The 54,254-nt window shown below is 66.1% G+C and carries 62 protein-coding genes and 1 other RNA gene (2 of these 63 running past the window's edge); 9 read left to right on the top strand and 54 right to left on the bottom strand.

Annotated elements, in window-relative coordinates:
• From ACEYYA_RS02610 to ACEYYA_RS02395, 44 genes are all read right to left on the bottom strand, one after another.
• Nucleotides 1-3,863, bottom strand: the 5' portion of a protein-coding gene (locus ACEYYA_RS02610; protein WP_374797261.1) for a phage tail protein. The gene continues 523 nt to the left of window position 1, outside the view; 3,863 of the gene's 4,386 nt are visible here — the first part of the coding sequence; it begins with the start codon at nucleotides 3,861-3,863; its stop codon lies beyond the left edge, outside the window.
• A complete protein-coding gene (locus ACEYYA_RS02605; protein WP_374797259.1) occupies nucleotides 3,863-4,267 on the bottom strand; it encodes a DUF6950 family protein in 405 nt (134 codons plus the stop codon). The genes ACEYYA_RS02610 and ACEYYA_RS02605 overlap by 1 nt, the downstream gene beginning before the upstream one ends.
• Nucleotides 4,267-4,878, bottom strand: a complete 612-nt coding sequence (locus tag ACEYYA_RS02600) for a hypothetical protein (RefSeq protein ID WP_374797257.1) — start codon at nucleotides 4,876-4,878, stop codon at nucleotides 4,267-4,269. The genes ACEYYA_RS02605 and ACEYYA_RS02600 overlap by 1 nt, the downstream gene beginning before the upstream one ends.
• 4 nt (nucleotides 4,879-4,882) lie before the next feature.
• On the bottom strand, nucleotides 4,883-5,533 hold the full coding sequence (locus ACEYYA_RS02595; RefSeq protein ID WP_374797255.1) for a hypothetical protein: 651 nt from the start codon (nucleotides 5,531-5,533) through the stop codon (nucleotides 4,883-4,885).
• 5 nt (nucleotides 5,534-5,538) lie between these two features.
• Nucleotides 5,539-9,516 carry a phage tail tip lysozyme gene (locus ACEYYA_RS02590; protein WP_374797253.1) on the bottom strand — a complete coding sequence of 1,326 codons (3,978 nt, stop codon included), beginning with the start codon at nucleotides 9,514-9,516 and terminating at the stop codon, nucleotides 5,539-5,541.
• The gene (locus ACEYYA_RS02585) at nucleotides 9,513-9,806 is read right to left on the bottom strand and encodes a DUF1799 domain-containing protein (protein WP_374797251.1); all 294 of its coding nucleotides are present in this window, start codon (nucleotides 9,804-9,806) and stop codon (nucleotides 9,513-9,515) included. The genes ACEYYA_RS02590 and ACEYYA_RS02585 overlap by 4 nt, the downstream gene beginning before the upstream one ends.
• Before the next feature lie 77 nt (nucleotides 9,807-9,883).
• Nucleotides 9,884-10,255 (bottom strand): hypothetical protein, encoded by a 372-nt coding sequence (locus ACEYYA_RS02580; protein ID WP_374797249.1) that lies wholly within the window; start codon nucleotides 10,253-10,255, stop codon nucleotides 9,884-9,886.
• 1 nt (nucleotide 10,256) lies between these two features.
• The gene (locus ACEYYA_RS02575; protein WP_374797247.1) at nucleotides 10,257-10,499 is read right to left on the bottom strand and encodes a hypothetical protein; all 243 of its coding nucleotides are present in this window, start codon (nucleotides 10,497-10,499) and stop codon (nucleotides 10,257-10,259) included.
• The gene (locus tag ACEYYA_RS02570; protein ID WP_374797245.1) at nucleotides 10,499-11,425 is read right to left on the bottom strand and encodes a phage tail tube protein; all 927 of its coding nucleotides are present in this window, start codon (nucleotides 11,423-11,425) and stop codon (nucleotides 10,499-10,501) included. Before ACEYYA_RS02570 ends, ACEYYA_RS02575 begins: the two co-directional genes overlap by 1 nt.
• Nucleotides 11,425-11,592 carry a hypothetical protein gene (locus ACEYYA_RS02565; RefSeq protein ID WP_374797243.1) on the bottom strand — a complete coding sequence of 56 codons (168 nt, stop codon included), beginning with the start codon at nucleotides 11,590-11,592 and terminating at the stop codon, nucleotides 11,425-11,427. The genes ACEYYA_RS02570 and ACEYYA_RS02565 overlap by 1 nt, the downstream gene beginning before the upstream one ends.
• Nucleotides 11,589-12,026, bottom strand: a complete 438-nt coding sequence (locus ACEYYA_RS02560; RefSeq protein ID WP_374797406.1) for a phage tail terminator protein — start codon at nucleotides 12,024-12,026, stop codon at nucleotides 11,589-11,591. The genes ACEYYA_RS02565 and ACEYYA_RS02560 overlap by 4 nt, the downstream gene beginning before the upstream one ends.
• Entirely contained in the window at nucleotides 12,026-12,451 is a 426-nt protein-coding gene (locus tag ACEYYA_RS02555) for a gp436 family protein (RefSeq protein ID WP_374797241.1), read from the bottom strand. The genes ACEYYA_RS02560 and ACEYYA_RS02555 overlap by 1 nt, the downstream gene beginning before the upstream one ends.
• Complete coding sequence (locus ACEYYA_RS02550; RefSeq protein ID WP_374797239.1) at nucleotides 12,448-12,672, bottom strand: DNA translocase FtsK; 225 nt, start codon at nucleotides 12,670-12,672, stop codon at nucleotides 12,448-12,450. Before ACEYYA_RS02550 ends, ACEYYA_RS02555 begins: the two co-directional genes overlap by 4 nt.
• Nucleotides 12,673-12,674: 2 nt before the next feature.
• Nucleotides 12,675-12,926, bottom strand: coding sequence for a DUF2312 domain-containing protein (locus tag ACEYYA_RS02545; protein WP_374797237.1), 252 nt, complete (start codon nucleotides 12,924-12,926; stop codon nucleotides 12,675-12,677).
• 97 nt (nucleotides 12,927-13,023) lie between these two features.
• Nucleotides 13,024-13,497, bottom strand: a complete 474-nt coding sequence (locus ACEYYA_RS02540) for a hypothetical protein (protein ID WP_374797235.1) — start codon at nucleotides 13,495-13,497, stop codon at nucleotides 13,024-13,026.
• Nucleotides 13,497-14,444, bottom strand: a complete 948-nt coding sequence (locus ACEYYA_RS02535; protein WP_374797233.1) for a major capsid protein — start codon at nucleotides 14,442-14,444, stop codon at nucleotides 13,497-13,499. Before ACEYYA_RS02535 ends, ACEYYA_RS02540 begins: the two co-directional genes overlap by 1 nt.
• Before the next feature lie 11 nt (nucleotides 14,445-14,455).
• Nucleotides 14,456-14,794, bottom strand: a complete 339-nt coding sequence (locus ACEYYA_RS02530; RefSeq protein ID WP_374797231.1) for a capsid cement protein — start codon at nucleotides 14,792-14,794, stop codon at nucleotides 14,456-14,458.
• A gap of 13 nt (nucleotides 14,795-14,807) precedes the next feature.
• Entirely contained in the window at nucleotides 14,808-15,947 is a 1,140-nt protein-coding gene (locus ACEYYA_RS02525) for a hypothetical protein (RefSeq protein ID WP_374797229.1), read from the bottom strand.
• 282 nt (nucleotides 15,948-16,229) lie between these two features.
• A complete protein-coding gene (locus tag ACEYYA_RS02520) occupies nucleotides 16,230-16,808 on the bottom strand; it encodes a phage virion morphogenesis protein (protein ID WP_374797227.1) in 579 nt (192 codons plus the stop codon).
• Between the two features lie 101 nt (nucleotides 16,809-16,909).
• Nucleotides 16,910-18,370, bottom strand: a complete 1,461-nt coding sequence (locus ACEYYA_RS02515; protein ID WP_374797225.1) for a PBECR2 nuclease fold domain-containing protein — start codon at nucleotides 18,368-18,370, stop codon at nucleotides 16,910-16,912.
• A gap of 83 nt (nucleotides 18,371-18,453) precedes the next feature.
• Nucleotides 18,454-19,857, bottom strand: coding sequence for a phage portal protein family protein (locus ACEYYA_RS02510; protein WP_374797223.1), 1,404 nt, complete (start codon nucleotides 19,855-19,857; stop codon nucleotides 18,454-18,456).
• Nucleotides 19,854-21,515 carry a phage terminase large subunit gene (gene terL / locus ACEYYA_RS02505; RefSeq protein ID WP_374797221.1) on the bottom strand — a complete coding sequence of 554 codons (1,662 nt, stop codon included), beginning with the start codon at nucleotides 21,513-21,515 and terminating at the stop codon, nucleotides 19,854-19,856. Before terL ends, ACEYYA_RS02510 begins: the two co-directional genes overlap by 4 nt.
• Nucleotides 21,512-22,015, bottom strand: coding sequence for a DUF1804 family protein (locus tag ACEYYA_RS02500; RefSeq protein WP_374797219.1), 504 nt, complete (start codon nucleotides 22,013-22,015; stop codon nucleotides 21,512-21,514). The genes terL and ACEYYA_RS02500 overlap by 4 nt, the downstream gene beginning before the upstream one ends.
• Complete coding sequence (locus tag ACEYYA_RS02495; RefSeq protein ID WP_374797217.1) at nucleotides 22,005-22,241, bottom strand: hemolysin XhlA family protein; 237 nt, start codon at nucleotides 22,239-22,241, stop codon at nucleotides 22,005-22,007. The genes ACEYYA_RS02500 and ACEYYA_RS02495 overlap by 11 nt, the downstream gene beginning before the upstream one ends.
• Nucleotides 22,242-22,272: 31 nt before the next feature.
• Nucleotides 22,273-23,283 (bottom strand): peptidoglycan recognition protein family protein, encoded by a 1,011-nt coding sequence (locus ACEYYA_RS02490; RefSeq protein WP_374797215.1) that lies wholly within the window; start codon nucleotides 23,281-23,283, stop codon nucleotides 22,273-22,275.
• A gap of 67 nt (nucleotides 23,284-23,350) precedes the next feature.
• Nucleotides 23,351-23,749, bottom strand: coding sequence for a helix-turn-helix domain-containing protein (locus ACEYYA_RS02485; protein WP_374797213.1), 399 nt, complete (start codon nucleotides 23,747-23,749; stop codon nucleotides 23,351-23,353).
• Complete coding sequence (locus ACEYYA_RS02480) at nucleotides 23,746-24,168, bottom strand: phage protein GemA/Gp16 family protein (RefSeq protein WP_374797211.1); 423 nt, start codon at nucleotides 24,166-24,168, stop codon at nucleotides 23,746-23,748. The genes ACEYYA_RS02485 and ACEYYA_RS02480 overlap by 4 nt, the downstream gene beginning before the upstream one ends.
• On the bottom strand, nucleotides 24,165-24,431 hold the full coding sequence (locus tag ACEYYA_RS02475) for a hypothetical protein (RefSeq protein WP_374797209.1): 267 nt from the start codon (nucleotides 24,429-24,431) through the stop codon (nucleotides 24,165-24,167). Before ACEYYA_RS02475 ends, ACEYYA_RS02480 begins: the two co-directional genes overlap by 4 nt.
• Nucleotides 24,428-24,991, bottom strand: a complete 564-nt coding sequence (locus tag ACEYYA_RS02470; protein WP_374797207.1) for a flagellar biosynthesis protein FlhF — start codon at nucleotides 24,989-24,991, stop codon at nucleotides 24,428-24,430. Before ACEYYA_RS02470 ends, ACEYYA_RS02475 begins: the two co-directional genes overlap by 4 nt.
• Before the next feature lie 6 nt (nucleotides 24,992-24,997).
• Nucleotides 24,998-25,064: hammerhead ribozyme type II (locus ACEYYA_RS02465), an RNA gene on the bottom strand.
• A 2-nt stretch (nucleotides 25,065-25,066) separates the two neighbouring features.
• Complete coding sequence (locus ACEYYA_RS02460) at nucleotides 25,067-25,342, bottom strand: HU family DNA-binding protein (protein WP_374797205.1); 276 nt, start codon at nucleotides 25,340-25,342, stop codon at nucleotides 25,067-25,069.
• Nucleotides 25,343-25,358: 16 nt separating this feature from the next.
• The gene (locus ACEYYA_RS02455; RefSeq protein ID WP_374797203.1) at nucleotides 25,359-25,985 is read right to left on the bottom strand and encodes a hypothetical protein; all 627 of its coding nucleotides are present in this window, start codon (nucleotides 25,983-25,985) and stop codon (nucleotides 25,359-25,361) included.
• 2 nt (nucleotides 25,986-25,987) lie between these two features.
• Nucleotides 25,988-26,650 carry a DUF3164 family protein gene (locus ACEYYA_RS02450; RefSeq protein ID WP_374797201.1) on the bottom strand — a complete coding sequence of 221 codons (663 nt, stop codon included), beginning with the start codon at nucleotides 26,648-26,650 and terminating at the stop codon, nucleotides 25,988-25,990.
• A gap of 13 nt (nucleotides 26,651-26,663) precedes the next feature.
• The gene (locus tag ACEYYA_RS02445; RefSeq protein ID WP_374797199.1) at nucleotides 26,664-26,948 is read right to left on the bottom strand and encodes a hypothetical protein; all 285 of its coding nucleotides are present in this window, start codon (nucleotides 26,946-26,948) and stop codon (nucleotides 26,664-26,666) included.
• A complete protein-coding gene (locus ACEYYA_RS02440; protein ID WP_374797197.1) occupies nucleotides 26,945-27,313 on the bottom strand; it encodes a hypothetical protein in 369 nt (122 codons plus the stop codon). The genes ACEYYA_RS02445 and ACEYYA_RS02440 overlap by 4 nt, the downstream gene beginning before the upstream one ends.
• Nucleotides 27,298-27,891 carry a hypothetical protein gene (locus ACEYYA_RS02435; protein WP_374797195.1) on the bottom strand — a complete coding sequence of 198 codons (594 nt, stop codon included), beginning with the start codon at nucleotides 27,889-27,891 and terminating at the stop codon, nucleotides 27,298-27,300. Before ACEYYA_RS02435 ends, ACEYYA_RS02440 begins: the two co-directional genes overlap by 16 nt.
• Nucleotides 27,884-28,660 carry an AAA family ATPase gene (locus ACEYYA_RS02430; RefSeq protein WP_374797193.1) on the bottom strand — a complete coding sequence of 259 codons (777 nt, stop codon included), beginning with the start codon at nucleotides 28,658-28,660 and terminating at the stop codon, nucleotides 27,884-27,886. Before ACEYYA_RS02430 ends, ACEYYA_RS02435 begins: the two co-directional genes overlap by 8 nt.
• Before the next feature lies 1 nt (nucleotide 28,661).
• A complete protein-coding gene (locus ACEYYA_RS02425; RefSeq protein WP_374797191.1) occupies nucleotides 28,662-30,986 on the bottom strand; it encodes a Mu transposase C-terminal domain-containing protein in 2,325 nt (774 codons plus the stop codon).
• Nucleotides 30,983-31,447, bottom strand: a complete 465-nt coding sequence (locus ACEYYA_RS02420; protein WP_374797189.1) for a hypothetical protein — start codon at nucleotides 31,445-31,447, stop codon at nucleotides 30,983-30,985. Before ACEYYA_RS02420 ends, ACEYYA_RS02425 begins: the two co-directional genes overlap by 4 nt.
• On the bottom strand, nucleotides 31,447-32,295 hold the full coding sequence (locus ACEYYA_RS02415; RefSeq protein WP_374797187.1) for a ParB/RepB/Spo0J family partition protein: 849 nt from the start codon (nucleotides 32,293-32,295) through the stop codon (nucleotides 31,447-31,449). The genes ACEYYA_RS02420 and ACEYYA_RS02415 overlap by 1 nt, the downstream gene beginning before the upstream one ends.
• A 77-nt stretch (nucleotides 32,296-32,372) precedes the next feature.
• Entirely contained in the window at nucleotides 32,373-32,606 is a 234-nt protein-coding gene (locus ACEYYA_RS02410) for a hypothetical protein (RefSeq protein ID WP_374797185.1), read from the bottom strand.
• Nucleotides 32,606-32,875: a hypothetical protein gene (locus tag ACEYYA_RS02405; protein ID WP_374797183.1), complete on the bottom strand. Its 270-nt coding sequence runs from the start codon at nucleotides 32,873-32,875 to the stop codon at nucleotides 32,606-32,608. The genes ACEYYA_RS02410 and ACEYYA_RS02405 overlap by 1 nt, the downstream gene beginning before the upstream one ends.
• Nucleotides 32,875-33,027 (bottom strand): hypothetical protein, encoded by a 153-nt coding sequence (locus ACEYYA_RS02400; protein ID WP_374797181.1) that lies wholly within the window; start codon nucleotides 33,025-33,027, stop codon nucleotides 32,875-32,877. Before ACEYYA_RS02400 ends, ACEYYA_RS02405 begins: the two co-directional genes overlap by 1 nt.
• Nucleotides 33,027-33,329 carry a helix-turn-helix domain-containing protein gene (locus ACEYYA_RS02395; protein WP_374797179.1) on the bottom strand — a complete coding sequence of 101 codons (303 nt, stop codon included), beginning with the start codon at nucleotides 33,327-33,329 and terminating at the stop codon, nucleotides 33,027-33,029. The genes ACEYYA_RS02400 and ACEYYA_RS02395 overlap by 1 nt, the downstream gene beginning before the upstream one ends.
• Before the next feature lie 143 nt (nucleotides 33,330-33,472).
• On the opposite strand from ACEYYA_RS02395, the gene ACEYYA_RS02390 reads away from it, so the two are divergent.
• From ACEYYA_RS02390 to ACEYYA_RS02365, 6 genes are all read left to right on the top strand, one after another.
• Nucleotides 33,473-34,171: an XRE family transcriptional regulator gene (locus tag ACEYYA_RS02390; protein ID WP_374797177.1), complete on the top strand. Its 699-nt coding sequence runs from the start codon at nucleotides 33,473-33,475 to the stop codon at nucleotides 34,169-34,171.
• 370 nt (nucleotides 34,172-34,541) lie between these two features.
• Nucleotides 34,542-35,321 carry a hypothetical protein gene (locus tag ACEYYA_RS02385; protein ID WP_374797175.1) on the top strand — a complete coding sequence of 260 codons (780 nt, stop codon included), beginning with the start codon at nucleotides 34,542-34,544 and terminating at the stop codon, nucleotides 35,319-35,321.
• Entirely contained in the window at nucleotides 35,318-35,920 is a 603-nt protein-coding gene (locus ACEYYA_RS02380) for a vWA domain-containing protein (protein WP_374797173.1), read from the top strand. The genes ACEYYA_RS02385 and ACEYYA_RS02380 overlap by 4 nt, the downstream gene beginning before the upstream one ends.
• Nucleotides 35,917-36,387, top strand: a complete 471-nt coding sequence (locus ACEYYA_RS02375; RefSeq protein ID WP_374797171.1) for a hypothetical protein — start codon at nucleotides 35,917-35,919, stop codon at nucleotides 36,385-36,387. The genes ACEYYA_RS02380 and ACEYYA_RS02375 overlap by 4 nt, the downstream gene beginning before the upstream one ends.
• Complete coding sequence (locus ACEYYA_RS02370; protein WP_374797169.1) at nucleotides 36,371-36,592, top strand: hypothetical protein; 222 nt, start codon at nucleotides 36,371-36,373, stop codon at nucleotides 36,590-36,592. The genes ACEYYA_RS02375 and ACEYYA_RS02370 overlap by 17 nt, the downstream gene beginning before the upstream one ends.
• Nucleotides 36,593-36,642: 50 nt before the next feature.
• Nucleotides 36,643-37,485 carry a DNA adenine methylase gene (locus tag ACEYYA_RS02365; protein WP_374797167.1) on the top strand — a complete coding sequence of 281 codons (843 nt, stop codon included), beginning with the start codon at nucleotides 36,643-36,645 and terminating at the stop codon, nucleotides 37,483-37,485.
• Nucleotides 37,486-37,821: 336 nt separating this feature from the next.
• Here the strand turns inward: ACEYYA_RS02365 and ACEYYA_RS02360 are convergent, their stop codons facing one another.
• The 6 genes from ACEYYA_RS02360 to ACEYYA_RS02335 form a co-directional block, all read right to left on the bottom strand.
• Nucleotides 37,822-38,619, bottom strand: a complete 798-nt coding sequence (locus ACEYYA_RS02360; RefSeq protein WP_374797165.1) for a nucleotidyltransferase domain-containing protein — start codon at nucleotides 38,617-38,619, stop codon at nucleotides 37,822-37,824.
• Nucleotides 38,620-38,717: 98 nt separating this feature from the next.
• Nucleotides 38,718-40,112 (bottom strand): dihydrolipoyl dehydrogenase, encoded by a 1,395-nt coding sequence (gene lpdA / locus ACEYYA_RS02355; protein WP_374797163.1) that lies wholly within the window; start codon nucleotides 40,110-40,112, stop codon nucleotides 38,718-38,720.
• A gap of 49 nt (nucleotides 40,113-40,161) precedes the next feature.
• Nucleotides 40,162-40,764 (bottom strand): DUF924 family protein, encoded by a 603-nt coding sequence (locus ACEYYA_RS02350; RefSeq protein WP_374797161.1) that lies wholly within the window; start codon nucleotides 40,762-40,764, stop codon nucleotides 40,162-40,164.
• Nucleotides 40,727-42,022: an MFS transporter gene (locus tag ACEYYA_RS02345; RefSeq protein ID WP_374797159.1), complete on the bottom strand. Its 1,296-nt coding sequence runs from the start codon at nucleotides 42,020-42,022 to the stop codon at nucleotides 40,727-40,729. Before ACEYYA_RS02345 ends, ACEYYA_RS02350 begins: the two co-directional genes overlap by 38 nt.
• Nucleotides 42,023-42,107: 85 nt before the next feature.
• On the bottom strand, nucleotides 42,108-43,151 hold the full coding sequence (queA, locus tag ACEYYA_RS02340) for a tRNA preQ1(34) S-adenosylmethionine ribosyltransferase-isomerase QueA (protein WP_374797157.1): 1,044 nt from the start codon (nucleotides 43,149-43,151) through the stop codon (nucleotides 42,108-42,110).
• 38 nt (nucleotides 43,152-43,189) lie between these two features.
• Complete coding sequence (locus ACEYYA_RS02335) at nucleotides 43,190-46,591, bottom strand: hypothetical protein (RefSeq protein WP_374797155.1); 3,402 nt, start codon at nucleotides 46,589-46,591, stop codon at nucleotides 43,190-43,192.
• Nucleotides 46,592-46,767: 176 nt separating this feature from the next.
• On the opposite strand from ACEYYA_RS02335, the gene ACEYYA_RS02330 reads away from it, so the two are divergent.
• The 3 genes from ACEYYA_RS02330 (at nucleotide 46,768) to ACEYYA_RS02320 (ending at nucleotide 49,344) form a co-directional block, all read left to right on the top strand.
• Nucleotides 46,768-47,253, top strand: coding sequence for a peroxiredoxin (locus tag ACEYYA_RS02330; RefSeq protein ID WP_374797153.1), 486 nt, complete (start codon nucleotides 46,768-46,770; stop codon nucleotides 47,251-47,253).
• Nucleotides 47,254-47,495: 242 nt separating this feature from the next.
• Complete coding sequence (locus tag ACEYYA_RS02325; protein WP_374797151.1) at nucleotides 47,496-48,860, top strand: DUF5930 domain-containing protein; 1,365 nt, start codon at nucleotides 47,496-47,498, stop codon at nucleotides 48,858-48,860.
• Nucleotides 48,850-49,344, top strand: coding sequence for a bactofilin family protein (locus ACEYYA_RS02320; RefSeq protein ID WP_374797149.1), 495 nt, complete (start codon nucleotides 48,850-48,852; stop codon nucleotides 49,342-49,344). Before ACEYYA_RS02325 ends, ACEYYA_RS02320 begins: the two co-directional genes overlap by 11 nt.
• Before the next feature lie 59 nt (nucleotides 49,345-49,403).
• Here ACEYYA_RS02320 and ACEYYA_RS02315 read toward each other — a convergent pair whose 3' ends face one another.
• From ACEYYA_RS02315 to ACEYYA_RS02300, 4 genes are all read right to left on the bottom strand, one after another.
• Nucleotides 49,404-50,210 carry a DUF2189 domain-containing protein gene (locus ACEYYA_RS02315; RefSeq protein WP_374797147.1) on the bottom strand — a complete coding sequence of 269 codons (807 nt, stop codon included), beginning with the start codon at nucleotides 50,208-50,210 and terminating at the stop codon, nucleotides 49,404-49,406.
• A gap of 96 nt (nucleotides 50,211-50,306) precedes the next feature.
• On the bottom strand, nucleotides 50,307-51,434 hold the full coding sequence (gene prfB, locus ACEYYA_RS02310) for a peptide chain release factor 2 (RefSeq protein ID WP_374797145.1): 1,128 nt from the start codon (nucleotides 51,432-51,434) through the stop codon (nucleotides 50,307-50,309).
• 65 nt (nucleotides 51,435-51,499) lie between these two features.
• Nucleotides 51,500-54,061: a penicillin-binding protein 1A gene (locus tag ACEYYA_RS02305; protein WP_374797143.1), complete on the bottom strand. Its 2,562-nt coding sequence runs from the start codon at nucleotides 54,059-54,061 to the stop codon at nucleotides 51,500-51,502.
• Nucleotides 54,062-54,164: 103 nt separating this feature from the next.
• Nucleotides 54,165-54,254: the 3' end of an N-acetylmuramoyl-L-alanine amidase gene (locus tag ACEYYA_RS02300; protein ID WP_374797141.1), read on the bottom strand. The gene runs 1,221 nt beyond the window's last position; the window shows 90 of its 1,311 coding nt (coding positions 1,222-1,311); its start codon lies off the right edge, out of view; its stop codon occupies nucleotides 54,165-54,167.

Raw genomic sequence — 54,254 nt, 5'->3', positions numbered from 1 at the left:
CCCATGGCCACGGCCAGTGAGGTTGTCGCGTTCAGAGCGGTCGCGCCCTTGACCCAATAGATATAGGCGACCCCGCTGGACCAGGTGGTATATCCCGCGCTGATCGACGTCGTGGTGACCACACCCGCATCGTTGATCCAGCGCACGGTCCCAGCCGTCCATGAGCACTGGTTGGTGCCCGGCTTGTTATGCTCGAACTGGATGCCGGTCAGGGTGATCGCCCGGTTGCCGATTTCCAGCTTGTTGGCCGATACCGTGTTGGCCGACAGCGCCCCGCCATCGATCCTCGTCTCATCCCCGCCCTTGCGCCAATCAGCCAGGGTCGTGGACCCGGACACGATGATCTTGCCGGGGTCGATCTTCGTCGCGGCGGCATTGATGCGGGCCGCTGGGTCGTTGGCCTGCGACTGGATCGTCGAAAGCGCGGTGCCTGCGACCGTGACCGACCCGGCCAGGGCGGTGCCCGCCATCAGCTTTGCAGCCGACAGGTTCGCAATATGGGCATCGTTGATGATGGCCGACCGGATCTGGGCCGAGGTGCTGATGACCTCTTCAGCCGCCATGTGCCGGGCCTTCAGCACCCCGTCGACGATCAGCTCGCCCTTGGCCTTGACCCGATAGGTCGGCGCGGTGGCAACGACGTCGCCGGTGTTGCTGTCGCCCGCTGCTGCATAGATAAACCGGGCGAGACTGGCCGCAGCAGGCACCTCGCCCTCAATCGCATAGACCCGTGCCGAGTTGGTGCTGGCCATGGCGATCTGGACCGAGGACACATAGCTCAGGTCATCCTTGTAAAACAGGATATTGCCCGAGACCGCCTTTGCGGTTGCGGCATTGTTGACGAAGGATGCCTGGAAGCTCGCATAGAACTGATCACCCGCCGCGACGGGGAAGAACATGCTGGACGCCGAGGAATAGGCCGATGACGGCGTGAACCGCAGCCAGCCTTTGGCCTTGGGCCACGTCTGGCCCGTGCTGGGGACCACCGTGACGTTGGCTGATGTCGTCCAGGAGGACGCATCCTGCAACTGGTTGTCCGGCACCTGGTTGGTGAAATCGCCAATGCCCATCACGCGGGCGGTGACGGCCCCCGCTGCCAGCTCGCGCGTGTTGATCGCCCCGGCGGCCACCGTGCCTGCCGTGACCGCATCCTGGCCCAGCACGTCGGGCGCGTATTTGGCCCCGTCCCAGCGATAGAGCCGCCCCGACAGCGCGACCACCGAGGTCGTCTTGGTCGAGGGCAGGCTGGTCACGATGCTGACCGGCTCGATCCCCTGAGCAAAACTGGTCGCATCGACGATGCCTTTCAGGTCCGCTGCCGTGACCTTGGGCGGGGTGACGGTGGTTTTCGAGACTGTGGCGCTCCAGGCCGAGGCATTGCCCGATGTATCGACCGCCCTCACACGGGCATAGCGCAGCGCCGCATCGGGCAGTTCGAGCGCCGCCCAGGCGGGGCTGGTGGTGCTGGCGACAATCGTCGTGGGAGCGGTCGCTGTCCCGAGCGCGACTTCATAGTGGGAAAAGTCCTCCTCGGTATTGCGCGCCCAGTCGAACCACAGGCTGTTAAACCCGGCTTTAACCGTCAGCCCGGTGGGGGCGGCAGGCGGAATGGTGTCGACGACAGCGCTGATCGTGGCAGCATCCGACCAGAGGGACTTGTTGCCCACCCGGTCGACCTCACGCCGGCGGACGCTGTAAACCACGCCCGGCTTGACGCCCGCCCATTCGTGCCGCGCGGCGCCGGTCTGGAAATAGACCGGATTGCCCGCGCCCTCGGTCAGCTCGAGGTCCGAATAGGCCACGTCTGCGCCAGGCACCGCCCAGGTGGCGGTGATCTTGCCCAGGACAGCGGTCAGGGCCGGAGCGGCAGGCCGAGCGGGCGGCGTGTCGTCGATATCGACCAGAGGCACCAGGATATTCGGCGTCGTAAAACCGACCCAGCCCGTCCATTGGCTGGGCTGGCGCCCGGCGATGAACAGAATGCGCGCCTGATAGGCCGTCGCGGGCAGTATCCCACCCCAGAACAATATCTCGCCCGCTTCGGGGTCGGCCGTGACGCCGCGCATCACGTCAGCGGCGCTGCTGGCGAGGCGGATTTCCCATTGCACCTGCGTGACCCCATCCAGCGCCCACCCGCCCCAGCGCAGCCGGGCGGCCGGGCGGCGCGGCTTGCCGCTATCGTCCAGCACCGCGATCCCCTCGGCCGTGAAATGCGTCGCCACCAGCGGCTCGTCGGGAACGACATCGATGGGCGCGGTCGTGGTGGGCAGGCGATAATCGGGCTGCCAGCTATAATCGGTCGGGTCGACCTCGCGCAGGCTGACCGTGACGGCCAGCGTCACCGGATCTTCGCTGACATCGGCGATCTCGAACTGCTTGGCATCATAGCCGTTGTCGACGCTCGACCAGGTGATGCAGTCGAGTGCTTCCAGGGCCGAGGCGTCGGGCGGCAGGGTGATGATATGGCGACGAAACCGCGGCTCGGACTCGATATAGGCGCGCATCACGCGCTGCACCTGATCGCCATAGGGGCAGGCTGCCATCGACAGGTCGGCGACGCGCCGGCGGCTGTTGTCGGCGGCCTCCCAGGTCGCGTTATAGCGCGGCGGCGCGTCCTTGGTCTGCCACAGCTCGGCCGGGTTGGGATAGCTGGCATGGACTGCGTTATAGGTGTCGTCGATCTCCGGGAAGGGCGTGAAGGTGTCGTCGTGATCCAGCAGGATGTCGTCGTCGGTCAGGAAATAGACCGGCGCGGCCGGGGAACCGACACGCGGCTTCCAGACGCCGCCGACCTCGGCAAAGCTCGCGCAGGCGACCTTGGCCAGCTCGTCGAGGACATCGGCCGGGTGGTCATCGACCGCGACTTCCCACCCGGCCCGATAGCGTGCCGCGCCGTCCACGGTCTCGTCGCAGGTGTTCATGGCCGGGGTCCAGGCGGCCAGCGGCAGGTCGGCCGCATCGATGCCATATCCCCAAGACGGGCCGCCGGCGATCGGGATGCCGCGAAACACGTTATAGGCCATGACCATCGGGTTGCGGCTGGGTGCCCAGGTCGAGGGCTGATCCCACCGCTGCGCACCGTTGCCACCCACGCTTGTATCCTTGCGCGGATCGTAAAGGGGGATACCGCCCATCACGAACATCAGGCGCGGCAGGCCCGAGAACACCTCGCGATCGAGCTTGAACGTGACGACGGCATAGCATGTTCCGCTGCCCACCATATCGGCCTGCCAGGGCCGCTTGGACCGCTGATCCCAGGCCGTTCCGGGGCCATAGGCGGACATCAGATAGGCGTCGGCAGTGGTATCGGCCCCTGCGTGGTAGCGCAGCCAGACCTTGCCCGCGTATTTGCCGATCGCGGGACGGCCCGGCGTGATCGTGGGGATGCCTGCGTTCGGCGCGGCGGGGTCGAGGCCCTGCTGGCTATACCACCAGTCGGGCTTGCCGCTCGGCACCGTGCCGCCCAGGGGGATGGTCTGATCCAACGCCTCGAACTCGACCTCGGTGTCGTCGATGATGAGCTTGTCGAGCGTCATGCTCGGCACGTCGCCGAGGTCGATCACATAGGTCAGGAACGCATTGGGGGTCTTGCCGGACTTGCCATGCGACATCGGCGGGCAGACCATATGGCCGCCCGTTGCATACCAGCCCAGGATGAAGGTCTGGGGCTTGGCCTCGCCATCGGTCGTGTAATCGGTGGTGATGCCGGGCGTGCGGGGCTTTTTGCCAAAGGCCTTGCTGGCCACGCTGCTCAGCGCACTGACCGCGACGCTCATCAGCATCCGACCGGTCAGGGTGGCCAGAATGGACCCGCCCCCCAGCCAGCCCGAAAACACCGAAATCGCAGCACCGACAGCAGGCATTATCGCACCGCCAGGAAAGAGGCCGCCTGCTCGGCGGGGATGAGGCCGAGGCCCGCCTCGGTCAGCACATAGAGCATCTCGCCCTGGACCACGCTGACAGCGCTGCCCGCCCCGGTGTCGATGACCGCCAGATCGCCGGGCATCACCTCGGCGCGCGAGACCTTCGGGAACCATGCCCGTGCCGCAGCGATATGGTCGCTGAAACCCGCCTTTCGGATCAGCTTCACGCCGCCTTCAAAGCTGCTGTAACGCCCGCGCCAGTCTGCCGCCGGGTCGATCCCGGTCACGGCCTCGACGGCACCCGCAGCAAAGAGGGCGCAATCGTGCTGCCCCCAGGCAAAGCCCTCACGCGCGACCCGCGCGACATAGGCCGCCAGCCGTGCCTCCCAATTGTAAACGCGCATCATTCCCCCCATTTGACCGGGGCCTTGCCCGAGACCGTCGCATAACGCATCAGCCGGTCGGGCGCGCCGTTGGGCAGCAGGCGCAACTTCTGGCTTTCGTCGGATTTCTTGAGCGCGAGGCCGCGCGTCCCCTCGATCGCCGAGGTGGCGAGCGTCACCTTGCACTGGGCCTCAGCGCCGTCGCCATCGCCCCCCGTCAGCTCGACCTTGCTGACCCTGCCCTTGAGCCGCCGCACCGGCGTGCCGATCACGGCCAAAGTGTCAGGATCGATCAGCATCCGGTGGATCGTGACAGGCGCGGTGCGCGGGTCATAGCCGCGGATCGCCGTCGCCACCTCGGGCGCCATCGGTGCCAGCACCACATCGACTTTGCGGATATCGGTGCCGATGCCGTGACTGAACGGGCCGATCTTGACCAGCCCGCCCGCGCCGAAATAGGTCACCGTCAGCCCGTCCAGCGTGAAATCAGCGTGATCGTCACCATCCCACAGGCCCAAGACCTCGGGCGCGCCGGTGGCCCGGTTGCGCGCCGAAATCGTCAGCAGATGCCGGACGATGAAGGGCTTGCGGGCAGCCAGATGGGCGGTGGTGGCACTGTCCTGGGCGCGCATCTTGTCACCTCAGCGTCTGTTGGAAACGGAAACGCACACCCTCGATCAGCGCGCCCTGGCGGTGCTGGCCCAGCTCGACCGAGTCGGGCACGATGATCGCCTTGCAAAAGGGGCCGCGCAGGCGGACGGCGGTGCCGGGGGTGGCGCCGTCGCGGATCGGCGGCACCACTTCGATTACCGGGGTGGTGCCGGTGCTCGCTGCGGTCACGCTGGCGGTCACGATCTCATGCAGCGCATAGCGCGCGGGGTCGGTGCCATAGGCAAACGACAGCAGGTCGCCGCGCGAGAGGACATAGCCGGATGGCAGGCCGGACAGGGTGATTTCCCGCGGGGTGACCGAGGCCAGTTGGACGGCTGCCGCGCCGAGGCGGGTCGCGCGCGGATCCTGTCGCGGGTATTCGCGCGAGCGGTCCATGGCGAGGAACGATCGCCCGGCCGCGCGCAGCAGATTGAGCAGCGGCAGCACGGCCGCCGCCTCATCGCGGGTCATGGGGCCAAGGCTGATTTGTCCGTGCCAGAGCCGCGCGCCCCGGTCGGCCATGAGGATTTCGCCGCCGCGCGTCCGCGAAATGCTGGTCACCTCGGGCAGATCAAAGGTCTGCGCCGAAATCGGCAGCAGATCCCAGAAGGACGCCGGTTGCAGGGGGAATGCCATCGCCATCAGACCGACCTCGGCTTGCCGACGATGCGGCGCACATCGCTGCCGAGACCTGCGGCGCGGTATTCTTCGAGGGCGGCGCGCATGCCACGACGTGCCGCCGCCTCGACCGCCTGCGGATCTTGCGCGCCCCGCAGGTCGAAATTGGCGACAAATCCCCCGGCTCCCGGCCCGGCCGGGCTGTTCGCCGCCGGCGCGGTCGCGCTCGGGGCCGATCCGACATAGCCGCCCGAGCGAAACCCGCGCATCGTGCCACGCTGCAAGGCCTCAAGGTTGGCCACGCCGATGCGCTTGGTGGCCTCGGCATTGATCACGAACTCGCCGGCATGGACGATCCCCGCAGGCTGATCGGGATGCCCGGCTCCGGTCCAGCCGCCGCCAGAAAAGAGCGGCACGCCGTCCGCCATCTGGCTGCCGACGCCGATGAGCAGTTGCAGAAAGCCGCCTGCCTTGCCCCCGATCGACCCGGCAACGCCCGAGAGCAATTGTCCCAGTGTGCCGCCGACCTGGTCCATGCCCTGCGACATCTGCCCCATGCCGGTGCCGAGCTTGCCCATGCCGGTGCCCATCTGGTCCATCTGGCCCGTCGAGGCGCGCACGCTGCCTGCAAAGGTCGTCATCGCCTGTTCGGCAGCCGCCAGGCGCTTGTCCCAGTGCATCCCCGACCCCATGACGGCGGGCTTGTATCCCGACGGCCGCTCAAAGCCCTGCATCGCCCAGGTCGCCGACTGGAGGTCAGGCGCGGCGATCAGGTTCCTGAAGGGCCTGTTCTCGCTCGTCATGAACTCGTGCCACATGAACTCGAGCTGCTTCGTCACATCGCCCAGGTTCTGCCGCCCGCCGATATGGCTGAAGAGCCGATCTTTGCGGTCATTCCACTGGAAAAGACCGAAGGCCTGCGCTGCCCCGGCAGCATTATGGTCGCCGGCCGCCAGCGGGTTGAACCCGCTTTCGGCCTTGGCATGGCCGAGGATCGCGGCCACCTGGTGCGCCGCCAGGCCCTTGCCGCTGAAGAAGTCCCAGATCTGGCGCGCCACCCCGGCCGTCGCGCCGGGCAGCGCCAGCGGCCCTGCCGCGCCAGGCGCATAGGGCAGGTTCGCCGCTGCGAAAGCCCCGCCCACGCCCGCCCCGGACAGGGCGGCCGCGTTGATCGTCACCATGCTCGCCGCGATCTGCATCGCCTGCACCTGCGCCGAGGCCTGGGCCACGACGCTCTTGGTATCGAGCGGGGCCTTGCCCGTCAGTCGGTCCCAGATCCCCGACAGCCCGCCGATATCGTCGATCGTGCCCAGGTTCGTGCCCAGGATCAGGTTCTTGAGGGGGTTTCGGACGGCGAGGTCGAAAAATCCCTTGTTCAGCTCGTCCAAGAGACCGGCAAAGGCACCGCCCAGATCGCCGCCCTTCAGCTTGTCGAGCACCGCATCGATCGCCGCCTCGCCTGCACCCTGGACGCGCTTCCACGCCTCGGCCTGCCGCTCGATCACCAGGTTCAGCCCGCTCAGCTCTTCGGCGTCGCGGCGCACCCGATCAGCAGCCTGGTCGGTCAGACCCAGCTGCCGGATGTCGCGCTCGGCCTGGACAAGCGCCAGCACACGCGCCCGCACGGCCGCCGTCTGCCCCACCAGGGCCAGTTCCAGCCGCGCCTGTTGCAGGCGTTCGGCCCCGGTGCGCAGATAGTCGTTCTGGGCGGTGCGCCGTTCTTCGGCCGCCTGCGCCTCATAGGCGATGCGCAGGCCCGTGATGATCTCGGTCAGGCGGGCTTTCTCGGCCCCCTCGGCACGGGCGGCCGCGGCAACCAGGGGCCGCAATTGCAGCTCCTGCTGGATCGCGGCATTCGCCTGGCTGGCCTGGATGGCGCCATTGGCGACCAAAACGGACACACGCTGGCGGATCGCCACCTCATCCATGAGATCGGCGATCTGCATCCGCGCCGTGCCGCTCGCCTCGGCCATGGCCCGCGCGCGCGTCCGGTCCGCCTCGGCCTGGGCTTGCGTGGCGTCACCGGTTTCGCGCAGCACACGGATGTATTCGCGCCGCGCCTGCAGATCGGCCTTGGTCACCGGATCGCGGGCCAGACCCAGCTGCGCATCGACGGCATCGGTCATCAGCCCGGTCTGGAGGTCGAACATCGCCTTGGCGCGCTCATTCGCAGCCTCGACCGAGGCGCGCGTGATCGCGCGGGTGATCTCCAGCGCCCGCTCAAGCGGCGACAGGCTGTTGCGGTCAGCCTCAAGCTGCGCTGCCGCGACCTCTTTGGCGCGCAGGCGCTCTTCTGTCGTGGCACCGATCAGCCGCCCCTCGAGCGTCAGCGCCGCCAGTTGATCAGCATGGGCACGCGCTCGTTCATCGCGGATGCTGCGCTCGCGCGCATCGTGGGCGATCTGCAGGTTCGTCAGATTTTTCTGATACTCTGGCGCCTTGGCATCCAGGCCCATCGCCTCGAGCTTCGCCACGGTGATCTGGCGCTGCTGTTGCAGCTCCAGCATCCGCGCTTCGGCACTGTTCTGACCGTATTGTGCGACGGTCTGCGCCATCGCCGCCTGGCGCTCCAATTCGTCAGCCATTTGCGTGGCGGCGGCCTTGCCAGCGGCGTTTTCATCAAGGGCGCGCGCCTTGTAGAGATCGGCGAGCGTCGTGGCGATCAGCTTCGCCTGTTCATTCTCCTCAGCCGTGACCTCGCCCGAATGCTCGGCCGCGATCTGCCACAGATCCACCAGTTTTTCTAGCGCCGCGATCTGCGCGTCGATCCCCTCGGCCTGCATCGCGGCTTTCGCGGCAGTTTGAACTGCCGCAGCTTTACGGCCGCCGTCTTGGTCAAAGATGCTGACGTCGAACATCTGCATGAATCGCGGTTTACGTCGAGGGTCGAACGCGGTTTTCATCCAGCTGTCTTGCAGGTTGCTTGCGATGGCTCCCATCCCTGCCTTCGCATTCAGCGTGACGATCCGTCGCTCCATGGCCGCAAGGTCGGCCAACAGCGCCCGTGCCGCTTCGGCCGAGGCCCCGAAGGTCGCGGACAGATCGCCCGACCGCAGCTGTGTCACAGCGCTGCGATAGGCATCAACGCTGGCGGTCAGATCGCCGACTGCCTCGCTGAGCGATTTGGCTTTCGGGATGAGGCTCCCGAGTGCCTGAAGGCCAAACGTCCCGGCAGCGATCAGCCCGATGGTCAGCAGTGAGACCGGGTTGAGCATCGACGCGATGCCGGCCCCCAGCGCGCTGATAATACTGGTGCCCTTGGGAAGCTCGTTCAGGACTTGGCTGATCTGCGTGCCCTGCTGCAACGCGAGTTGCAGCGGGTTTTGCCCGGCCATCGCCATCATAACGATGTCGTTGCCCTGGGCGGCGAGGTTGCCGGTGATCCAGGTCGGGGCACCGCCGACGGAGTGCCGCTGGCCGACCGGCGCCATCTTCGCTGCCGCTCGTTCCCGAGCCGCCGCCGCCTCGCGGGCGCTGATCGCGCCCAGCTTTTCGGCCTCGGCGATCCCGTCGAGCGTCCGTTCATATTGCCGGGACGCCGCGAAGAGCGGGTTATAGGCTGCACGGATATCATCGAGGGCCGCCCGATACTGGCGGCTGGCCTCGGCGTCCTGAAGCATCGCCGAGGTGAGGCCGGACATCGACTTCGTCAGCCCCTCAATCGGCGCGCGGGCGGCCTGCGCGGTCGTGGCGGTCTGATTGATCGACAGCCGCGAGGTGCCGGCCGCCTGTTGGATTGCCTGCGTCAGGGCCGAGCTGGTGGCGGCGGCGTTGATGGCGGCGGCCCGGTCAACCATCGTCAGGCCACGCTTTGCAGTCGTCGCCCTGGCTGCTGCGGCGGCCACCTTGTCCATGGCGGTCGCCTCGGCATCCAGCGCCGACTTGACCTTGCCCGTCTCGGCCGCCGCGCGCTGCAACGACCGCTCGAAGTCCGCGAGCGTCCCCTTGGCCTGCGACGCATCTGCCCGCAACAGCATTGAGATGTTGAACGGCTGTGTCATGCGCGTGCCTCCGCGAAGGCCGCCAAAGCCTCATCTTCCATCAGCTGGAGATCGGTGAAAACAGCGTCAGGATCGGCGAACCCACCGCGGCGCAGCACGACATCGATGCCGGCATAGTCGAGACCCAGCCAGATCGCGCCCGCCATGCCAATCGCCATGCGCCACTGGCTGGCACAGGCCAGCCAGGCGCGCATCGTGTCGGCATTGTCTCTCATCACCTCGAAATCCCCATCATCTTGCGGCACATCCACCGCTACCGCCACACCCAGCGCCGCAAATTGCGCCGCCACGTCCGCATCAATCGTGGCCGGTGTGCGCCGGTCGGCCCGACCGAGCCGCGCGAGCGCCCAGGCCCGCGCGGCCGCTCTCAGTTTCCCAGGCGGGCGGCCTCGCCGTTCAGGCTGTCGGCGATGGCGCGGGCGACGGCCGCGCGGAACCAGCTGTGTTCCAGCGCCGAGCGCATGGCGTCCGCGCTGAAGGGGACGGTGCCCTGGTCATCGACCACGCCGTCCCAGTTCTTGACGACCCGCAGGGTCTGTTCGATCTCGTGCTCGACCAGCGCGCGGCCGGTGGTCAGTTCGGCCATCGCCTCCTGCGCGGCCAGCGCCTCGGCGCGCGGCAGCGGCTCCAGCTCCAACCGCAGCATCTGTTCGAGATACTGACCGGCCTGTTCGGGGTCGGGAACGCGGACGATGACGGGCCACCAGTAGCGATGGGTCTTGGAGAGCTTGAATTGCATTTCAGGTGTCCTTCTTTGCCGCTTCGAGAGCCGACGAGTTGCCTTCACCCCACACTTGCGCGGCAATGGCGGTTCCCTCTTTTTCGAGGGTTCTGAGGAAATCCGATGGGGCGCAGCCATGATCCCGAGCGCTATGCGCGACCATCGTCAGGATCGTTCGCACGGCGTCCTGTTCATTTCCGAGCCGGTGGCCGACAAGCGGGATAGAAATCGAACCAGTAATGCTGGTGGCGATATCAACCATCACTTCACCACGATGCTGAGTTCGTCTCGTCCGGTGACCGGCACGAACGACAGCGGCAGGCTGTAATTGACGATGCTGTCGGTATCGCCCTGTGTCGGGCGTCCGATCTCGACGGCCGGCGCGGCGATCTCGACGATGTTCCCGGCGGCCTTGCCGTGGACCAGGGACATCGCGCCGCGCGCCCGGCTGACCGCCTTGCCGATCCAGTCGGCCTCGGCCACCAAGCGCGCCTCGAGCACCGCCTGACCCACCGACTTGCGGTCGGTGATGATGACGGACTCGCTGCCGATCAGGAACCGCGGCACCACGCTGTTGCCAAGGTCGACCGACAGGCTTTCGGCCACGCCGGGGATGCCATGCAGGCTGAAGGTGGTGTTGGCCGACGACGATTCCAGCGGCGCCGTCCAGCCGGTCTGCGACACGGTCGGCAGCGCCGCGTCGGTCACGGTGCCGAAGAGGCCGGTCAGCTTGAACCGGAAATGCGGGATCGCCTTGGGGGCGAAACTGGCGGTGACGGTGCCGCGGCAGCCCAGCATGACATGCTGCACCCCGTCCGAGTTGAAATGCAGCGTGGCGCTTTCCACCCCGGTCTCGACGATGGAATAGGTGACGCTGGCCCCGGCCGCGACCGTTTCGGCCAGACCACAGATCCGCAGCAGCGTGCCGTATTTCGGGGCGGTCCCGGCGGCACCGGCCCCAGCGATCTCGACGTCGAACTCGATGGTCGCGTGCTTGCCCGCCAGGATGATACCCTGATTGCCGAGATAGGGCAGCAGCAGGTCACGGCTGACTTCCTCGGCCGCGAGGATCTCCAGCGACGGGTTGGTGACCAACACCGCATCAATCGCCGCGGGCGCGGCGGAGGTGCCATAGGTGGTCTCGCGCTTGACGAGGATCGCGAGCTTGTTCTTGAGGCGCAGGCCCATCAGGCTTTTCCTTTGCTCTTGGCCGGGGCGGGAGCCGCGTCCGGTTCCGGGGTGTCAGCCGCAGCGTCCAGCGCCGCGGGTGCTTCGTGATTGTCGGGCAGCGGCGTCAGCGCGCCGGTCTTCGGGTCGCGGCTGAAGCGGCCGCCGGTGGCGGGGATGTCGGTCATGGTCGGTGTCCTGTCAGGAAGCGGGCGGTTTCCCAGGTTTGGGTGAAAACGCTGACACCCGTGGTGATGGCACTGCTCTCGCCGCCGACGAGCTGGCAAGGGCTGGTCGCGCCGGGCGGCTCCCAGCCCGCCAGGGCCTGCTCCAGCCGACGCCGGTGGCCGTCGAATTGCAGCGCGCGCTCGGCACCCAGCAGGTCATCGAAGGTGCGAATGACGATGGCGGTAACGAAGTGGACCGCGACCCGCTGGCGGAAGCCCCCGCTGGCCAGCGGGCTTGGATCGGCTTGTTCACGGAACGGCATGATGACGACGGACCCGCTTTCGACTCGCCCGCACATGTCGGTCAGGATGTCGATGTCCTCGGCGATGGCCACGTCCGGGGTGTCCGGCACAGGCAGCACGTCGCGCAGATGAGCGAGGATACCGGCCAGCATCAGCGCCACCCCCGCATCCGGGACGCGGTGAAAACCAGATCGCGATGGTGGGCCATCACCCGGCCACCAACCGAAGCCGGTGGCGCATCACCGGGGGCGACAGGAAGGGCCAGCACGCCGCGCGCCACGTCCTTCAGGGCGGCAATCGCGTCCTTATAGTCCTGGGACACGTTTTCCGGGGCGCCATTGCGATGCAGCACATAGCGCGCGATCGATGTGGCCCAACTGCGGACCAGGTCGGGGACCGCGGGCAGCGGCAGGGCGTACTTCACGCCGATATAGCCGTTGATGATGTTGTCGGCGTCCTGGAGGGCGGCATCGACCGTGACCGGGTCGATGGCCCCGCGGCGCTCGCGGTCGGAAATCTGACGGATTTCCACCTCGCCGGCGCGGTCGATCAGGGAGGCGAGCGACGAATAGGTCATGCCTGCGCCCCGTGATTGGGGTCGTAATGGCCGCAGACCAGATCGCGGCGGCCGACATGATTGGGGCGCGTCACGATACCGTCGCGTTCCAACTGGCCCACGATGGCGGCGGCTTCGGCATAACCGAGGCCGAGGGTCCGTTGCAGGAAGCTGGTCGAGACCTTGCCCGCTTTGCGGAAGGCGGCGACAGCATCGTCGTAATGGGGGCTGCGGATCGTCATGATCACGCCATCCCCAAGGCAGCGAGATACAAGTCAAGGATCGCGCCCTCCTCGGCAACGTCGCTCTTGTCGCGCTTACGCAGCGCGATGACCTTCCGCATCACCCTGGTGTCATAGCCACGGCCCTTCGCCTCGGCCATCAGCTCTTTCTGGCGCTCGGCGACGTCCTTTTTCTCGGTGTCGAGCTGTTCGAACTGCTCGATGAACTGGCGCAGTTCGCCGGCTGCCGCCGCACAGGCATTCTTGTCGCTCATGGTGTGTCCTCTGATGACCTGCGGGGAAGTGGCCGGGGCAGTTTCCCGCCCCGGCCGGGGCGCTGGTGGGGCAGCGCGTGGGGAGGGCTGGGGAAGATCAGCCCTTTCGTGCCGCACCGCTCTTTTGGGCGGGCTTGGCATCCTTGGCGACCGACGGATCGGCAGGCGGTGCGCCTGCCGTGGAGGCGACGAGCTGCTCTTCCAGCTCGGCGGCACGCGCTTCCAGCTCCATGATCCGCACATCTTGCCGGGAAACGGTCGCCTCGACCGCCGACGCATGGGCGCGGGCCGAGTCGCGCTCGGCGATCACCTCGACCAGGGCGGCGTCGATCGCGGCACTGACCGCCGCGTCGGCAAGCACCTTGGCCATCGCCGCGACCGCCTCGTCAAAGCCTGGCATACCCGGCGCCAGTTCCTGCACCGCGACGCTGTCGGAATCGGTGATCAGACCGGCGGCGGCCAGTTCGCGAGCGACATCCGGCGTGACCGGCACATCTGCGCCTTCGTCATGCCAGTCCGGGCCGATTTTGGCCGGTCCGGTCAGGCGGACGGTGATCTTGTCATCAGCCATCACTTCTGACCCGCGTTCTGGAACAGGAAGCCGCCTTCAGCACCGGTCAGCACCACCCTGCGCTCGACGGTGGTCGGATAGAGCCAGCTCTTGTTCTCGTTCCGATACCAGGGCTTCTCGACCTGCGGATACCCGGCCAGCTCATAGGTATAGCCGTAGGACGGCTCCATGTAGCCGTTGCCGTTCAGCGGCACATAGGCCAGCACCGCGTCATCACCCCAGACGTCGCTCGCCGCGGCATTGTCGGCAGCGGTTTCGGGCAGCCAGACCGCCTTGCCGACGATGACGCGCTCGACGTCGAAGAACGCCGCGAGCATCGCCGTCGTGATCGACTGGCTGGAGGTGTATTTGAACTGCTCCTTGATCTTCGGGTGCCGCTTCAGGGCATTGAACGCCGAGGCCCCCAGCACCAGCGTAGTCGGATAGCGCCCGATCGACCGGCGGATCGCCTCCTTTCCCGCATCGATGTCACCCTGCGGATCACTGGCAGGATCGCTCCAGCGCGCGGTCGTGGTCAGCGTGACCTTGTGGTTGCTGTCATAGTTCGCAGCGGTGCGCGCCAGTTGGGCGGCCTCGTATTCGGTGCCCAGATCGACCACATCCAACACCATATTCAGGGCCGACTGACCCAAGTCGATGCCGGGGACGGACTGCGCTTCTTCCTGATGCTCGACCGGGACCGCCGCCTGAAGCGCGTCCTGGACCAGCGCGACGGGATCAGAGGCATAGCCGTACTGGACGGTCTTGATATCGCCGCCAGGCGCGCGGCGGGTGTTCAGCTTGCGGAACGACTCCTTGCCGAAGCGGATCACCCGCATCGAGCGGTTGGGGATCGTCACGCGCGGGAACAACAGGTGCGAGATGAACTCGGCATTGCGATAGCCGCGGGCGTGGGTCGACAGGATCGGGTCGATCACGGCGGCGGTGCGGGTGTTCAGGGGTGCCATTCAGGGCCTCCTTAGCGGATGAGGATGTCGACGAACTCGCCATCAGCGGCGGCCGTCAGGGCAGTGGCGAAGGCATTCGCGGGGGTGGCACCGGCCACCTTGACGCCGCCGGCGGCGGCCGAGATCAGCTTGGCGCCCACGGTGATCGCCCCCACCGCGCGGACGCGGACGGTGCCGAGCACCATGACGGCCGCGAAATCGCCGATGACCGTGTTCGGGTGCTTGGCCGCGCCCAGCACCGGGGCGTCGTCGGCCACGACCTTGGCACCGGCAAAGCCAATCAGGTCATATGCATCGAACAGCCCGGTGGTCTGGGTGGTGATGGTCAGGACGTCCTGAAAATACTGCATGGGTTCCTCCGGGTCAGGACACGGCGCGCACGGCGGCCATGTAATCGGTGCCGGGGTGCAGGCGCTGATAGTCCAGCGCCTTGTGATGGGTGACGAGGCTGTCGGGATCGACGGCTTTGCCATCGGCGGCGAAGGCGGCGGGTTTGCCCTCGTGCTGACCGGCAGGCAGATTGAGCGCGCCGAAGGACACGATCTTGGGCTGCGCCGCCAGCACCTCTTTCAGGGCATCCGCGGGCGACAGCTTGTCCTCGCCAGCGGCGAAGCTGACCGACGCCTGCGCGGGCAGCGCGTCGAGGATCGCCACCACCTTATCCTTCGAGGCGGGCAGCAGCTTGCCATCCTGGACGAGCGTTTCGGCAAAGGCGACATGGTCGGCATGGTTCTGCGCCGCCTCACGCTCGGCGATACGCGCCTCGCGGGCGGCGATGTCGGCTTCGCGGGCGGCGAAGGCCGGGTCAGGGTTGGACACAGCGGTCTCCTTTTCGGTGGGGGCAGGTGGTGCGGGGTTGGTTTCGGTCGGGGGCGTCACAGCGGGCGCGGCGTAGGCGGCGGGGCCGGGCGCGCCCTGCTCGGCCAGCCAATCGATCTGGAAGGACGGCAGGGCGTTATCGGCCTCCTCAAGGCTGAAGCGATCGATCAGCAGGTCGCGAAGACGGCGAAACAACGATGCGGTCTCTTCGGCGGCGCCGAAATGAGCGGTGAAGACGGCACCGGCCTCACCCGCGAAGTGAGCGTTCTTCAGGCCGGACACGGCGGGGGCGGCGGCACCCAGAAAGCCCAGGTGCTTCGGATACCAGGTGCCGGGGCGCGGGTTGTGGCCCTGATCGGGCGCGAAATAGGCCATCGAGACCTTGCGGTAGCGCCCCGCCCGAACAGCCTCGGCAAAGGCCGGATGAATGTCGCGGATATTGGCAAAAAGGCGCTCGCCTGCAGGATCGTAATCGAGACTGTCCAGCCAGCCATAGGCCGGCGCATCGATGACAGGATGGCCGACCACGATAGGGGCCGGCGCGGTCTCGGGATCATAGGCATCCGCGATGGCCCGCAGATCAGCGGCCGAATAGGTGATGGGCTGTCCGCCCATCGGCGTGAAGGTGCCGGGGCGAAAAACCTCGATCCGGGCTGTCAGGGGGGCGGTGTCGTCGAGCGGCATGGGGTGTCCGGGAATTGATGTCCCAACCGGTCTAGCCGCCCCTGAAATGCAATAAGCCCGGAACTGGGTTCCGGGCTGCGTCACGGGTCACTGTGGCGCCCAGCATGGGCCGGATTGCCCGCCCGATCAACGGCAATGCGCCTGCGGCCCTTCGATTGGCGCGCGATAGCCCCGCAGGCCGATCCTAACGGGGGCCTAACAGGGGTCGGCGCGCCTTGCAGCACGGTCGGCTCCGGCCCAGCCGCCATTCGCGCCAGCGGGCGTTTCTGGCGATGATCGGTTTCACAGGGTCAGCCAGCGTTCCGCTGCCTCAAAAATATCCTCCTGGTCATTGGCCGATATCCCGAGAAAGGGCCGCGCCGGGATCGTGATCTGATAAGCTGGGATGCTGACCGTTTGCTCGGTGACGCCCTTCTTGCGGGTCTTCTTGGCAAAGCGCCGCCCTGCGCCTTCAGCCTTGGGCACGGACCGGAAGCGCAACGTGCGGCTGCGCGCGGGCATGTCGATGGTCCCTCCGAGTTGGTGGATGGCTGAATAGTCCTTCAGGACCGAACCCACCTTCACGCCCTGGTCCGACGCCTCATGCCGGATCGAACCGGCGAGATAGCCGCGTTCGCTCAGGATCCTGATCGCCGCGCGGCTGCGCTTCATGCGCGCCTTGATCGTCATTGGGTGAAGCGGCGTCCAGGCCGATCCGTCCGGGGCCAGTTCGGTCCGGAAACGCTCGCGGGTTGAGGCGGCCAGCTTCTGCCCGACCTCGCTGAAAAACGACTTTGGACGGTCGATCCGATCAACAAGGGCGCGCAAACGCTCGCGGGCTTCCTGGTCGTCGAATTGAACGTCGAAACTGATCGCCGGCATTGAAAACTCCTTACTGGCGGGCTATATGCTAGGAACAGGCATGCGAAGACCGGTGATGGTCCTGATAGCTCCCTGTGCTGGCGGTCGGATCACCACGGCCGTCATTTTCTTTTCCACAGCAGCTTGCCACCACGGCGCAGGTCAAGAATCCGAAAATCGGACGCTGGATAGACCGTGACCGGCTCCCACCAGCGACGACCGATTTCCATAACGGCCACCAGACCTCTTTCCTGATCGACACGAATATAACGGCGGTCGATCATCAGCTCTTCCTGATCTCGGTTAACCGGATCCTTCTTCGAGGCAACGCCGATCCAGATTTCATCCGGGTCGATCATTGTCTCGGCCAATAAGGGGGTGAGCTGCTTCCGCTCGCGCTTGCCAAGCTTTGAGCGACCGTCGCGCGCGATGAAAAAGCCCTCGGAAATCGGAATGCGATGTCCGGTCTTGTCCTGCCAGAGCACCGCCTTACCAATGTCAGCCCCGAACGGCTTGAGAAAGCCCCGGACATAGTCCTCGTCCGCTAGACCCTCGGGAAGCTGCTTGGCAGTGAACGGCCTGGCCGAGGCCAACAGATCAGTAAGCGGTGACGGGGTGTCGATGATGGCCTTGTGTCGCCCCTCTTGGATCAGGCCATCGCCCTCGTCGATCAGGGCCGAGGGTACCAGCCCGCGTTCCCACAGGTCACCCGGCATGTAATCCCAGCCGTAGCCGGTGCCCTCGGGCAACTGGACGGTCACGCCGGTCGCTTCGTGCGTATAGGGTGCGCGGACGATCTCGGGGGCCTCATCCGGCCCAGATTTTCCCAGCCGCTTCAACTGCCTCGCCGACAGGGCGCGCACCCCGCACGAGCACTTCCAGTCGTTCGGCGGGAAATACGTATCCCACCAGGGATCATCCCAGCGCAGCACCATGCCGTCCCAGGAGACATGCAGAGGGCGCGGGGTCAACGGCATCCGGGTTTCGGCGTGGATATACTGCCAATAGGGCATGGCGCGCACCATGTCGGGATCGCGCATCTGGCGCAGCCGCCCCGCCATGTGGCTCGTGCGGATATTGGTCTCGAAAATCGTGCGGATACGCCAATCGCGCCCGCCCTTATAATCCCAACCGTATTTCGCGACGAGCCGGTCGAACTCGGCCGCGAAGCCCGTGACGTCGGTGGTGCGGGCGGCGTCGATGATGGCGGCCTGAAACTCCTCGAGCATAGCCATGTCGGTCACGCCCGCGACGACGAAGGCGCGATCATGGACACCCTGCATCGCATCGGTCCAAGCCGTTGTCGGCTTCGGCCGTTTCTGCGTCAGGAACGCGATCTGCTCGCGGAACTCTGACGGTTCGAAATCCCAATCGGCGAACCGCGTGGCGAACCACGCCCCGTCCGCGTCGGCGAAAACCGCCTCGCGGCCCTCCAGCGCGGCCAGTTCAAAAACGTCAGCCATGACACGGGCCAGAGCGTCGGGCGTCCAGCGCGCAGCCAGCTCAAGGAGCGCCCGCGCAGCCGCGTCGAAATCCTCGGCCGAGGTGATGGCGCTGCGGATCGCCTCGATCCGGCGGGTCATCAGCGGGGCGGCGGCAGCGATGGCCGCATCAGTCAGCCGATCGACGATCCCGCCCGCTTCACCGAAGCAGACATGGCGCTGCGTCAGGCTTTTTTTTTGAGCCGGGCGGCAGCGAAGGCGGCGGGTTCAGGTTCCGGGTCAGTGGCAGGGTTCACCTCGCCCGTAAAGCTGTGCCGCGCCGCGACAAGGGCGTCGATCGTGCGGTCGGACAGTTGATCGGTCAGATCGAAGCTGACGATATATTCCCGCGCCACCACGTCGTCGTCGAAGGCCGCAGCCCCCCGGACGATTGCGCGCAGGGCCTTGTCCGTCGCCTCGGCCGCGCCTGCCTTGGATTGCCGAGTTTCGGCCTCGGCTTTCTCATTCTTGGGCCGGACACGCCAGACCGCGGGCACGGCCGCGCCAGGCAGGTTATAGTCGATAATCCAGCGCACCAGCGTCTCGCGCAGCATGTCCGCCAGCAGGTCGCCGTCGCTGTCGACCAGGATATCCAGCATCTCCTGGTGGACCTCGCCCAGGGCGCGGCTGCCGCCAGTCTCGCTAACCTGCGTCGTCAGGGTCTCGCCGGTGATGCAGATCGAGATCTGCCGATCCCAATAGGCCAGCCACTGTTCATAGGTGACGCTGCCCGAACGGGTCGCCTCCAGCAGGTCAACATCCGTGCCGATCGGCACGGTGATCGCCGAGGCGGTGCGGGCATCGTTCAGCGTGTCGAGCAGCCGGACCTGTTCGGCGTCAAGCATGCCATACGGGGTTTTGCCCACGACGGTCGGCCCCGCGAACTTCTCGAGGAAATGCAGCCAGAAGCTGACACCTTCGCGCTTGAACAGCACCGCCCAGAACAGCCGGGTGCCCAGCCCGAGGCCGTAAGGGTTGTTCCCCTTCACACCGAACCGGTGGACCAGAAACTTGCGCTCGGGCAGCTCGATCCCGTCTCGCATGGCCGTCCAGGTCAGCAGGCGGGGCTGCCAGTCGTGATCGAAGGCGAAGCGGCGCTGATCATGGGCGCGGATCTCGGCCGGGACGATCCGGTCGCCGTCCCGCGCCCAGATCACCTCGCTGATCGCGAAACCTTTCAGGGTCGCATCCAGCAGATCCTCGCAGATGCGGTCGAAGGGCAGCGCCGTCAGGATGTCGCGCACCAGCTCGGCCGCGTCCTTGTCGATCGGCCGGTCGCCGCCCGGCTCAACCTCCCAAACACGGGAGGTCAGGCCCTTCTTGCGCTTCTGCAACATTGCGAAAGCGTGGGTGTCGCGTTCGATCTCGTCATAGATCGCCAGGCCCTTGCCGCCACCCTGCTGGATCAGCGTGTCATCGGCATGCTGCAAGACCCCCGAATAGAACGGGATGGTGATATCGTTCCGGGCATTGGCGATCAGCGTCCGCGCCTGGGCAGGCAGGTTCTTGCGGCTGTCCGGCGCGGGCGGCGCAAGGAACATGGCGGGGCGCGCGGCGGGGCTGGTCTTGCGGTGCTTGCGGCGGCTCATGATCTCATCCCCATCCGGTATCCGCCCATCCGGTCACGACCGGAGGATGCGCTTGCAGTCCTGATCGCCCCCGCGCCGGTGCCGCCCCCGGCGTAGATCAGCGTATTCTGCCACAGCATGTCGAGCGCGTCCGGGCCGTCGTCGTGATCGCCGTTCGGCCATTGCTGCAACTGTTCGATCAGCGTCGTGTGCGCGGCATTGAACCGGATCAGCCCCGCCGTGACCGGCGGCTGAAGCCGTTCGATGCGCAGGTTCTTGTCGGCATTCGGCACGATCGGGACAGCCGAGATGCCGACACCCTGCCGTGCCGCCTCGGCCATCAGCGTGGTCCGCAGGAACTCCTGGAACTGGACGGCTTCGACGAACCACAGCAGGCAGCGATGCTGGCGCTGCAGGGCGATGGTGTCGGCGATGATCATGTCGGGCAGGCGCTTGCGGATCGACGCCTCGACCACGTCCATCGTGCCGGTCAGCCGGTCGAAGCCGCCGATCAGGATGGCGGAGGGATCGCGGCCCTTGCCCTTCTTGCCCAGCGACGGGTCGATCGCGCCGAACATGATCCAGTCGCGCTGCGGCTGGACCCAATAGGTCAGGTCGCCGAACGGGTTGCCGTCGCTGATCGGCGTGTTCTGATACTCGGTCTGGAAGGCGGCGGCATCGGCCGCGCGTTCCAGCATCAGGAACACCAGCGGCTGCACCGACGGCCAGTTGACCACCGCGCCCTGGTCCATGTCAGCCTGATGGGCGGCATAGACCGCCCGCGCGGCCTCCTCGCCCTCGTTGTGATAGGCCTCCTCGAAGCGGTCCCACAGGTCCATGCGATCGGGGAACTGGATGACCGCCTGAAACTTGGTGACGTTCCACGCTGGAGCTTTGGCCGCGCGCACGATCACCGCGTCGAAATGCAGGACCGTGCCGACCCAGACCACGTCCATGCTGCCATCAGGCGGGCCGACCTTCAGCGCCGCACGATAGATCCAGTTCCACAGTTTCTGACGCTGTTCGGGCGAACGCACGGCCTCGTCGTTCTCGATGTCATCGAGAAAAAGCAGGTCCGGACGATAGGGACCATGGCGTCTCCCGCGGATTTTCTTGCCTGCACCCAGGCCTTCCACACGGATGTTGTTGCGGGTGACGATCTCACCCTCGCGCCACAGCCGCCCCTGACCGCAGGCTTCGGGGAAGTCGTTCTGCAGGCGGATGTTGGCGACCAGCTCGGCCTTGATCGCCTCGATCAGCAGCGCGGCCTGCTCATAGACGTCGCAGACCTCAATGATATAGCGCTTCAGGCCGCGCATCATGCAGTAAAGCGCGAAGCCCAGCGACAGATGGGTGGATTTCGAGGCCCCGCGCGGGGCGATGAACAGATCCCTGACACCCTTTTCCGAGGCGAGGATTTCCGGGACGCGCGCAAAGATATGCTGGTGAAAGAGGCTGTGATCGCCCTTCACGTAATGCGGCAGATAGGTCTCCATGAAGAACTGGAACCCGTCCTCGGCCTTGACCTGCGCCAGCCGGTCGCGCTTCGCGGCCGGGTCGGCCGGGAACGCCTCGACGCTCATTTCGATATGGCGGGCCAGCTCCGAGGCCATTTCCGCGATCTTGTCGCGGAAGTCCTTCCGGGTCAGCGCGGCCTTCAGGCGCGGCCGCTGGCTCATGTCGTATAGATCTCCGACAGCCGCTCGCCGAAGGGTTCGATGATCTCGAGGATCGCGGCCGAGTGGTGCGGGAACTCCTCGCGCACGAAGTCCAGCAGTTTGGCCATAACATCCTGGGCAACCCCCAGCTCGCTGACCTTCGGTGCGAACCGCTTGGCGCTCGCGGCCATCTTGGTCATCGCGTCGGACAGCGAAACCAGCATGCCGACCTTCTCGGCGGTGCTGTGACTGCCCTCCTTGATCTCGTCCAGGATCGCCTGCGCCTGGATCATGAAATCCTCAACGACCGACGACACCACGACCTCGACACCCTCGCCCGCGATGACATGGGCCGTGCGGGCCTTGTCCCAGTCGTCGCCCGCGTCTTTCGCGGCCTTTTTCCATCGCCCGACGGTCGCGTCGCTGACGCCGTAAGCCGCCGCGATCGTGGATTGCATCATCCGACGGTGGACATAGTCCGACCGGGCCTTGCGGCGGATCTCTGCGCGGTCAACCGGCATGGAAGCCCCCTCGGATGAGGAAGGCGACGACACCCGCCAGGATGCCGCCGATGACCAGCTTGATCAGCCAGCCGAGGTTGTCCTCGATCTTCTGCAGCGAGCGCTGGATGTTCTCGGCACGCTCGGCCGCCACCGCCTGCTGGGTTTCCAGCTTGACGATGCGGCTGTCATGCACGTCCAGGCGGCGATGTACCTGGAGGAGCTGATCGTTCGGGATGTCGGTCAAGATGCGGTCTTTCTGGTTGTGCAGACGGCCGTCAGGCCGTCTTGCCGGTGCGGTGATCCTCGACACGGGCCTGGGCCGCGCGCCAGGACTGCCAGGCGACAAAGGCGCCCGCGATCAGGATGACGCCGCCGGTCAGCAGCCCATGTTGCTCGAACAACCGCTGGATCATGTCGGCCTGCCCCGTCACCTCGTCGATCACGGTGGCCAGGCCACCGCTGCCGATCAGCCCGCCGACGATCATGTTGCGGCGCGACGAGCGGACGATGCGGCTGCCAGCCTCGGCCAGATCGCCGAGCGATGCAAAGGCGCGCGCGGCCACAACCGGGCGGGCCGGGGCTTGCGCCATCGCTTCGCGGCTGAGCGTTCCGAACTTGCCGTCGGCCTCCAGATGGTTGTCGGCCTGGAACGCCATGACGGCATCGCGGGTGCGCCGCCCGAAATCGCCATCAATGGCGCCGGTGAAATAGCCGAGGTTTTCCAGCGATCGTTGCAGGTCGCGAACCAGATTGCCCTTCGAGCCGAGCGACAGGACTGCGCTAGTGGATTTCGGCACCTCCAAACCGCCCACCGGGACCGAGACTGTGGGAATATGCGCGCTATCAGCCGTGGCGTCGGGCAGTCGGCCCTCCTCCAGGTCGAGAACGGCGGCATAGTCGAACACCGGACAGTCTTTGCGTGCCACTTCCTTGTGACCGTGGAAGGTCACGCGCCCGCCATAGGCACGGTGGATCTGGGCGCACACCACGCGCAGCGTATCAAACTGCGCCTTCGTGAACTTCGCCTCATCCAGCCCGTGCAGGCAGATCGCGATGGTGCCGGTGTTGTTGCCCTCCTGCGCGGCCGGCGTCTTTTCGAGGTCGCGCCCCAGTTCCAGCGTGCCGTCCTTGCGGATGAAGAAGTGATAGCCAATACCGGCCCAGCCGCATTCCTTGTGCCAGGCATCCATGACCGCAGCGCTGTCATGAGCGGGATTGTCGGACGCCGAACAGTGCAGAAACACGCGGTCCACGCTGCGGGCGGGCTTTTTGAAGTAATAGGTCACCGGGGATCCTCGATCGGAAGGGTTCCTGATCGGGATAGCGGCAGCGCCAAGGCCTGCCGCGCGGAACTCAGTTCCGGCCAAACAGCGTCAACTGGCCGTCGTCCTCATCGGAGCGGTTGATGATCCCCCGAACATACCGCTGGGATAAGCCGAGTCTACGGGCAATCTCGGCACGGCTCAGGCCCCGCTCGGCCAGATCCAACACCTCGGGGCGGCGTGATCGCGCGGGGCGGGCGTGGGGGACGTAGATCTGCTGCCCGCCCAGAAACTCACATAGCGCAAGCGCGTCCACTTCACCAAGAGCCTTGATGACCGGATGGTCAGGACGTGGGCGGACCGGAAACTTGACCTCGGTCCCGCCATAATTCTGGATCAGGGATAGCGCCACCCGCAGGCCGAGCGTCTCCGCCACATCGACAAGGGATGCGGGCAGATCGTCGATCCGGGCGGGCAGGCGCTGAGTCATGCCGCCCCCTTCGCGCGCGCTTCCATCTCGCGCAGAGCCTTGATGATCGGCGTGGCTTGCTCATGGGTCAGGAGGTCGGGATCGACGCCGATCTTGTCATCGCCGTGCGCAACGAAACGATGGCAGAATGCCCGCAGAGCCTCGCGTGAGCCGTTTTCGATCGCGCCCGCGCGGTGACAGCTTTTCCAGAGCGCGTGGATCAGCCTGACATAGGGCTTGGTCGACGGTGGGAGCATACGGCCCTTCGTGCGGATCCGGAAGCCGCGACGTTTCATCTCCTCGATGACGTCGATCTTCTGGCGGTCGGACATCTGACGCAGCGACGGCTTGCCGGTCACGCGGATCAGCAGCGCGCGGTAGTCGTCCTCGTCCAGGCCAAGCTGACCCTTGGCGATGTTGATGATGGCGGTGTGGTTCATCGCGCACCTCCGGGTGCCGGCAGAGCCAACTGCGTCGGCTTGGGCAGAGCCTTGGGCTTCGGCTCGCTTGCCGCAGCCTTGATGCTGGCATCCCGCTCCCGATCCGCCTTCAGGATCGCGTCCAGGCTGTTGATGTCCCAGCCGAGGTCGGTCGCATCAGCATATTCGACCGTAATCACCAGCGTGTGCCGCCGGCTCGAAGATGTGGCCGCATATTTCTTGAGCCTGCCGCGACCGTATTCACCCTGTGCGCTGATGATCATTGGCTGCACCGCGCGCAAGTTTCGGGGTTCATGATCGACGGCGTGAATGGTCGGGCGCACAGGCGGCAGGGCTGCTGGCCGGCGTCCGCCATGTATCGCTGCAACTGGCGCTTGTGATTGGCCCACATGCCCCGCAGCTGCCCCATCGGCAGGCCATAGTCTGCCGCGACCGCATGGACCTTCTCCCCTTGCTGGAGGCGGGCAAATGCCTGATCGATCTGCGCCTCTGACAAGTTATGCGGCGCAGGGGGCGTCTGCGCCGGAGCCTGCGGTTTGACCGGCGCGAGGGCAGGCAGTTGCGTCCGTCGGCTGGACCGGCGAGGTGCGGGCGCGACCTCGTTGGCGAGTTGGTCAAGATCCTCGGCCACTGCGTCAGCGACATCTGCCGCAGCCCGCGCGAACATTGCGGGCTCATCGTCCGGCAAGGCCGGCTCTTCCGCGCGCAGGAAGGCGCAGACGCGATCGGCAACATCCCGATCCGGAAACACCCCGACCAGCACTGGTCGGCTCAGAACGATTTCGACCTGTCCATCTGACCGGTCGCGCAGAATGTAACCCATGGGAAACCTCGGCTGCTCATCAGGACCGGGCCACCACGCCCGGCCGACCGGCCCCGCAGGGCCGGTTTCGCGGGGTCAGGCGGACGCTTTGGCCTTGCTGGCCTTGAAGGACAGCGTGCGGCTTTCCGCGATCTGGATCGTCTCGCCGGTGTGCGGGTTGCGGCCGTCGCGCGCCGGGCGCAGCTTTTCAGCGAACTTCCCGAAACCCGGCAGATTGACGGCTTTCCCGCTGCGCGTTTCCTCGCGGATCACGGTCAGCGCAGTCGTCAGGATTTCGTCGACCTGCTTTTTGCTGACACCGCAGCTGGCGGCGACGGCCTGGACCAGATCGGACTTGCTGTAGTTGGTCATGCTTCTTCCTCTTGGTTCAGGTCTGCGGGATGCAGACCGGGTCAATCGCGCCCGGCGGGGTCATCGAGCCGAGCTGCGAATAGCGTTCGACCTGCGCCAGCCAGAGTTCGCGGGCGACGCGCCAGTCGCCGGAAACCGGCATTTCGCGCAGGATCGACAAGGCGCGGTCGATGTCCTCGTCATCGTGCGGCTCAAAGAGGACCGGCTTTGCGTCCAGAAACAGGATCGCCTCTGCCTGCAGCGCGATCCGGTCCGCGCGGCGCAGATCCTGGCTCACCGACCGCACAGCCACGCCCCAGGCACTGCCGATCGCGCGGTCCACACGGCCCTTTGCGGTAGCGATGGCCTGATGCAGTCCGGGAATGCGTCCGACATGGGCGATGTAATCCACGGCCGGGGACGTGATGTCGCCGATGAATGCCTCGTGGGCATCGTGGAGCAGCGCCCATGGCCCCAGATCAGGCGGGCAAAGCCGCTCGACCAGGACGGAATGCGCCGCGACAGACCACGGCTGGTCCGTGCGTCCGGAAAAGCGGTTCAGCTTGGCCAGCGTTTCGGCCAGCACTTCCGGGGGCACGTCATGCGGCTTCAGGTCCAGCAGGTCGACAGTGCGGCCGCGCGCGGCCCAGAACGGGATGCCCATGGTCATGCGCTCGCCAGATCGATGGTGACACCCGCCCATTTGTCCCGATGCGATGCCCGCCGGGAAAAGCGGACATATTCCTTCGAGCTGATGACATACATCGACTCCCGCAAGGCGCGTTGACCTTCGCGGAAACGCTCGTCCTGACTTTCCACGCCCAACAAGATGTAGACATTGGTGCGGTTGATCGCGCCTTCGCGGTCGACGTCGAAAGCGTTGGTGACAATCGAGCGCAGCTCGGCGGGCGTATCCTCGGCCCATTCGCGCATACATTCGTCGAACAGCGCCTTCGCCGCGGCCATTTCCGGCCCGAAGGCGACGCGCGGCTGAACCTTGATCTCGATCCGGAACAGGCCGTCAAACGAGGTATAGGTCCGGTTGCCCTTCTCGCCGCCGATTTTGACGTTGTATTCCTGCGCCATCAGCGCGTCGAACTCGTCAAGATTGCTGATCACATGCGCGCGGAACCGCCCAATCTGCTCTGACAGGGCCAGGGCAAAGCCGAACTCCTTGCGGACCATCTCGTCGCGCAGCCTCTTGGCGGCGGGGATCGCATCCAGCGCCGTCAGCTTTCCGACGCCATCAGCAATATAGAGCGCACCATTGGCCTCGATGATGCCGTCGGGCATGGGAACGGGGGTGAACTGCGTTTCAGGTTTGGTCATTGTGCGGTTCCTTTCAGGAAGAGGTTTCTTCGCCGGCCAGCGCGAGGGCCTGGCGGAGAATGTCGCCAGCAGAGCGGCAATGATCCCCGAGCAAAGCGCCAAGCGCGGCCGTGGGGTCTGGTTGGTTCACGGCCAACACCGCCTTCAGCATCGCAGCGGCGTGCAGCAGGACTATCCGGTCAGGGATGCTGTCACAGACGCGCTCGACCATCGCCCAGGCGCGGGCGTGGATATCGGCGTCATCCAGATCGATCTCGTCGTCGTCATCGACGGCGACACGCATGGCGGCGAGGGTCATTTGGAGGCTCCTTCCGGGTTGAGGAGGCAGCGCCGGCAAGCCTGCCAGTGCCGCAGTTTTTCGGGGTTGGACGTGGACATCGGCGCGCGGGCATATGTCGCGCAGGTCTCGGCCGAGATGCCGGTTCGCAGATGCGGGCAAAGCACCTGGTTGCGATACAGATGGACGATCCGCGCGCCATGCTTGCGCGTGGCCAGGTCGAGGCTCTGGGCGGGATACTTTCCGCTGAGCAGCATCGACACCGATGGCCGCGCCATGCCGGTTTCGCGCGCAATCTGGCTGATCGACTTGCCCTTGGCCTGCTCGGCTCGCAGCAGCGCAACCCATTCCGGTTCGGGCAGATCAAGGTTCAGGGCCGGACGCATGGCACGTCCTTTCCGATGTTCGGATCATGGATCGCCGCGATCTTCGACAGCATGATCGGCGCCTGCGGGCCGGTATTCTTGACCAGAACGAAATATTTGAAGCCGTTGCTGGTCTGCGCGGAGCCGGGGGCACGGCGTGCCGCGACCTTGACATAGCCCGCCTGCCGCAGCGCCCGCAGATAGCGGTGCAGGTTGTCCGACGGCGACCGATCTTCCGGCCGCGCCGCATCCGTAATCAGATCGGGGATCGTGAACCACTGCCGCATCCGCATGGACCGCCAGGCGCGAATGCGAATGCCCTCACGGATCTTGCGTGGCGTGGCGCGAGGGCCGCGCGGACCGGACGTGATGGTCTCGCCGGCCGCATGGGCCGCGATCCCCGCCTCGGTCAACTGATAGCAGCCTGCCCCCATCCGCATCAGGTAATCGCGGCGCAGCAGGCATGCGGCTGCATCGGCCACCTGCCGGCGGGTCAGGTCCAGCGGCTCGATCAGTTGGTCGATCGTACGACACGATCCGTCCGCCAGCGCCGCCAGCAGCACCGTGGGCGCTTTACCTGGATGATGCCGGTCAACCATGATCTGCCTCGGTGACGATGATCGGCTTGCCGGTTTCGCGGTTATTCATGAGGACTTGCCCGGCCATGTCGGCGCGGGTGACGCCTTGGGGGCCGACGTCCAGGCGATGCCCGAAGCGTTCGACGGCGCTGATCGCCTCGACGATCTCCCGCGAAAACCCCCGCGACAGTTTCCAGATCAGCGCGATCAAGTCAGCCGCGACCTGCACCTCGCACAGTCCGCTCACAAGCGCGGTGGCATCGTCCAGCGTCGCGGGCAGGAACTCGACCTTGTTCGGGGCACGGCTTTCGATCTGGGGGAACCGGCGCAGGTTGTCGCGCAGCTTGCCCATGCCGACGAGAATGGTGGGCATGTGCTTCAGGTCAGACACGCCCCGGACGGCCTCCATGACCTCGGGCTTGTTCGAGATGAGATCAGCCTCGTCGATCATCAAGCCAAACGGTCTGCCCTCGACCTCGGCGTCGACGCTACGGTCGCCAAGGATTTCAAGAGCCAGCCTGAACCGCTCCCGTCGGCCGCGCGGCATGTTCGTCACCTGCAGCTCGGTCAGCAGCTCCTGAATGAACCAGCTGTAATCCCAGCCCTTCTGGGCGCGCAGATAGATGCAGCCGGTCTGCGCCGCCCAGTGCATCATGGTCGCGGTCTTGCCGAGGCCGGGCTTGCCATCGACCACCACCATGCAAGCTTCCCTTGCGCCACGGCCGTCGAGGCGGCTTAGCGCGGTCGTGAACCGCTTGTAATTGCTGGTTTGGACAAAGACGGGTTTCATGTTATGCTCTCCTCATTCCTGACGTTTCTGGATTGGCGGCAGCGGCACGGAGGAGGGTTCGAAGCGCCTCCGTGTCGATGCCATTCGCCCGAAGGTTCTCCCGGCTCGTTGGCCAGGAAAGGCAGCGCTGAAGTGCAGCGACCTGCGTGGGGATCAGCTTGTCCGGATGCTCCATCGCCCAGGCCGCGAGTTCCTCATCCGAGGCGAAAGTGCGCCGCCGCGGGGGCGGCGCGGCAGCCGCCGGTGCGCTGTTATCGAACGCCAGCATCACAGGTTCTGGAACCGGGACGTTGGGCGTGATGTCGATGAAGTCCGCCGGTTCCAGGCGCTGCTGTTCGATCTGCAGCAGCCCGTCACGCTCGGCCTCAATGGCCACGCGCTTGTCTTCCACGCGCCGCAGACGCCCCTTGGCGCGGGTCTCGATCGCCTTCTGCTCATAGCTGACCGAAACATAGCGTTCGGCGTTGGCGCCAAACCGCGCGACGCAGATCAGCTTGCCGGGTTGAGCCGTTTCCGCGTCGAACTCACGCACCCAGACCCGATCGGCCTGATGGTAGTCGTAGCCGACCATGACCTTCTCTTCGTGGTAACGCTCAAGCGCTTCATCGAAATACTGATTGCCGCCCCACAGGACCTGCGCACGACGCGCTGTCCGGATCTCGTAGGGCCGGAACAGGTCGTCAGCCTCATCCGCATCAACCTCGACCGCCTCGAACCCAGCAGCGACGTGCACCGCCCAGCATTCGTTGGGCGTCATCGTCCGCATGCGGCCGGTGTCGGGGTCGCGAAATGCGGGCAGGCTGCTATGGGGCCGGTCGTTATATTCCGCGACCATCGCCTCGCAAAGACGCACGAAGTTCTCCCACGAGGGCAGAATGTGCGACTCGCCGACCTCCTTCAGTTCGCGGCGGGTCAGCTTGTGGACCTTATCGCCCGCCTCTTTATCCATGTCGGCGCCGATGAAGGTCGGCAGGCGTTTGGCCAAGGTGTTCCAGACAGTGCCGTTGATCCGCTCGATCAGCCCTTTGGCCTGCGACCCGTAGGGCGCAGCATGCATCTTGGTGATCCCGAGCCGCCCCATCAGACCGCCAACATCGGCATCCATCGCCTGATTGCGATAGCCTGGCCCGCGGTCGACGTAGAAGATGGCCGGAATGCCGTGCGCGGTGCACGCGTTGCGAAGAGCTTCCGCCACCGACCGCTGGTTCTCCGAACGGGCAAGCGAAATACCGACGATCTTCCGCGTCACCACATCGGCCACGGTGGTGATCTCGGGGCGGATCGCACGCTTGGTGACGGGATCAGCGATCTCAGCGTCGAAGGTCTTGCCGTCGGCCGTGTAGATCGTCGTCGGCCACATATCTTCGGTCGTCCGCGTGACATAAGCCATGCGGGACCGCAGCGTCAGAAGCCCTTCGCGCCCGACGGCACGCTCGATGCTGTTCATTCGCACCTTGAGGATATAGCGCACCTGGGACAGCGTCAGCGGCATCCGATGCAGGCCGGGGGTGGACAAAGATTTCAGCCATTCGGCATGGGCATCGGTGACCGTCGGCTTTGTCGGGATAGCGTAAAACCGCAGGAAATCTGCGAAAACCGGTGGGATTGCCTCTTCTTCTTTCGGGGCCACCGGCGCCAGCGCCAGAACGCCATGATCATCCCGCGCGGAAAACCAGCGCCACAAGGTGCGGTCACTGATCCTCGCCGCCGCCCGGCGGTCGTTCGCCACCGCCAGCCGCTCCGCGGAAAGATGAAAACCTGCCAACAGGACGAGCGGTTGCGCCAACTGCGCCGCCTCCCGATCCGTCAGGATTTCGCCTGCATCGACGTGCGCCTGGATTTCCTGACGGCTGCGCGCCGCGTCTTGGGCCTCGATAAATCGGGCAATCGCCCATGTCCGCGACCGGGACTGCGCGGCGGCATAGCCGTCGATCGACATCAGGATTTCGGCCCGCGCCTCCATGACGGCACGCGACCGAGCCGACAACTGGGTCGTCTTCAGGGCAGCCAGCTTGCGCCGGTCAGCCTCGCCTTCGGCCGTCACCCGCTGGACCAACTGGGCCTTGGCCACCGCCCCGGCCAACGCGCTCTGCATCACCTCGGGAAGGATAGACCGATGATATTCCATCGCCGGCCGACCGCCATTCGCCGACGGGCGCGGACGGGCAACGCGGGTTGACATCTCGTTCCAGCCCTCGCGCTCGGCGTGCCGCCGGACGCTGCGCTCGGTGGCCGGGAAGCCGGCCAGACCACGCGACCGAGCAACCTCGGCCAGCTCGGCAGCTGTGAAGAAATCCTGCGGCAAGGGAAGGGTTAGCTGGTTCATCGGCGGGCCTTGATCTTGGCTTCAAGGAGCCGCTCCTGCGCCTCCAGTTCGTGTCGCTTGTCCCGGATTAGCTGGAGGCGGATCAGCTCTGCGTATTCAGAGGCGATCACGGTCAGGCCGAACTCGGCGGGCGCGAAGCCCAGCAGATCCAGCGCGCCTGTCGCGTGGACGAGCGCGATAAAGGCATCCAGCGGGATGCGGTGATCCTCGGACCCTTCCGCAGACCACTTGTTCAGCATCGCCTCGGACACCGTCCGACCGAGATATTCCGACATCGCCCGCGCCACCGCTACGCGGGTCAGCCCGTCATCACGGGCATCGCGCAGCGCCTGGCCGATCAGCCGGGAAATCTTGTTATCCAGCCGCCCACGACCCGTAACCTCGTCGCTGTAGCCGACCGAAACCGCGGGCGGCTGCCAGTCAAAAAGGTCTTTCGTCAACGGGTCGCGGCGGCGGGACATCAGATGCGGCCTCGGCGCGTGAGGGAAGCGATGATCCTCTCCTCGTTGGCATCCAGCACGCGATCCAGCATGTCGTCATCCAGATCCCGCACGACCTTCACCACAGCCGCGAACCGCTTTTCGTGCATGTCCGGGACAATACCGTTGGCCAGATAGGCCAGCGCCTGGGCGACGTTGCCGACCTCGGGCAGGGCGGGGTTCTCGATCAGGTCCAGCACCTTGATCTGTCGGGTGGCGGGCAGTTCGGACAGCGCCTTCAGCTCGGTCTGCTTGTGGGCCAGATCGGTGCCGACCAGACGTCGGCGCACGGTCGGGACGAGACCGGACCAGATCTTTACCGCCATCTTGATAGCGGAGGGTGATAGTCCGATCCGGTCAGCGGTCGCTCTCGCGAAGCCGAAGATTTCGGGCGCATCCGTGCCAAGAGCCAAAGTTTGGCTCTTGCCACCTGTGTGCTGGTTCCCACGATCCCCGCCGTGCTTCGCCTGCGGATACATCCGCTCCCAGACTTGCTTCAGCTCGAACAGGTGATGGCAGCGGTCCAGCGCGATCAGGTCGTGACGGCCCAGGTTCTCCATCACCTCGGCCAGCTTCGCCTCATCGTCCGATGCCGCACCCGACAGCACCGCCGGGATGGTCTCGCGGCCCAGCAGGCGGAAAGCCTCGACCCGGTGCAGCCCGGCAACAAGGTGGTAGCGGCCGCCCTTCTCGCGGACGACGACGGGCTGCATCAGCCCCTGGGCGGCGATGATGCCCGCCAGCCCTTCGGCCCAGGCGGGGTCCAGATCGCGTGCGCGGTCAGTGCCCACCGCGATGGCGGCAAGCGGAAGTTCAAGATGTTCGGGCATTGTCGGCCTGTATGGATGTTGGTTTCTTGTTGTCGTCTACCGTCCCCGGCGGCGCAGCCATCCCGCCGGGGACGTGGTCACCCCGATGCGGGGCAGTTGGGGATGGCAAGCGTCCTACGCGACGCATGCGACGGCCTGAAATACGGTCGACGGATATCGATCCAGACGTGGCATTCGACCGGACCTGCGATGACGCGAACGACACCGGAGGTCACATACCGCCGAACCGCATGACGCAGCCGTCCCATTCCGTCGAAGATCATTCCCGCCGGAACGTTCCGAACGATGACCGGCAGATAGTCGGCAGCCATCACCACCCCTCCTCGATATTCTGGATCCCCGCCTCGCGCAGCGCGGCCTCCAGGTCGGACCGCGACGCAAAGCCCGTGGTGGTGAAGCTGTTCTCGCCACCGACGTCCATGATCACGGCCACCCAGCCGATGAAGGGTGCCACGTTCGTGTCCCATGGCTCATCGATCATGGCGCTGGCGAACCTAGGCAGCATATCCAGCTCGGACAGCGCGGCGCTGATCTCGGAGGCATTCGAGGGCCTCGGGTCACCGAAGGCGTTGCGATGCATCACGGCCTCCCCATGAGCTGATCACCGCCGGTCGGCAGGCCGACCCCATAGGCGAGCCACAGCCCCCCCACCAGCAGCAGGAAGATCGCCAGCGCACCCATCGCGTCCCAGAAGATGTCAGGATTGGCCCTGATCCTGGACAGGATACGCATCACGCCACCCGCCGGTTGTCAGCGACCGGGGTGGATTTTTGACTGTTCACCGGGGGATTTTTCACGGTATCGAGGATCCGAGGCCCCCCTTGGGGATAGCGGTCGGGCCAGAGGTCTTCGGGCTTCTGGTCGATGAACGCGGCAATGGCAGCCTGCGCGGCATAATTCGGGCGCGTGGGCACCGAGCGGTAAGTGCCGGGGTGAACCCCATTGCGCTTACCCAGCTCGGTCAAGGTCATACCGCGGCGGTGGAGTTCGGCCTTGATGGCCTGCCAGTCCATCACTGGCTGCTTCTTCCGCATGGGGTTCCTCCTTCAGGGGGCGGATGGTGGCACATCCGCTTTTTGTTGGTCGATTGAGTGCAACAGCGGTTGGCCTAGGCTGACCGCATACAGCAGGGATAATTCACGATTGGGGTCGAGTAAACCCCAATCGTGAAGATCGCGTGAGATTTTTGGGACGACCTCCAGTCGCGCCGCGCACAGCTTTGGCTGCTCGCCTGAAGCAGGTGCGAGAGGCTATTTGCGGAGATGATCGTGATCACTTCGCGACACTTACAGGTATCGCCCCCAACACGATTGGGAATTACGAACGTGGCGACCGTGTTCCTGATGCCGATATGATCAAAAGATACCGGGCGGCTTCTGGCGCATCTGCCGACTGGCTTGTCAGCGGCGAAGGCGAGATGTTCCGAGGCGGAGCGGGGAATATAAGCCTCGAAGAGGCTGGGATGGTTTGGTTGCCGGTTTACGACGGAGTGCGCGCATCGGCTGGTCCAGGGGCTGTTCCGATCTCAGAGCAAGCTGAGAGCATTGTCAGCTTCCAGCGCCGGTTCCTGAAGGACCAAGGCGCCGCTCCAGAAAGCTGCTCGGTCATCTGGGCGCGCGGGGACAGCATGATGCCCACGATCCCCGATGGATCGATCCTCGTCGTCGACAGCAGTCAGCGCGAAGTATCCAACGGCTGCATCATGGTGATCGGGGTCGGAGATGACCTTCTCGTCAAGCGTGTCCGCCGCCGCCTGGACGGGCTGATCGACCTGATCTCCGACAACACCGCCTACGCCCCTGAAACCCTCGGTCCTGACGCCCTCGCGCAGTTGCGCGTGATCGGCCGGGTCGTTTATTTTTGCCGAACTCCATAGGACGCCTCACATGCCACTTCTAAAAGTCACCTACGGGCTACTTATGATCGGAATGATCTTGTCCGGCCTCGCTGGCGCCGCACAGTATCTGGATGGGACATTGCCTCTCATGATTGTGGCAGCCGTCGGTTTCGGCCTAGCTGCTGTCGCGGCACGCGTGGCGGATCATATCGTGGGTCTGCTGACTGATATTCGCAGCGCGGTTTCGGATGGCAACCACTCGCGACGGTGATGGGCTGTGGGTGAGCTACATTATTTTCGGGCAATCTGCATTTTCCCGCTTGCAACGGTGATCTAATCACCTATTTATGTTTTATCAGCAGACGCTGATGCGGGCGCCCCGCCGGATCGAGGGGCAGGAGACAGGCAGATGACCAACCTTGGACTTGACGCGCTGACCGACGACCAACTCGTCGACCTGGCGCAGGCCATCGCGCTCGAAATGGCGAACCGCAGCCCCGCTGTGGTGGACGCGGCCAAGGCAGCGATTGCCGCTGCCACCGCTCGAGTAACCCAAGACCAGGATGCCATTTGGGCCGCCAAAGCCTGGCTGGGTCGCATGGTGACATGCCACCTTGGTAGTGGCTGGACACTCAACGTCTGGCGCGCGACCAATCAAGATGAAACCCGCGTTTATCTGGAAAATCCTGGCGGCGATCGCAGGCGGCGTGATGCCCTGAAGTATTGCCTCTATGTGACAGGTGGCACCAAGTTCGCGCCGGATACGCTGACGGTTGAGGCCGGAAGCCAGGCCGAAGCTAAAGATGCCGGCCTCGTGAAGATCATCTGCAAACATGCCGCCCAGGCGTTCATTGACGGTTTGCGGCTTGATTGCGACTATGCGGCCAACCTGAAATACGCCAGCCCTGCGCATCCTCAAGATTTGCTGGACCGAGTGGCCGTCCTGAATGCCCAGAAAGAGCATGCCGAGCGCCGCAAAGTCTACCACGACACGCTGATCTACACCAAAATGGCACCGGTCCGCGAGGCGGAAGCTGCCGTCGCCGCTAAGCTGGGGGTCGAGAGTTTCCACCAGGTGAACATGTCCACGCCGGAATGGAAGGAAGTCACCGAAGCGCGCAAGGCAGTGCGCAGCGAAATCGACGCCCTGATGACCGCCTGGGACAATGAAAATGAGGCCCCTAAATGAGCATTACCACAAAGAAACCGGGGGCGGTTCTGCCCCCGGCGCTCGCCGCGGTCATCGGCCGTGCGGCCACCACCCTGCCGCCAACCACCGGTGCCACGCAGCAAGCTGCGGCCCGCGCCGCGCGGGGCGATCTGCGCGTCGTCCTGGCAGACGTCAGCAGCAGCATGGCCGAAAATGCCGGTGCTTTGCGCAAGATCGACGTCCTTCGGCAGGCCTTATCTACTCTGCCGCCATCGGTCGACGTTGTGGCGTTCTCGTGGCAGGCGGTCGATGTCCCACATGGGGCAGCGCTGCCGCCGCCCGCCGGGTCCACCGCCCTGCATGCCGCGCTCAATCATGTCGCAGCCCGGCAGCCGACCCACGTTCTCGTGGTCAGTGACGGTCATCCCGACAATCCGCGTGCGGCCCTGGACGCCGCCGCGCGGCTCTCCTGCCAGATTGACGTGATCTATTGTGGACCGGACGGAGACCGCGAAGGCGCCGCCTTCATGCGGCGCCTGGCGCGGGGTGGCGGCCGTGTTCATCGCCACAGTTTCAGGGCGGCGCCAGAACAGCTTTCGCGGGCCGTGCGGTCTCTTGCCCTTCCGGTCCCCAAATGACCTACATGCACCATGTCACACTGCTGACCGGTCACGTCGCGCGACAAAAGCGGGCAGACGTGACCGACGACGCCGTTGCCGCAGTTGCTGACCTGCTGGATGCCGCGATCATGGGCGGGCATCCAGCCCTGCCTATTGACGACGGTGTCTGGCTGCTCAATGCGACTACAATGGGGCGAGCGTTGATCGCAACCATCTGGCGCGGCCCATGGGAGCGGCGGGTGCCGATTATCACAATCGGCGTGGCGCCTAAGGCGAGGGTCGCTATGAGCCTGTGGCGGGTGCTGCACGATAAATCACCCGCCTCCTTGGCGACTACCGCCGCGCTACCGCCACCGGCGCCTTGGGTCGCCGATCGGATCGAGCCGACTGCGTTGATGCACCCGGAGGCGCTGCTGTGGACCGGCGATTTTAGCCGATGCCTCGGGTGGGCCTGGATGGAGTATAGCAATGATCGCGCCGATTGACGATCCTCGCCTCTTTGCCGAGGTGCTGGGCGACTGGATGGTTCGGCACGATCTGTCTGCCTATGCCGTTGCAAAGATTTTCGGGGCGCGGCAGGGCGTGACCGTATCGCGCTGGTTGGACGGAGGTCGCGTGACCTACGAGCCCGCGCTACGCCGCGCGATGACGTGGGTAGACCACGCGGGCGCGTTCAAAACAGGTAGCTGACCACCTTGAATGTTCCTGTTAAGTTCTGCCTGCACCTAACAGGAATAACCATGCTCACACCGATCGCCCCGACCGCCCCCGTCGCCCCATGGCTGGGCGGCAAACGCAACCTCGCGCGCCGCATCTGCGCCGTCCTCGACGCCACACACTGCGCCACCTATGCTGAGCCATTTGTCGGCATGGGCGGCATCTTCCTGCGGCGCACGGCGCGGCCCAGGGCCGAAGTCATCAACGACCGTGGTCGGGACATCGCCAACCTGTTCCGCATCCTGCAGAGGCACTACCCGCAGTTCCTCGACACCCTGCGTTTCCAGTTGACGACGCGCGCCGAGTTCGAGCGGTTGGTGGCAGTCAACCCTGAGACGCTGACCGATCTCGAGCGCGCAGCGCGCTTCCTCTACCTCCAGAGGACAGCCTTCGGCGGCAAGGTCTCGGGCCGCAACTTCGGTGTCGACAAGACCCGCGGCGGCCGGTTCAACCTGACCACGCTTGAGCCGATGCTTGAGGATCTGCACAGCCGCCTCGCGGGTGTGGTTATCGAGTGCTTGGACTGGTCGACCTTCATCCCGCGCTATGACGGCGAAGGCACACTGTTCTACCTCGACCCGCCCTATTGGGGCTGCGAGGACGACTACGGTAAGGCCATGTTCGCCAGGGCCGACTTCCAGCGCCTGGCCGAGCAGCTCGCCGAGATCAAAGGGCGGTTCGTGTTGTCGCTGAACGACGTGCCCGAGGTGCGCGCGATCTTCGCCGGTTTCCACCTGACCGAGGTCCGCACCACTTATACGGTCAGCGGCACGCGCAACGATGCGCCCGGCAGCCGGGCCGAGCTACTGATCGCCAATTGGACGCTGCCGGGGTGTCAGGAAGCTGTGGATAAGGGGCGGTCCTGACACTTTCCGATGTCCGAAACTCCCCGGCGGAACGGCGATGGCTTGTAGGCCTAAAAGACCTTATTTTGCGGGATATCGGAGGTTTCGGACACTCAGAGGGGGTTTCGGTCACAACTGTCCGAAACCCCCTCTTCATTTCCACTCGCCACAAGGGCCATCTGGGGTAGTATCAGCCTTATGCCAGCATCCTGACGGCCCGCTTTGTCCAATGTTTGTTGGACGTTAGCCGATGCTCGTTTCTGTCGGGTGAATGTCGCCTAGGTGCGCGGTCGATGCGCGGTTTTGACCGGTTTTCACCTCCAGACTTTCATCGCCGTCCGGATGCCATTCTACCGTTCACGCCGGTTTTTCCCTTACTTGTCCGGCTCTTGCGCTGGTTATGGCGGGGCGTCCGTTTACTGACAAAGTTAGTCCCCCCCTACAGGGATGGGGGTGGTGCAGCTCCGACAGGATCAGCGCGTCCAGATCGGGCAGGCGCGCGCCCTTGCCCATCTCGCGCGTCTGGGCCTTCAGCGCCACCAGATCGGTGATCGCCCCCGCCAAAGGCGCCGGCAGATCGGTCCCCGCCATCAGATCTTGCAGCCGCATCGGCACCAGATCGCCCCGCATCCGCAGCCATCGCAGCGCCAAGGCCGGGCGCAGGACATAGAAGTATTTCTTGATCGCCACATGGTCCTGCCCGTCGATATGCTGGCGCCACTGGCCCAGGGCCAACTGCCGATAGTGATGGGCGCAGGCGGCGCGGTGGCCGATGCGGGCCGCCAGATCGCGCAGGCCCGCGCAGGCCGCATCATCCCAGGCATAGCGGATCGGGCTGGACAGCCATTCCAGCAGCGTCGGGTTCGGCTTCAGCAACAGGTTCAACGCCTTGCGCAGATCCCAGCCGCTGATGTCCAGCTCATCGCTGATCGGGCGTTCGATCACGTCGCGGCCCGGCACCAGCGACAGATACCAGTCGCGCGGGTGGTGATAGACAAAACGCACGTCATAATCGCTGTCGGGCGAGGGAAAGCCCCAGGCGCGGCTGCCGCTTTCCACGGCGAACAGGATGCGCACACCCGTGGCGCGGATGGCGGCCAGTTCGGCATCGATCCGGGTGCGGATGGCAGGCGGGATGGGGTCGTGACAGCGCATGGCCCATCCTTGCGCGCCCCGCAGCGCCCGGCAAGACCGGACAGCAAAAGGCCCGCCACGGGCAGCGCCGGGCGGGCCTGAAAAGCCGGTCGATGGCGTCACATATGGATCACGCGGCCATAGGCATCCAGCACCGATTCATGCATCATCTCCGACAGGGTGGGATGCGGGAAGACGGTTTCCATCAGCTCGGCCTCGGTGGTTTCCAGCGTGCGGCCAATGACATAGCCCTGGATCATCTCGGTCACCTCGGCGCCGACCATATGCGCGCCCAGCAGCTCGCCCGTCTTGGCATCGAAGATGGTCTTGACCATGCCCTCGGGTTCACCAAGCGCGATCGCCTTGCCATTGCCGACAAAGGGGAAGCGGCCGACCTTGACCTGATGACCGGCCTCTTTGGCGCGCGCCTCGGTCAGGCCGACGCTGGCGACCTGCGGATGGCAATAGGTGCAGCCGGGGATGGTGTTCGGCTTGATCGGATGCGGATGCCCCCCGGCGATCAGTTCGGCCACCATCACGCCCTCATGGCTGGCCTTGTGCGCAAGCCAGGGCGCCCCCGCGATGTCGCCGATGGCATAGATGCCCTCGACCCCGGTGCGGCAATATTCATCGGTCACGACATGGGTGCGGTCGATCTTGATGCCCAGCTCCTCAAGCCCCAGCCCCTCGACATTGCCGACGATGCCGACGGCGGAAATCACCGTGTCGAACTCGGCCGTCTCGGTCTTGCCGTTCGATTCCAGATGCGCGGTGACCTTGCCCCCGGCACGGTCCAGTTTCTTTACCGTGGTCTTTTCCAGGATCTTCATGCCCTGTTTGACAAAGGCCTTTTTCGCAAATGCGCTGATTTCGGCATCCTCGACCGGCAGCACGCGGTCCATCACCTCGACCACCGTGGTGTCGGCGCCCAGCGTGTTGAAGAAGCTGGCGAACTCGATCCCGATGGCGCCCGAGCCGATGACCAGCAGCTTTTTCGGCATGCGCTTGGGCATCAGGGCGTGCTTGTAGGTCCAGACCAGATCGCCGTCGGCCTCCAGCCCCGGCAATTCGCGGGCGCGCGCGCCGGTGGCCAGGACGATGGCCTTGGCGGTCACCTCATCCGTGCCCTTGTCGGTCTTGACGCTGACCTTGCCTTTGCCGGTCAGGCGCGCCTCGCCCATGATCGTGGTGACCTTGTTCTTTTTCAGCAGATGGCCGATGCCGCCCGACAGTTGCTTGGCCACCCCGCGCGAGCGTTGCACAACGGCGTCCAGGTCATAGCCGATGCCATCGGCCTTGAGCCCGAAATCCTTGGCGCGGTGCATCAAGTGGAACACCTCTGCCGACCGCAGCAGCGCCTTGGTCGGGATGCAGCCCCAGTTCAGACAGATGCCGCCCAGATGTTCGCGTTCAATACAGGCGACCTTCAGGCCCAGCTGCGCGCCGCGGATCGCCGCGACATAGCCACCGGGTCCGGCGCCGATCACCACCATATCGAAATTCTGGGCCATCAACTCCTCCGTTCCAGACGGCAATGACGCCGCGTCACAAACTGGTTCAGCGTTAAACTATGTTGCCGCTACCTTCAAGCGTGACAGCCCCGCGCACCATCGCGCCATAGCCTCCGGCGGCCAGAAAGGCGGCCTCATCGGGCGTGGTCGCGCGGCCCAGATCGGCATTGCGCCAGGGGAAACGCCCAAAGCGGGCGATGACATCGCGGTGCAGGCGGGCGTGGCGTTGGTTGTCGCCGGGCAGGCGGTCGTCGAACAGGGCGATGGCGCGATCCTGATCTGCCAAGGCCTCGGAATGCATGAAGGGCAGGTAGAAGAACTGGCGCGGCGCGCCCTCGACCGCCAGATCGGCCCCCGCGTCGATCGCCCCGCGCGCCAGATCGCGCGATAGCGCATCGCTGGCATAGGCGCGCGGATCGTCGCGGAACATGTTGCGCGGGAATTGATCGGTCAGGATCAGCGCGGCCAGCCAACCCTTCGGATCGCGTGGCCAGTCATCTGGCAGGCCCTGCGCCTGAACCCGCGTCCACAGCCCCTGCGCCAGATCGCGCACGGCGGCGTCCACGGCATCATCGCGCGCATACCAGCCCTTCGGCCCGACCCGGTTCAGCCACAGGTCATTGATCGCGTCCGCCGCTGCCCTGTGATCCGCCATCCGCTTCGCCCCCATGGCTGCTGTCGGCCCCATCCTGCGCGGCCTCCAGCGCGGTTTCAACCGCAATGGCGGTCGCAACGGGCGAGATCACGGCGAATGCGCCGGTATCCTGTACGGCGGGCGCGGCGCGCTGCGTCATCCGCCAGGCCGCATAGCCCGCCAGCGAGGCGAACAGGATCGCCAGATAGATGAAGAAGCCCTCGGTCCCCAGGCTTTCCATCAGCCAGCCGGTCACCACCGGCCCGCTGATCGCGCCCAGCCCGTTGACGAACATCAGCCCCGCCGCAGCCGATGCCATGCTGGCATTGTCCAGAAAGTCGTTGGTATAGGCGATCAGCAGCGAATACAGCGGGTTGGCCACGCCGCCGACGATCAGCGCCACGGCAATCAGCGCCAGGAACGGCAGCGCGACCATCGCCGCCAGCACCATGACCAAAGCCCCCAGCACCGCAAGCGCCAGGATCAGCACCCGCCGATCCATCCGGTCGGAGGCCCAGCCGATCGGATATTGCGCCAGCAGTCCGCCCACATAGATCGAGGCGACAAAGGCCGAGGTCTGCCCGATGCTCAACCCCGCCTGCATCGCCCAGACCGACACCATCCCGAACAGGGCCGAGAATACCCCACCGATCAGGCACATGCCCACCACCCCCAGCGGTGAGGCGCTGAACAGGCGGGCAAAGCTCATCCTTTGGGTCTCGCCAAAGGCGGGGGCGGGCTGCACCGACAGCAGGATCGGCGTGAAGGCGATCGACACCAGGATCGAGGGGATCACGAACAGCAGATACCCGCCCGGATCGCCCAGCGTGATGATCCCCTGCCCGGCGATGATGCCCAGCATCTGCACGATCATATAGGCCGACAGCGCCTGACCCCGGTTTTCATTGGTCGCGCCCGCGTTCAGCCAGCTTTCGGCGGTGATATAGACGCCGGAAAAGGAAAAGCCGATGATGACGCGCATCAGCGTCCAGACGATCCAGTGCGGAAAGGCCGCATAGGCGATCAGCACCGCCGAGATCAGCGATCCAAGCGCGGCGAACACACGCACATGGCCGACGCGGCGGATCATCGACGGGATCATCCGCGAGCCGACCAGAAAGCCCGCGAAATAGGCCGACATGACGAAGGACATCTCATAGGTCGAGATGCCCTCGATCTGGCCGCGCACGCCCAAAAGCGTGCCCTGCATCCCGTTGCCCACCATCAGGAACAGGATCCCCAGAAGCAGCGGCCAGGTGCTGCGCAACACGCCGATCATGGTTTGGTCCCTGCCTTGTCACCGGGTTCGGATAAAGCCCGCTGCTTAGCCACGCCGCCTGCCTGAGCAAGACACGTTTGCGACATCAAGGCAGCAAAAGCGACGAATCACCGTAAGAAAAGAAACGATAGCCCCGGTCGATGGCATGGGCATAGATGCGGTCGATGCGATCCTTGCCCATCAGCGCCGCGACCAGCATCAGCAGGGTCGACTTCGGCAGGTGAAAGTTCGTCATCAGCCCATCAGCCACGCGGAACCGATAGCCGGGATAAATGAAGATGTCGGTCGCGGCGCGAAACGGCTGGACCTGGCCCTGATCGTCGGCGGCGCTTTCGATCAGCCGCAGCGCGGTGGTGCCGACCGGGATCACCCGCCCGCCCGCTGCGCGGGTGGCATTGATCTGGGCGGCGGCTTCGGGGGTGATCTCGCCCCATTCGGCATGCATCTTGTGGGTGGTCACATCCTCGACCTTGACCGGAAGGAAGGTGCCGGCGCCGACATGCAGCGTGACCTCGGTCATCTGCACGCCGATGGCGGCCAGTTCGGCCAGCAGCGGCGCATCGAAATGCAGGCTGGCCGTGGGTGCGGCGACCGCCCCCGCATGGCGGGCAAAGACCGTCTGGTAATCGGCGCGGTCCTGTTCGTCGGGGGCGCGCAGCGCGGCGATATAGGGCGGCAGGGGCATCGCGCCCACGCGATCAAGCGCCGCCGCCACGTCATCGGCGATCAGGCGCAGCACCAGATCGGTGGCGCCGATCTGCGTGATGCGCGCCGACAGATGCGGGCCGAAGTCGATCACCTCATCCAGCTTCAGCTTGCGCAAGGGCTTGGCCAGGGCGCGCCAGTCGCCGCCCTCGACGGGTTCCAGCAGCGTCACCTCAACCTTCGCGGTCGCCGGGCCTTGCGGCGTGGGGCGCGTGCGGGTGCCGGTCAGCCGCGCCGGGATCACGCGGGTGTTGTTCAGCACCAGCCGGTCACCCGGGCGCAGGATCTGCGGCAGGTCAGCGACGTGCCGATCAGTGATGCGGTTGCCCTCGGCCAGCAACAGCCGCGCCGCCGGGCGCGGCCGCGCGGGACGGGTGGCGATCAGCGCCTCGGGCAGGTGAAAGTCGAAATCCGAAAGGTTCATGCGCCCTTGTTGGCCGCAGCGCCCGCGCCGTCAAGGCGTCAGCCGGCGGGGCGCAGGTTTTGCAGCGTGGGCGCGGGGCGGCGGAACAGGTCGCGCAGCACCCCCGGCGCCAGGATCGAGGCCGGGTTGATGCTGATCTTCGGGGCGCGCGCCGTGCCGCGCAGCTTGTAGGTCAGCCCGATCAGCGCCTCGCCGCTGGCCGCGCCACCGGGGTTCAGCCCGAACAAAGGCGAGATGACGCCCTTGATATGCAGCGCGCCGTCATGGGTCAGAAACAGCCCGGCGGCCGAGATGCCAAGCGTCGGGCCGATGGCGGCGGCCTCGGTGATCTCGATGGCGTTCGGGGTGATGCGAAAGCGCGCGGTGGCGCGGTCAAAGGCGGTGCCGCCCTGCCCCGGATCGGTGCCGCCGGGCAGCGCCGTCGCCAGCGCGCCCAGACCCGCGACGCGCAGGCCGGTGATCACCGCGCGCCCGTCATACCGCCCCGGCCCGCCCGCCACCGGATCCAGTTGCAGCGCCAGCCGCCCGCCGGTGGCACGCGGAAAGATCCCGGTCGCCGCCAGCACAGCCCCCGCATCGTCGGATCCCAGCGTAACGCTGGCGCGGCGATCAGGCCCCGGCGTGATCTGGCCGTTGACCGGCGCGCGCCCATTCAGCGCGGCGCGAAACGGGCCACGGCTGCCATCCGCGCCCGCCGTCAGATCGGCGGTCACATCGGTCAGAAAGATCCCGCGCGTGACCTGAAGCCGGTCCAGCCGCACCGGCATCGGCGGCGCGCCGGGCGCGGTGGGGGTCATCCGGGTCAGCGGCGCGCGGGTCAGATCGGCGCGCCCGCCGGTGATCGCCACGGCGGGCGGGCGCCCGGCGCCGCGCCCGGTCAGCCGCACCGCGCCATTGAACCAGTCGCCCACCGTGACCGCCCCCAGATCGGCGCGTTCCAGCCCGCCGCCCTGATCCTTGCGGCGCAGCACCATCGGCCCCTCGGCCCGCAGGCCGGGGGCGCGGATCGCCAGCCGGTCGATGCGCGTGGGCAGGCCGGTGCGGCGCGGCAGGATCGCGCCCTCGACCACCAGTTCGGCCTTCTGGCCCGCGTCCTTGGTCCAGCCGATCTGCGGGATCGCCATGCGCAGGCCCGTCGTGTCGGTGGCAAAGCGGAACGGCCCCGGCTGATCCTTGATGAAATCGATGGTCAGCCGCCCGCTGCCCTTGCCCGTCACCATGCCCTTGGGCAGGTCGATGTCAAAGGCCGACAGCGCCGCCGGGGTCACGTCGATCGTGCCCTTCAAATGCGCGCGGCCGCGGTCGGCGGCGGCAAAGCCGTGCCACCATTCGGCCTGAAACGGCACCCCCTGAAGCCGCCCGCGCCCCTTGATGCGCAGCGCATCGCCGCGCCGCGCGCGCAGGTCCAGGCTGTCGGCGGTCAATGTCTTGCCCGGCACAAGCACCGTCGAGGTCACATCCGACAGCGTGCCATCGACGCGAAAGTCGATGCGGTCGCGCGGCACCTCGGCCAGCAGCGGCAGGCTGACGCGGGCGCGCAGCCGGGCCTGCCCGGTGGCCATGCGCGGCGACTGACCGGCCTTGCGCAGCACCTCGAAGGGCGGTTGGTCCAGCAGCTCAAGCGCGGCAGGGATCGAGGCGGCCAGCCGCAGATCGGCCTCGGCCTGGGCGGGACGGGCGCGGATGTCGGGGACCGACAGAACGGTGCGCGCCACGTCAATCGGATCGCCGCTGCCCGGCGCGGCGATGGCACCGCGATCGACGACCAGCACATGCGCGTGATCCTGGATCGTGGCATAGCCCGCGCCGCCCTGCACCGGCGGCAGGGTCTTGACCAGCCGCACCTCGGCGCCGCTGAAGGCATAGGCCAGCGACAGCACTGGCTCTGAACCCGATGCCAGCCGCAGCGCGCCGCGCGCGTCGCGCAACAGGCCGGTGGCGACATTCTCGGCCAGCCACTGCCGGGTATTGCCCGCCAGTTCGACCGGCCACAGCGCCAGCAGCCGATCCAGCGAAATCTGCCCGGCGCGGAAATCCAGCGCCCCCGACCAGCCCTGATCGTCGGCGCGCAACTGCCCGGCGGCGGTCAGCCGTTCCTCGCCCGCGCCCAGGGCGATCTGGCCGATGTCCAGCCGCAAGGGGTCCAGCCGCAGCCGCCAGTCCGCCAGGCCATAGTCGAACCGCGCGGGCGTGGCGAAGACGCCCTGCGGATCGGCAGCCACATCCGACAGCCGGATCTGGCCGACCAGGGCCTGAGGGCTGATCGGGTCGGGGCCGGTCAGATCGGCGTGACCCGCCCCCTTCAGCCGCAGCGCGCGACTGTCCAGTTCCAGATCGCGCAGGCTTAGCCGCGCGCGGGCGGGGTCCAGATATAGCCGCGCCATCGCCCGGTTCAGCGTGATCGGCGCGGCCCCGCCGCCGGGCCGGATCGTGCCCGCCCCCAGCCGCAAGGTCAGGTCCATCGGCGCCACCTGCCCCAGCGGATCGACGCCCCCCGTCAGCACGCCCGAGACCGGCGCATCGACCAGTGCCAGCCAGCCCAGCGCCGGGTTCTGCGCCGCCAGTGCCGGTGCCGAAACGTCTTGCAGGCTGGCCTGAAGACGCGCCGCAGGGCCGGTTTCACTGGCCGCAAGCGAGACCGTCAGCCGCCCCGCCGGGCGCGCCGCATCGCTGCCCAGTTCCCACAGGTCGGCCTCGGCCCGCGCCTCGGCGGTGCCCGCGCGGCGTGACATCGACAGCCGCGCATCGCGCGCCTGCCATTGCTGACCGCTGGCCTGATCGATCAGGCGCAGGTCCAGCCCCTCGACACGGGCATCGCGCAGCGCGGCCAGGGTGGGCGCGGCCAGCACCTGCCGCAGCGCCGACAGACCGGGTGAACGCCCCTGCGGCCCGCCGCCAAAGCGCATCCCCCCCGGCAGCGCCGCCACACCGTCATGGCCCGCCACCACCACAGCCCCGTCGCGGTCGCGCAGCAGATCCACCGTCACATCGCGCAGCACCACCTGACGCGGGGCGACCTGGCCGACCAGCAGCCGCCCCGGATCAAGGCTGACGCGCAGATCGCCGATGCGCAGGAACCGCCCCTGCCCCGGCCCCATCAGATCAATGTCGCGCAACCGCAGTTGCGGCACCATCCCCGCCTCAAGCACCAGATCGGCGCCGCGATGAGCGCGCAGGCTGACCCCCTCGCCCAGGGTCTGACGCATGACCTGGGTGGCGCGCTCCTCGGCCAGGGCGGTCAGGCGGGCAGGGACGTTCAGCGGCTGGCCGGTCAGGATCAGCCCGGCAATCACCGCCGACAGAACGATGATCGGCAGGGTGACGAACAGGAACACCACCAGCCGCCCCGCCGTCCAGCGGTTGACCAGACCGCGCCGCCGCAGGGCAGCACCCGATGGGGGCTTGTCGGGGCCGCCCGGCGCGGCCTGTCCCTGTGCCATCTGAACCTGCGCAGCCTGCCTGTGTCTGGCCCGGCCGGGCCGGGTCGTGATCGATTGGCCCTGCGGCCCGGCGCGTGCCTCGCGCCCTTGATCCCTTTTCGCGCGGCGGGCATGAAAAGGCAAACACCCGCCGCATCCCCCGGCGCGGATTTCCGCCACATCCGAAAGGCAGCCCGATGACCGACACATCCACCCCGCTTGAGACAGGACAGATCGCCCCCGATTTCACCCTGCCCGCAACCGGCTGGGACCAGCCCGAGGTCACGCTGTCCGCGCTGCGCGGTCGCGCGGTGGTGCTGTATTTCTATCCGCGCGACGACACGCCCGGCTGCACCACTGAGGCGCTGGATTTCACCGCCGCTTTGCCCCGCCTGCACGCCGCCGGGGCCGAGGTGTTCGGCATTTCCACTGACGATCCCGCCAGCCACGCCCGCTTCATCGCCAAGCGTGATCTGGCGGTGCCGCTGCTCAGCGATACCGACAGCGCGGTGGCGCAGGCCTATTGCGCCTGGGTGGAAAAGAACATGTATGGCCGCAAGTCGATGGGGGTCGAGCGGCGGACCGTGCTGATCGACGCCGACGGGCGGATCGTGCGGCTGTGGCCCAAGGTCAAGGTGCCGGGCCATGTCGATTCGGTGGTCGAGGCCGTCGAATCGCTCTGATTCCGCGTTCGGCCCACAGATAAGTTCAGAAAAACTGAAAATTGCGCCTGTTGCTGCCCGGCAACGGGCGGCCTTTTGCGCGACGCCGCCGGGCGATCGGCGGGAATCTGCCCATGCTGGCAAGCCTCCGCGCATCACCGGGAACCGGCCGGGGATTCACATTGCGCGTCAAACCGCCGGGCGGCTATCCCTGCCGCACCGCGCGGTTCGGATGCCGCCGGGGCTCTGCCGTCCCGCAATCCGTGCCGCCGCATCCTGAAACGGACACGGGAAGAGAAGATTTGCCACGTCGCATCGCACACCGGTTGAACGCCGTTCTTGAAAAATGGTTGCCCGAACAGCGCCTTTTTCTGAAATCCGACAGCTCGACGCGCTTTGTGCGCCTGCGCCCCACCCAACAGGCCGTTGCCCTTGGCGGTGTGGCACTGGTGTTCGGCTGGTCGATTGTCGCCACCTCGATCCTGGTGATCGACGGCATCAGTTCGGGCAATGCCCAGGGTCAGGCGCGTCAGGCGCAGGCCGCCTTTGAACAGCGCCTTGATACGCTGTCGGCCGAACGCGACAGCCGCGCCGCCGAGGCCGCCGCCGCGCAATCGCGCTTCAACGTCGCCTTGGCGCAGGTCTCGCAGATGCAATCCGCACTGCTGGCCAGCGAGGAACGCCGCCGCGAGCTGGAAAAGGGTCTGGGCGTCGTGCAATCGACCCTGCGTCAGGCCATGGATGACCGCGACACTGCCCGCGACCAGGCCGCCGTGCTGAGCGCGCAGGTGAACGGCGATGCGGACGCCCCCACGACCGCCGCCGCGCGGGTCGAGGAACTGGCGGCCACGCTGGATGTGGTGACCGCCGCCCTGGGCGAGGTCACCCGGTCGCGCGAAGGCGCCCTCGCCGAGGCGCAGACCGCGCGCCTGGCCGCCGCCGCGCTCGAGGCCGAGAAATCCGACATTCTGGAGCGTCAGGACGAAATCTTCGCCAAGCTGGAAGACGCGGTGACGATCTCGGTTCAGCCGCTGGACAAGATGTTCAAATCGGTCGGCATGAACCCCGACGATCTGCTGCGTACCATCCGCCGCGGCTATTCCGGCCAAGGCGGCCCGCTGACGCCGCTGTCGCATTCGTCCAAGGGCAATGCCGACATCACCACCAGCGAATCGCGCGCCAATGCGATCATCGAACAGCTTGACCGCATGAACAGCTATCGTATCGCCGTCGACACCGTGCCGCTGGCGCTGCCGGTCGCCGGGTCGTTCCGCTATACCTCGGGCTTTGGCCGTCGCTGGGGCCGCGCGCATGAGGGGATCGACATGGCTGGCCCGGTCGGCACCCCGATCGTCGCCCCGGCCAACGGCACCGTCAGCTTTGCCGGCTGGCAGTCGGGCTATGGCAACCTGATCAAGATCACCCATGCCAACGGCATCGAGACCCGCTATGGCCACTTGTCCAAAATCCGCGTGAGGGTGGGGCAATCGGTCTCGCGCGGGGAGCGGATCGGTGATATGGGCAACACAGGACGGTCCACCGGCCCGCATCTGCACTATGAGGTGCGGGTGGGCGGCACCGCCGTCAATCCCATGACCTTCATCAAGGCGGCCCAGAATGTTTTCTAAATCGCGCGTCACCGAACCGCCCCGCAACCCCGAAGCCGAAGCGCCCGTCCGCGCTGACATGACCAAGCCCGCTGGCGGCGACATGAGCGTGCCCGCCGCGCCGCGCCAGAAGGCCCCGGCCTCGATCCTGTCGTCGGATCTGACCATCACCGGCAACGTCAAGACCACCGGCGACATCCAGGTGGAGGGCGTTGTCGAAGGCGACATTCGCGCCCATCTGCTGACCGTCGGCGAAAGCGCCACCATCCGGGGCGAGATCGTCGCCGATGACGTGGTCGTCAATGGCCGCATCGTCGGGCGCGTGCGCGGCCTGAAGGTGCGCCTGACCTCGACCGCGCGGGTCGAGGGCGACATCGTTCACAAGACCATCGCCATCGAATCCGGCGCGCATTTTGAAGGCTCGGTGCAGCGTCAGGACGACCCGCTGGCCACCGGCACCACCAAGAAGCTGGCCCCGCCCAGCAGCAGCGACAGCCAGGCCTGACCTTCGGCCATCGCACAGCTTCATCGGCGCCCCATCGGGGCGCCGATTGCGTTTGGGGATCAGGCGGGATCGTCGGCCAGCAGGCGGCGATACATGTGCCAACTGGCATGGCCCAGCACCGGCAACACGATCAAGAGGCCCAGAAACAGCGGCAGCATTCCCAGAAAGATCAGCGCCGCGATCACCAGGCCCCAGACGATCATCACCCCCAGATTGGCGGTGACGGCCTGAAAGCTGCGGATGATAGCGCTGATGAAATCGACATTGCGTTCCAGCACCATCGGCAGCCCGCCCACGGTGATGGCGAACAGCACCGCCGCAAAGCCCGCGCCCACCGCGCTGCCGAAGGCCAGCATGAACGGGCCGCTGCCCCGAAACAGCACCTGCGGCGAATGGCTGATGTCGACCAGCGACACGGTGCCCAGGAACAAGGCGAAGATCCCGTGCGCCATGAACACCCAGAACATGAACATCAACAGCACGACCATCGCCATCGACGGCACCTGACGGTCCTTTTGCGCAAAGACGACCCCCAGCACCTCGCGCCAGATCAGCGGCTGGCCGGTCTCAAGCCGTCGGCTGACCTCATAAAGGCCGACCGCGGCGAAGGGCGCAAGCAACGGAAAGCCTACTACAACCGGCATCAGCCACCATTCCTGACCGGCGGCGGCAAAGACCAGATACATGATGATCCCGCCGATCGTGTAGATTGCGGAAAAGAACAGCCCAAAGGCCGGGGCGCGCAGAAAATCGCGCCAGCCCAGCCGCAGGCAGTCGGCAATGTCGGACAGGCTGACCCCTTGAACCTCGGGCAGCGGCGAGGGTTGGGACGGCAAACCGCCCCGGTTCACATCGGTGCTGGACATCAAAGCATCTCCCCTTGCTTTGACATGGCAGCGTAAGGGGCTGCTGCCCGATGTGACAAGACTTAAGTCTGACAGACCAAAGGCGCAGGGCCGGGATCAGTCCTCGGCATTGGCCTCGGCGCGGGACTTGCCGGCGACATCCATCGCCAGCGTCGCCGCCATGAACCCGTCCAGCGCGCCGTCCAGCACGCCTTGCGTGTCGCTGGTCTCGTGTCCGGTGCGCAGATCCTTGACCATCTGATAGGGTTGCAGGACATAGCTGCGGATCTGGTTGCCCCAACCGGCCTCGCCCTTCGCCTCGTGCTGGGCGTTGATGGCGGCGTTGCGGCGATCCAGTTCCAGCTGATACAGCCGCGCCTTCAGCGCGTTCATCGCGGCCTCACGGTTCTGGTGCTGCGATTTCATGCTGCTGGTCACCACGATATTGGTGGGCAGGTGGGTGATGCGCACCGCCGAATCGGTGGTGTTGACGTGCTGACCGCCCGCCCCCGACGACCGATAGGTGTCGATGCGGATGTCATTGGCCGGAATGTCGATTTCGATATTGTCATCGACCACCGGATAGACCCAGACCGAGGAAAAGCTGGTGTGGCGGCGCGCCGCGCTGTCATAGGGGCTGATGCGCACCAGCCGATGCACACCCGATTCCGACTTCAGCCAGCCATAGGCATTCGGCCCGCTGATCTTGTAGCTGGCCGAACGGATCCCCGCCTCATCGCCCGAGGTTTCCGACTGTAATTCGACCTTGTAGCCCTTTTTCTCGGCCCAGCGCACATACATCCGCGCCAACATGCTGGCCCAGTCGCAGCTTTCGGTGCCGCCCGCGCCCGCGTTGATTTCCAGGAAGGTGTCGTTGCCATCGGCCTCGCCATCCAGCAGCGCCTCAAGCTCCTTGTCGGCGGCCAGCACGGCCAGATCGCGCAGGCCCTGTTCGGCGTCGGTGACGATCTCGGTGTCGCCCTCGGCCTCGCCCAGTTCGATCAGTTCCACATTGTCGTTCAGGCCGGATTCGATCTGGCGATAGGCCGCCAGCTTGTCCATCAGCACCTGCCGGTCGCGCATCAGCTTTTGCGCGCGGGCGGGGTCCGACCATAGATCGCCATCCTCGATCAGGGCGTTGAACTCCTCAAGCCGGTGCGGCGCGGTCTCAAGGTCCATGCGCTGACCCAGCAGTCGCAGCGACTTCTGGATCTTCTCGACGGTATTCTGCATTTCGGCGCGCATGGTCTGACCTCAATTCATTCAGGCGGCGGTCATAGCGCGCCGCCTGTTTCCGGGCAAGTGGGCGGTCAATACAGGCCGCCGCCGCTGATCGTCTGTTCGGTGGCGCGTTTCGGGATGACCACCGCCTTGCCGGTCGATGTCGTGACCGACTGCGCCCCCTGATTGCGCATCTGCGCCGCGACCTCATCGACCAGCGGGAAATCGGTGCCCGCCACAAAGCCGCCATCGACGACGTTTTGCAGGCTCCAGTCCGGCACCACGCCGTCACGGAAATACTCCGCGATCACGTTGTCGCCGGTGGCATTGTCGGCCAGCTTGGCGCCGGAAAAGCGGTCGATCTTGACCCAATAGCCGCCCGGCGGCACGCGGAACTTGGACCCGCCGTATTCGGCCACCGCCTTGCGCATGAAGGCGTTGAACACCGGCACGCACAGGGTGCCGCCAAAGGCGTTCTCGCCCAGCGATCGGGGCTGGTCGAAGCCGATATAGCAGCCCGCGACGATATTGCTGGTGAAGCCGATGAACCACACGTCCTTGGCATCATTGGTGGTGCCGGTCTTGCCCGCCACCGGCACCGGCAGGTTCACCCCCTTGCCCGAGCCGCGTTGCACCACGCCTTCCATCATCGAGGTCAGCTGATAGGCGGTGATCGCATCCATCACCCGCTCGCGCTCCGAGTTAATCGTCGGCCCCTGCCCCGCCGGCAGGCGCGGATCGGCACAATTGGCGCAGGTGCGGCGGTCGTGGCGATAGACGGTCTGGCCAAAGCGGTCCTGCACGCGGTCAACCAGCGTCGGCTCCACCCGCTCACCGCCATTGGCGAACATCGCATAGGCCGCCACCATCTTGAACAGGGTGGTTTCCTGCGCGCCCAGGCTGTTGGCCAGGAACGGGTTCATCTTGTCATAGACGCCGAACTTTTCCGCATAGCCCGCGACCACATCCATGCCGATTTCCTCGGCGATGCGGATGGTCATCAGGTTGCGCGACTGCTCGATCCCGGTGCGCATCGGCGTCGGGCCGTAATACCGGTTCGAGGCGTTCTTGGGCTTCCACAGGCCCTGGGGTGTGTTCAGCTCGATCGGGCCATCGACGACGATGGTGGCCGGGGTAAAGCCCGAATCCAGTGCGGCGGCATAGACGAAGGGCTTGAAGGCCGAACCCGGCTGGCGCTGCGCCTGGGTCGCGCGGTTGAAGTCGGAGGCCTGATAGCTGAAGCCGCCCTGCATCGCCAGCACGCGGCCGGTGTTCACGTCCATCGCCATGAACCCGCCCTGCACCTGCGGCACCTGGCGCAGCGACCAGCGGATGAACTTGCCGCTGCCGTCCTCGGTCATGGCGCGCACCAGCACCACATCGCCGACCTTCAGCAGGTCTTCGGCCTTTTGCGCGCGGCTGCCCAGACGGCCGTTTTCCAGACGCGGGCGCGCCCATTGCACGTCGCGGGCGGGCACCCAATGGCCTTCGGGTTCGTCCATGATGCCTTCGATGCCGATGCGGGCATTGCCGCCCTCGAAGCCCATCACGACGGCAGGCAGCCAGCCCGGCACGTCGCGCGGCACCGCCGCCGAGGCAAGCGCGCCACGCCATTTCACCGCATCACCCAGCACATCGGCGGGCAGCGCCACGCCGGTGCCGCGCCAGATGCCCATGCCGCGGTCGTATTGCTCCAGCGCCTGCCGCAGCGCCACGGCGGCCTGATCCTGCAAATCGGGATCGACCGTGGCGCGGATGCTCAGGCCGCCGCCAAAGAATTCCTCCTGGCCGAAGCTGCGTGACAACTGGCGGCGGATCTCATCGGTGAAATAGTCACGCGGCGGCAGGGTTTCGCGATGCGCCGGGTAATCGCCGTTCTGCACCGATTTCAGCGGCTCCTCGATCCCCGCGCGATAGGCGGCCTCGTCGATATAGCCGTTCTGCCACATCTCGCGCAGGACATAATTGCGCCGTTCCGTCACCCGCGCCTTGGCGGTGACGGGGTGATAGCGCCCCGGCGCCTGTGGCATGGCGGCCAGCATTGCGGCCTCATGCGGGGCCAGTTCGCCCAGCGTCTTGTTGAAATAGGTCTGCGCGGCGGCGGCCACGCCAAAGCTGTTCTGGCCCAGGAAAATCTCGTTCAGATACAGTTCCAGGATCTGATCCTTGGACAGCGTTTCCTCCAGCCGCGAGGCCAGGATCAGTTCCTTGATCTTTCGTTCGATCGACCGGTCGCTGGACAGCAGGAAGTTCTTCATCACCTGCTGGGTGATCGTCGATGCCCCGCGCACGTTCTGGCCGCGCGACCTGACCGCCTGCACGGCGGCGGCGATCATGCTGCGCGCGTCAAAGCCATGGTGGCTGTAGAAATTCTTGTCCTCGGCGCTGATGAAGGCGTTCTTCACCAGATCGGGGATTTCGTCGCTGGGCACGAACAGGCGGCGTTCCTCGGCGAATTCGTCGATCAGGCGGCCCTCGCCGGAATAGATCCGGCTGATGGTCTTGGGCGTGTATTGCGCCAGTTGCTCATGGCTGGGCAGGTTGCGCGAATACATCCAGAAAATCGCGCCCAGAACCAGCGCGCCGGCCACGGCGGCGGTGACGATCCAGGAAAAGATCGCGCCAAAAAAGGAAAGGATGAACCGCGCCACGTCGCACCTGAGCTGGGGAACCGGCCCCCCTCTTAGCCAAAGGCGCGGCGGGGGTCAAAGCAACTTGGCGTGCAAAAACCCGGCCCCGTCGCTGCGTCGCGCGCTATTGGCGCAGTTTTGCCGCCTCGACCGCATCCTCCATCGCCCAATCGCGGATCGCGCGGCGGATCGCCTGGGCCATGCGGGCGCGAAA

It is taken from the genome of Paracoccus zhouxuedongae, from assembly GCF_041927815.1.
Lineage (GTDB): Bacteria > Pseudomonadota > Alphaproteobacteria > Rhodobacterales > Rhodobacteraceae > Paracoccus.
Note: the sequence above shows the minus strand (reverse complement) of the source record. Positions and strands in the feature narration are given on the sequence as shown.

Coding starts and splice junctions, on each gene's coding strand:
- ACEYYA_RS02605 (WP_374797259.1), bottom strand. CDS start 4,267: ATGCGCGTTTACAATTGGGAGGCACGGCTGGCGGCCTATGTCGCGCGG.
- ACEYYA_RS02600 (WP_374797257.1), bottom strand. CDS start 4,878: ATGCGCGCCCAGGACAGTGCCACCACCGCCCATCTGGCTGCCCGCAAG.
- ACEYYA_RS02595 (WP_374797255.1), bottom strand. CDS start 5,533: ATGGCATTCCCCCTGCAACCGGCGTCCTTCTGGGATCTGCTGCCGATT.
- ACEYYA_RS02590 (WP_374797253.1), bottom strand. CDS start 9,516: ATGACACAGCCGTTCAACATCTCAATGCTGTTGCGGGCAGATGCGTCG.
- ACEYYA_RS02580 (WP_374797249.1), bottom strand. CDS start 10,255: ATGCAATTCAAGCTCTCCAAGACCCATCGCTACTGGTGGCCCGTCATC.
- ACEYYA_RS02575 (WP_374797247.1), bottom strand. CDS start 10,499: ATGGTTGATATCGCCACCAGCATTACTGGTTCGATTTCTATCCCGCTT.
- ACEYYA_RS02570 (WP_374797245.1), bottom strand. CDS start 11,425: ATGGGCCTGCGCCTCAAGAACAAGCTCGCGATCCTCGTCAAGCGCGAG.
- ACEYYA_RS02565 (WP_374797243.1), bottom strand. CDS start 11,592: ATGACCGACATCCCCGCCACCGGCGGCCGCTTCAGCCGCGACCCGAAG.
- ACEYYA_RS02560 (WP_374797406.1), bottom strand. CDS start 12,026: ATGCTGGCCGGTATCCTCGCTCATCTGCGCGACGTGCTGCCTGTGCCG.
- ACEYYA_RS02555 (WP_374797241.1), bottom strand. CDS start 12,451: ATGACCTATTCGTCGCTCGCCTCCCTGATCGACCGCGCCGGCGAGGTG.
- ACEYYA_RS02550 (WP_374797239.1), bottom strand. CDS start 12,672: ATGACGATCCGCAGCCCCCATTACGACGATGCTGTCGCCGCCTTCCGC.
- ACEYYA_RS02545 (WP_374797237.1), bottom strand. CDS start 12,926: ATGAGCGACAAGAATGCCTGTGCGGCGGCAGCCGGCGAACTGCGCCAG.
- ACEYYA_RS02540 (WP_374797235.1), bottom strand. CDS start 13,497: ATGGCTGATGACAAGATCACCGTCCGCCTGACCGGACCGGCCAAAATC.
- ACEYYA_RS02535 (WP_374797233.1), bottom strand. CDS start 14,444: ATGGCACCCCTGAACACCCGCACCGCCGCCGTGATCGACCCGATCCTG.
- ACEYYA_RS02530 (WP_374797231.1), bottom strand. CDS start 14,794: ATGCAGTATTTTCAGGACGTCCTGACCATCACCACCCAGACCACCGGG.
- ACEYYA_RS02525 (WP_374797229.1), bottom strand. CDS start 15,947: ATGCCGCTCGACGACACCGCCCCCCTGACAGCCCGGATCGAGGTTTTT.
- ACEYYA_RS02520 (WP_374797227.1), bottom strand. CDS start 16,808: ATGCCGGCGATCAGTTTCGACGTTCAATTCGACGACCAGGAAGCCCGC.
- ACEYYA_RS02515 (WP_374797225.1), bottom strand. CDS start 18,370: ATGACCCGCCGGATCGAGGCGATCCGCAGCGCCATCACCTCGGCCGAG.
- ACEYYA_RS02510 (WP_374797223.1), bottom strand. CDS start 19,857: ATGAGCCGCCGCAAGCACCGCAAGACCAGCCCCGCCGCGCGCCCCGCC.
- terL (WP_374797221.1), bottom strand. CDS start 21,515: ATGAGCCAGCGGCCGCGCCTGAAGGCCGCGCTGACCCGGAAGGACTTC.
- ACEYYA_RS02500 (WP_374797219.1), bottom strand. CDS start 22,015: ATGCCGGTTGACCGCGCAGAGATCCGCCGCAAGGCCCGGTCGGACTAT.
- ACEYYA_RS02485 (WP_374797213.1), bottom strand. CDS start 23,749: ATGACTCAGCGCCTGCCCGCCCGGATCGACGATCTGCCCGCATCCCTT.
- ACEYYA_RS02480 (WP_374797211.1), bottom strand. CDS start 24,168: ATGAACCACACCGCCATCATCAACATCGCCAAGGGTCAGCTTGGCCTG.
- ACEYYA_RS02475 (WP_374797209.1), bottom strand. CDS start 24,431: ATGATCATCAGCGCACAGGGTGAATACGGTCGCGGCAGGCTCAAGAAA.
- ACEYYA_RS02470 (WP_374797207.1), bottom strand. CDS start 24,991: ATGGGTTACATTCTGCGCGACCGGTCAGATGGACAGGTCGAAATCGTT.
- ACEYYA_RS02460 (WP_374797205.1), bottom strand. CDS start 25,342: ATGACCAACTACAGCAAGTCCGATCTGGTCCAGGCCGTCGCCGCCAGC.
- ACEYYA_RS02455 (WP_374797203.1), bottom strand. CDS start 25,985: ATGGGCATCCCGTTCTGGGCCGCGCGCGGCCGCACTGTCGACCTGCTG.
- ACEYYA_RS02450 (WP_374797201.1), bottom strand. CDS start 26,650: ATGACCAAACCTGAAACGCAGTTCACCCCCGTTCCCATGCCCGACGGC.
- ACEYYA_RS02445 (WP_374797199.1), bottom strand. CDS start 26,948: ATGACCCTCGCCGCCATGCGTGTCGCCGTCGATGACGACGACGAGATC.
- ACEYYA_RS02440 (WP_374797197.1), bottom strand. CDS start 27,313: ATGCGTCCGGCCCTGAACCTTGATCTGCCCGAACCGGAATGGGTTGCG.
- ACEYYA_RS02435 (WP_374797195.1), bottom strand. CDS start 27,891: ATGGTTGACCGGCATCATCCAGGTAAAGCGCCCACGGTGCTGCTGGCG.
- ACEYYA_RS02430 (WP_374797193.1), bottom strand. CDS start 28,660: ATGAAACCCGTCTTTGTCCAAACCAGCAATTACAAGCGGTTCACGACC.
- ACEYYA_RS02425 (WP_374797191.1), bottom strand. CDS start 30,986: ATGAACCAGCTAACCCTTCCCTTGCCGCAGGATTTCTTCACAGCTGCC.
- ACEYYA_RS02420 (WP_374797189.1), bottom strand. CDS start 31,447: ATGTCCCGCCGCCGCGACCCGTTGACGAAAGACCTTTTTGACTGGCAG.
- ACEYYA_RS02415 (WP_374797187.1), bottom strand. CDS start 32,295: ATGCCCGAACATCTTGAACTTCCGCTTGCCGCCATCGCGGTGGGCACT.
- ACEYYA_RS02410 (WP_374797185.1), bottom strand. CDS start 32,606: ATGGCTGCCGACTATCTGCCGGTCATCGTTCGGAACGTTCCGGCGGGA.
- ACEYYA_RS02405 (WP_374797183.1), bottom strand. CDS start 32,875: ATGCATCGCAACGCCTTCGGTGACCCGAGGCCCTCGAATGCCTCCGAG.
- ACEYYA_RS02400 (WP_374797181.1), bottom strand. CDS start 33,027: ATGCGTATCCTGTCCAGGATCAGGGCCAATCCTGACATCTTCTGGGAC.
- ACEYYA_RS02395 (WP_374797179.1), bottom strand. CDS start 33,329: ATGCGGAAGAAGCAGCCAGTGATGGACTGGCAGGCCATCAAGGCCGAA.
- ACEYYA_RS02385 (WP_374797175.1), top strand. CDS start 34,542: ATGACCAACCTTGGACTTGACGCGCTGACCGACGACCAACTCGTCGAC.
- ACEYYA_RS02380 (WP_374797173.1), top strand. CDS start 35,318: ATGAGCATTACCACAAAGAAACCGGGGGCGGTTCTGCCCCCGGCGCTC.
- ACEYYA_RS02375 (WP_374797171.1), top strand. CDS start 35,917: ATGACCTACATGCACCATGTCACACTGCTGACCGGTCACGTCGCGCGA.
- ACEYYA_RS02370 (WP_374797169.1), top strand. CDS start 36,371: ATGATCGCGCCGATTGACGATCCTCGCCTCTTTGCCGAGGTGCTGGGC.
- ACEYYA_RS02365 (WP_374797167.1), top strand. CDS start 36,643: ATGCTCACACCGATCGCCCCGACCGCCCCCGTCGCCCCATGGCTGGGC.
- ACEYYA_RS02360 (WP_374797165.1), bottom strand. CDS start 38,619: ATGCGCTGTCACGACCCCATCCCGCCTGCCATCCGCACCCGGATCGAT.
- ACEYYA_RS02350 (WP_374797161.1), bottom strand. CDS start 40,764: ATGGCGGATCACAGGGCAGCGGCGGACGCGATCAATGACCTGTGGCTG.
- ACEYYA_RS02345 (WP_374797159.1), bottom strand. CDS start 42,022: ATGATCGGCGTGTTGCGCAGCACCTGGCCGCTGCTTCTGGGGATCCTG.
- queA (WP_374797157.1), bottom strand. CDS start 43,151: ATGAACCTTTCGGATTTCGACTTTCACCTGCCCGAGGCGCTGATCGCC.
- ACEYYA_RS02335 (WP_374797155.1), bottom strand. CDS start 46,591: ATGGCACAGGGACAGGCCGCGCCGGGCGGCCCCGACAAGCCCCCATCG.
- ACEYYA_RS02330 (WP_374797153.1), top strand. CDS start 46,768: ATGACCGACACATCCACCCCGCTTGAGACAGGACAGATCGCCCCCGAT.
- ACEYYA_RS02320 (WP_374797149.1), top strand. CDS start 48,850: ATGTTTTCTAAATCGCGCGTCACCGAACCGCCCCGCAACCCCGAAGCC.
- ACEYYA_RS02315 (WP_374797147.1), bottom strand. CDS start 50,210: ATGTCCAGCACCGATGTGAACCGGGGCGGTTTGCCGTCCCAACCCTCG.
- prfB (WP_374797145.1), bottom strand. CDS start 51,434: ATGCGCGCCGAAATGCAGAATACCGTCGAGAAGATCCAGAAGTCGCTG.